Consider the following 56,637-nt stretch of genomic DNA (forward strand, 5'->3'; position numbering starts at 1 on the left):
GAACGATCAGCTCGTGTGCGAGCACCTGTTCCTCCAGCTCCGCGCCGCTTGCGGTACGCCGCGCACGGATGCGGGCGAGGAGCAGGGTCAGCGCGGTCTCGGCCATCGTCGCGATCGGCTGGCGCACCGTGGTCAGTTCGGGCCAGATCGTCGTGGCGAGCGAGGTATCGTCGAACCCGACGATGCTCACATCCTGCGGCACGTGGAGCCCGCGGCGATGCGCGACGCCCACTGCCGCCGCGGCCATATCGTCGTTGCTGGCAAAGATCGCCGTCGGCGGATGCGCCGCGTCGAGCAGCCGTTCGGCGGCGACGATCCCCGATCGAAAGGTGAAATAACCCTGCTCCACCGGCATCGCGGCGACATCGATTCCGGCCTGGTCGAGCGCAGCGGCAAAACCGCGAAAGCGTTCGGTGCTCGACGACTGGTTGGGGTTACCGCGGATGAAGCCGATCCGGCGATGCCCCAGGTCGAGCAGGTGCCGGGTCATCGCCCCAGCGGCTTCGAAATCGTCGATCCGCACGTTCAGGCTGCGCTCGGGCGCCAACCCCATCGCCACCGATACCCAGGGCAGGCCCGCTGCATCCAGCTCGGCGCGCACCGGCGCGACTTCGGAGAGCGGCGGCGGCAGGATCACGCCCTCGACGCTGGTCGATGCAAAGCTGCGCGTCGCCTCGGCCTGTTCCTCGGGCCGGTCGCTCTCACAGGCTTCGAGCACCAGATGGCATCCCGCGCGCCGCGCCGCGGCCAGCGCGCCGATCAGGAATTGCGAGAGATAGGCGGCGGACGGATTGGAGTATAGCAGCCCGATCTGCGTGGCGTCCCCCGCCGCCAGGCTGCGCGCGGCGCTGTTGGGGGAGTAATTGAGCTGGGCGATCGCCTCCAGCACGGCGACGCGAGTCGATTCGCGAACATTCTCGCCGCCATTGACAACGCGCGACACGGTCATCGCAGACACACCCGCGGCGCGGGCGACATCCTGCACGGTGACGGTGCCCCGGCTTCTGCGACTTGGTTTGCTCATCCCACTCCCTGAGGGCGGAGGAATAGGTTTGACCGAGGCAGAATGCAAATCACGTCGGTTGACCCGCGCGAGCCACGGCCTTTATAGATGATAGCGCTACCAAAATTCAGACGGTGCCTGCCACCGCACGCCAAGGAGAGGTTCATGCATTTGTCCGACAATCTTCGGGCCAGCCCCATTCGCCGGCGCCGATTCGCCGCATTGGCTGCGGTCGCCGCGATTGCGCTGGTGCCCAGCCTCGCGCCCGCCGCGCATGCGCAGACCGCCCGCGCGGACAAGCCGCTGTACAAGGACGCAGCGCAGCCGGTCGAAGCGCGCGTCGACGACCTTCTCGCGCGGATGACGCTGGAGGAAAAGGTCTCGCAGCTCGTCGCCTTGTGGCTCAACAAGGGACAGATTCAGACCGAGGCCGGCGAATTCGATCCCACGCGTGCCAGCGCCGCCTTCCCCAACGGACTCGGCATGATCTCGCGCCCGTCGGATCGCAAGGGCGTGAAGGCCGCCGCCGGCACCACCGCGGCGGGCGCCAATGCCGGCGACGTCAACCGCAGCGCGGAGGAGAATGCCCGCTACATCAACGCCGCACAGAAATGGGCAGTCGAGCGCACCCGGCTCGGCATCCCGATGCTGATGCACGAAGAGGCGCTGCACGGGCTGGTCGCCCCCGGCGCGACGAGCTTTCCGCAGTCGATAGGGCTCGCCAGCACCTGGAACCCCGGGCTGATCGAACAGGTCTTCTCGGTCGCGGCGAAGGAAGCGCGCGCGCGCGGCGCCAATCTGGTGCTCGCCCCCGTCGTCGACGTCGCCCGCGATCCGCGCTGGGGCCGGATCGAGGAAACCTATGGCGAGGACCCCTATCTGGTCGGCGAAATGGGCCTGGCTGCGATCCGCGGGTTCCAGGGCACGACGCTCCCGCTCGCGCCCGACAAGGTGTTCGTCACGCTCAAGCACATGACCGGCCATGGCCAGCCCGAGAACGGCACCAATGTCGGCCCGGCCTCGCTGGGCGAGCGCACGCTGCGCGAGGATTTCTTCCCGCCGTTCGAACGCGCGGTGAAGGAATTGCCCGTGCTGTCGGTGATGGCCAGCTATAACGAGATCGACGGAATCCCCAGCCATGCGAACAACTGGCTGCTCAACGACGTTCTGCGCGGCGAATGGGGTTTCCAGGGCGCAGTGGTCAGCGATTATTTCGCCGTCCGCGAACTCGTGACGCGCCACCACATGTTCAAGGATATCAAGGGCGCCGCCGAGCGCGCGATCGATTCGGGCGTCGATGTCGAGACCCCCGATGGCGAGGGTTTCAACCACCTCATCGCGCTCGTGAAGGAAGGCAAGGTCAGCCAGGGCCAGATCGACAACGCCGTGCGCCGCGTGCTGCGCATGAAGTTCGCCGGCGGGTTGTTCGAAAACCCCTATGCCGACGTCAAGACCGCGGCGAAGAAGACCAACACCCCCGAGGCGATCGCGCTGGCGCGTCAGGCCGCACGCGAATCGATCGTGCTGCTCAAGAACGCCGAGGGCCTGCTCCCGCTCGACGCCAGCGGAATCAAGCGGATGGCAGTGATCGGCACCCACGCCAAGGACACGCCGATCGGCGGCTATTCGGACCTCCCTAACCATGTCGTCAGCGTGCTCGAAGGCATGCAGACCGAGGGCAAGGGCAAGTTCGCGGTCGATTTCGCCGAGGGCGTGCGGATCACCAATCACCGCACCTGGTCGCGCGACGATGTCAGCATGGTGCCGGACTCGGTCAACGATCCGCTCCGCGCCGAGGCGATCGAGACCGCGAAAAAGGCCGATGTCGTCGTGCTCGTGCTGGGCGGCAACGAAGCCGTGAGCCGCGAGGCATGGGCCGACGAGCATCTGGGCGATAGCGAGACGCTGGACCTGCCCGGGCCGCAGGACAAGCTCGCGAAGGAACTCATCGCGCTGGGCAAGCCGGTGGTGGTGATCCTGCTCAACGGGCGACCCTATGCCGTCAACTATCTCGCCGAAAAGGCACCGGCGCTGATCGAGGGCTGGTATCTCGGCGAGCAGACCGGCAACGCGCTCGCCGATGTGGTGTTCGGGCGCTATAATCCGGGCGGGAAGCTGCCCGTGTCGGTGGCGCGCAACGTCGGGCAATTGCCGATCTATTACAACAAGAAGCCGAGCGCACGGCGCGGCTATCTGTTCGGCGACACCACTCCGCTCTACCCGTTCGGCTATGGGCTCAGCTATACCAGCTTCGACGTGTCGGCGCCGGTGCTCGCCACCCCGACGGTCGGCGTTGCGGACAGCGTGACGGTGCGCGTCGACGTCGCCAATACCGGCAAGCGCGCGGGCGACGAAGTCGTCCAGCTCTATGTCCGCGACGACGAAGCCAGCGTGACGCGCCCGGTGATCGAGCTGAAGCGCTTCCAGCGCGTGACGCTCCAGCCGGGCGAGAAGCGTACCGTGTCGTTCGAGCTGAAGCCCGCCGACCTGTCGCTCTACAATGTCGACATGAAGCGCGTGGTGGAGCCCGGCACCTTCACGATCTCGGCTGGGCCGAACTCGGCGACGCTCAAGAGCACGACGCTCACCGTCCGGTGACATGCGCCAGGGGATGCGCCGACCGGCGCATCCCCCCGGACCGTCAGTCGCGACCCGCGAACACCCCGAACACCGATCCGACGAACCCGCCCGCGGTGCGCGTCGTCAGCGTGTCGGTCTGGACACTCCCCAGCGGCTGCCAGCGCGGGGTCCCCGCCTTGGCCTCGGCATAGGCGAAGCTGTAGCGATTATCCTGCACCGTGATCCGCAGCCGCAGCGGCACCCCCGCCGCCACCGGCGCGGTGCCCAGCGTCTTTCCGGCGGCGGGCGCCTTTGGCCCCTCGCGCTGGTCGAGCGTCACCAGCGCCTTGCCGCCGACCTGCTTGATCCCGACGAAGAACCAGTAATCGTCGTTCTGGAACACCGACAGCCCGGCGCGGTCGCCATCCTTTTCGGGCGTGAACCGCACCAGCGTCTCCGCCGTCGCGCTGCGATGCTGCTGGCGCCGCGCGAGGAAGGAGGGGTTGGCATTGTCGCCCAGCCCCTCGGCGCGCGCCGTCAGCCGCAGCGCGCCGCCCTGTAGCGCATACCAGTTGCTGCGCGGGTTGCGTGCCATCATCCAATAGGGCGGCAGCGTGGCGCCGGCGAACTCGTCGCGCACCGTGAAGGCGCCGTTGGTCGGCACCGCCGGCTTGGCCCCCTTGGGCAGCGCCGGGCGGGCGTGGAGATAGGGGATGGTCTGCCCCGGCGCCGTGATCTGCGGCCAGCCGTCCTTCCACGTCACCGGCAGCAGGAACGTCTCGCGCCCGATCGTGTAGAAATCCCCCGCATAGGGCCGCACCGCAAGGAAGGTCGCCCACCAGTCGCCCTTCTGCGTCTCGACGAGCTGCGCGTGCCCCGCCGAGGTGATCGGGTCGGCCCGATCGGCGGGCAGGCCGCGCTGGGTGAGAACGGGGTTCGCCGGATTGGGCACGAACGGCCCGGTGACGCTGCGCGAGCGCAGGAGGACCTGGCTATGCCCCTCGGCAGTGCCGCCCTCGGCGCAGCTCAGATAATACCAGCCGTCCTTCTTGAAGATATGCGGCCCTTCGATCCACACCGGCTTCTTGGAGATATCCACGCCGCCGTTGACGAGCAGCGTGCGCGGCCCGAAGCTTTTCAGCGTCTTCAGGTCGAATTCCTGGATCCAGATCGCGCGGTGGCCCTGATATTGCGGCGTGCCCTCGGGCGGGCCGTTGTTGAGGATCCAGATCCGCCCGTCCTCGTCGAAGAACAGCGACGGATCGATCCCGCCGTCCAGATCGGGCAGCCAGGTCGGATCGGACCACGGCCCCGCGGGGTTTTTCGCGGTGATCGTGAAATTGCCCCCGCAATCGACGCAGGTATTGAGGATATAGAACAGCCCGTCCTTTGCCTGGATCGTTGGCGCGAACACCCCGCGCGACAGGCCCAGCTTCTTGAAATCGAGCTGGTCGGGGCGGTCGATCGCATTGCCGATCTGGGTCCAGTTGACCAGGTCGCGGCTGTGGAACACCGGGATGCCGGGGAAATAGCTGAAGGTCGACGTGACGAGGTAATAATCCTCGCCCACCCGCGTGACGCTGGGATCGGGGAAGAAGCCCTGGAGGATCGGGTTGCGATACTCGCCCGGCTTTGGCCGCAGCGTCGCGTCGATCGGGTCCGATCCGCGATAGTCGAACCAGTCGAAACTGGCGACCGGCTGCGCCTGGGCGGCAAGCGGCGCAGCGAGCAGCGCGAGTGTGGCGAGTGCGGCGGGACGCATCCTGTTCTCCTTGGTGGACATGGTTATTCGGCCTGGCCGGGGGCGTGCGGATTCTTGATCGCCTTGTACCAGTCGAGGTCGTGCGGGGGCGGCGCGTGGCCCGCGGGGAGCGGGCGCTTCGCGATCGACTGGAAATAGGCAACCGACGCATCGCGCCACCATTGCGCCTCGTCGTGCTGGATCGAAAGGAAGTCGCGAACCTCGGCCCAGCGCACCGGATCGACCTTGCCCTGCAGGCCCTGCCACTGCCCCTGCATCGCCGTGACCGCGCCGACGCCCGTGTCATAGCGGGTGACCAGCTCGTCCCACAGGCTGCGACCCGACGCCATCCGATGGTCCCAGGGCACATGATGGAACCACAGCAACAGGCTATCGGGCACCGTCTTGAGGTTGCCCCAGCGCGCGACAAGCTGCGGCGCATATTGGCCGAGCGCGTCGCTGCCGGTCCTGGTGCGGTCGAAGCCGATCCCGGCGGCGTCGGCCTTGTGATAATAGACCGGGTTCCATTCGGGCCGCGCGAGATCGGACACCCAGGGCCCCGGCCCATAATGATGCCCGGTCGCCATCAGGTGCCCCAGCCCCAGCGGGGTCATATAGTCGACCACCGCCTCGCGCGACGCCATCATCATGTCCACGATCGGCGCGGCGGCCCCCGGCCCCCAGGTCATCGCCGCCCAGTCCTGCGCAATGTCCTTCGCCCGCGCCTGCGGGTCCCAGGCGAAGCGCCCGAAGGCGTACCAATTGGCCTGGTCGAACTGCGACCCCGACCAGTTGCGGTCGTTGCCGATATTGGCGACCCCCGCCATGCCGGTGGCGGCACCCGCATCGACCGGCGTCTCGATCACCTTGGCGACCGTGTTGCCCCTGGCCGGGCGGAAGGTGTCGGCCTGGAGCACCTCCTCCCACATCGTGCCGAGATAGGCGAGGTGCGTCGCGAAACCGAGATACTCCTTGGTGATCTGGAACTCCATCATCAGCGGCGTGCGCGGCATCGCCCCGAACAGCGGATGGAACGGCTCGCGCGGCTGGAAATCGATCGCGCCGTTCTTGACCTGGACCAGCACATTGTCGCGGAACTTGCCGTCGAGCGGCTTGAATTCGGTATAGGCCTGTTTGTGCCGGTCCTCGGCATTCTCCGCCGCATAGACAAAGGCGCGCCACATCATCACGCCGCCATGCGGGGCCAGCGCGTCCGCCATCATGTTGGCGCCCTCGGCATGGCTGCGGTTATAGTCGTTCGGCCCCGGCTGCCCCTCCGAATTGGCCTTGACCACGAAGCCGCCGAAATCGGGGATGATGCCGTAAATCTCGTCGACCTTGGCCTTCCACCATGCCGCCACCGCCGGATCGAGCGGATCGGCGGTCTTGAGCCCCCCGATCTCGATCGGCGCCGAAAAGCGCGCCGTTAGATAAACGCGGATGCCCCAGGGGCGGAACACCTCGGCCAGTGCCGCGACCTTGTGGAGATATTCCGGCGTCAGGATGTCGGCATTGGCGTTGACGTTGTTCAGCACCGTCGCGTTGATCCCGATCGATGCGTTGGCACGCGCATAATCGGTGTAGCGGGGGTCCTTATAGTGCGGCAGCTTCTGCCAGTCCCACAGTGACAGCCCCGCATAGCCGCGTTCGATACTGCGGCTGAGATTGTCCCAATGGTTGAGGACGCGGACCTGGAGCTTCGGCGCATCGACGATGTCGAGCGCGGCGATCGGCTGGCGCGTCTGGATCAGCTTGAGCAGCCGGAACGCGCCGTACAGCACCCCCTGCCCGCTATTGCCCGCAACGATCGTGACGCGCTTGCCCGCGATCGTCGCGCTGCGCACCACATAGCCCTCTTTGCCCAGCCGCTCGAACGGCAGCGCCACCCCGGCGAGCAGCGGCGAACCCGCGGTCGCGAGCAGCACGGCGCCCTCCACAGGAGCTGTCGTCGCTCGCGCCGGCGCGCGCCCGACCATGCCAGTCAGCCCGCGCGCAAGCTCGTCCGCAGCGGCATCGACCTGCGGATTGCCCGTCGCCGCGACGATCTGGGCAACATGCGGCGCGACGGTCGCGCGATAGCCCGAATCGAGCGGCGCATAGCGTAGCCAGAGGTCATAGCCGTCCTCGGCATATGCTTGATTCGGCGCGCCAAAACACAGAAATGCAGACAAAATCGCCAGTAAAGTCCGCCACATCTGCATCCGCTCCCGCACGCGGTCCAAGCCGCCGTTGACAAGCTTGTAACAGCTTGACCATGGTAGCGCTACCACGTGGCGTTACAAAACGTCGCTGCGTCATGCACTTGCAAGGTGCAGGCGATTTCAGGAGCGAGAGGATGTCGACGATGCACGATTTCACACGGCGCCAGATGCTGGCGGCAGGCGCGGCCGGCGCTGCGCTGACGCTCGGAGGCGGCGGCAGCCTCGCCGCCCCTGCCCCCTCGCTCGACGCGCTCGCCAGGGCAAAGGGGATGCGCTTCGGCTCCTGCACGGCCTGGGCTCCGCCGGGGGCCGACCGCGGCTCGTTCGCCAACCCGGACTATGCCGCGCTGCTCGAGGCCGATTGCGGCATCCTCGTCCCCGAGAACGAATTCAAATGGCAGGCACTGCGCCCCGATGCCGAGCATTTCGACACCAGCCGCTTCGACGCGATGCTGGCCTATGCCAAGGCCAAGGGCATGGCGATGCGCGGCCACACGCTGCTGTGGCAGAAGCCCCAATATTATCCCAAATGGCTCAACGACTATGATTTCGGCGCCCAGCCCAGGGCGCGGGCCGAGGCGGTGCTGACCGGCCATATCGAGACGCTGTGCCGGCGTTTCGGAGACAGCATCGTCAGTTTCGACGTGGTCAACGAGGCGGTCGACGAAAAGACCGGCGCGCTGCGCGACTCCTCGCTGTCGCGCGCGATCGGCGGCACGGCGCCGCTGATCGACCTGGCGTTCCACACCGCCCGCGCCGCCGCGCCGCGCGCGCAGCTCGTCTATAACGACTATATGAGCTGGGAGCCCGAGAATGAAGCGCATCGCGCGGGCGTGCTCCGGCTGCTCGAAGGGCTGCGCAAACGCGGCGTGCCCGTCGACGCGCTCGGGGTCCAGTCGCATATCGGCATCAAGAACGAAGGCACGGTCGCGCAGGTCGTCGCGCAGCAGACCGGCCCGTGGCGCGAATTTCTCGATGCTGTCACGGCGATGGGCTATGCGCTCGTCATCACCGAGATGGACGTCAACGACCAGGCGCTGCCGACCGACACCGCGATCCGCGACGCGCGGGTGGCCGACTATGCCCGTGCCTATCTGGAGCTGATGTTCGGCTATCCGAAGCTGCGTGACGTGCTGGTATGGGGAATGTGCGACAAATATAGCTGGCTGAACGGTTTCACCCCGCGCGCCGACGGCACGCACCAGCGGTGCGCGCCCTATGACGCACAGTTCCGCGCCAAGCCGCTCCACGCGGCGATTGCGGCGTGCTTCCGGGGCGCGGATCGGCGAACCGTGTGAAAAATGCCACGCCTGCGAAACGGTTGAAGGGCTGCGTTCAGAAAAGCGGTGCTAGCGCCGGAAAGCACGACTAAGCGCAACCCGAAAGGAGCTGGCGATGGCGGCGGATGCCGCGACAGGGATCGAACCGATGCAGCCATTGCTGGCGCAGGGCGGGCTCGACACGTCCGCGCTGCACGGTGCGGCCGAGCGCATCGCCGCGCGCCACGCCGCGGCGCCTCCGGGCGATTTCGCCGCCTTCCGCATGCGGATCGAGGCACTCGCGACCAACGCCGCGCTACAGGCCGAGCTTGCCCGCCAGATGCCGCATATGATCCGCCGCGCCGCCAATCGCCGCGTCCGCGACCTGCCCGGCATGGGCAGCCAGGACGTGCTGTTCGACCTTGCCGGCACGGTTGCCGCGCTGCTGGGCGCGGGCCATGCCGCCGACGCCAACAGCCTCGCCAACCGCTATCTCGACGCGCGCCCACAGGGGGCGACCGGATGGGCGCTGCTGCCGCTGTTCGTCGCGCTGCGCCTGCGCGAGCAGGACGCCCAGGATCCCGCCGCCCCGCGCCTCGACACGCTGCTCGCCGCCGCATCGCCGCGGCTGGTGGCGATCGGCGGGCTTTCCGGCACGGGCAAGTCGACGCTGGCGCGGCTGCTCGGGTGCCGGCTGGGGCGGATGCCGGGCGCGCGGGTGCTGCGATCCGACGTGTTCCGCAAGCGGCTGGCGGGGCTCCCCCCCGAAACCCGCCTTCCCCCGCGCCACTATACGCGGCGGAGCGACCAGGAGACGTTCGAGGCGATGTTCGAATCCGCCGACGATCATCTCGCCTGCGGGAGCAGCGTGATCCTCGACGCCGTGTTCATGAACCGCAGCGAGCGCGATGTTGCGGAGGCGCTGGCGGAACGCGCACGGGTGCCGTTCAGCGGCTTCTGGCTCGAGGCGCCCGAGCGGGATCGCCTGGCCCGCGTCGTCGCGCGCACCGGCGACGCCTCCGACGCGACCGAAGAGGTGGTGCGCGAGCAATCGCGGCGCAGCGTCGGCGAAGTCCATTGGCACCGGATGCGCGTCAACCGCCCGCTCGACACGATCGTGGTCGCGGCGCGCGGCGTGCTCGAGCGGGCGCGCTGATCCGGTGAACGCGATCGCGACGCTCACGCTCAACCCTGCGCTCGACATCAGCACCGGCACCGATCACGTCCGCCCGACGCACAAGCTGCGCTGCGCCGCGCCGCGGATGGAGCCCGGCGGCGGCGGGATCAACGTCGCGCGGGTGCTCCACGCCCTCGGCGCCGACGCGACGGCGGTGTTTCCGTCGGGTGGCCCGGCAGGCGCGACGCTGGAGGCGCTGTTGCGCGATGCCGGCGTGCCGATTGCCCCCGTCCCCATCGCCGGCGCGACGCGGGAGAGCTTCACCGTCGACGAAGCGGCGACCGGGCAGCAATATCGCTTCGTGCTTCCCGGGCCCCCGCTCGACCCCACCGAGCGCGCGGCGGTGCTTGCCGCGCTCCGCACCCTGCCCGCACCCCCGGCCTATCTGGTCGCCAGCGGCAGCCTGCCGCCCGGCGTCGACGGCGCGGTGTTCCACGAACTCGCCGCGCTGGGTCGCGAGACGGGTGCGCGGCTGGTGATCGACACCTCGGGAGCGGCGCTGGCGGCGTGCGAGGGCGCGCACGCCTATCTCATCAAGCCCAGCCTGCGCGAACTGGAGGACCTCGCCGGGCGCACGCTGGCGACCGAGTCCGAGGAGGAGGCCGCCGCGCGCGACCTGCTGGCGCGCGGCTTTGCGGAGATCGTGGTGGTCTCGCTGGCCGAACGCGGCGCGGTGCTGGTCTCCGCCGACCGCGTGCTGCGCCTCGCCGCGATCGAGGTTCCGGTCGGCAGCGCGGTGGGCGCCGGCGATTCGATGACCGCGGCGCTGGTGCTGGCGCTGGCTCGGGGGAAGTGCCTGGACGAGGCATTGCTCTTCGGAGTCGCGGCAGGGGCTGCTGCGTTGCTCACGCCGGGGACCGAACTCGTCCGGCGCGACGATGTCGAGCGGCTCTACGCCGCCGCGTCGGGCGTCGCGTCGGCGCCGAACAACGCGTGAAGCGCCTCCAGCATATGGCGTGCCTCGGGGCTGGCGAGCGAATAAAAGATCATCTGGCCCGATCGCCGCGCGGTGACCATGTTCTCGCGGCGAAGCAATGCGAGCTGCTGCGAGACCGCCGTATCGCGCGCACCCGCAAGCCGCGCGAGCTCGCCCACGGACTTTTCACCATCCAACAGATGGCACAGCAAAAGTAACCTGCTGCGACCCGATAAAGCTTTCAGGAACAGCGTCGCGCGATCGACGGCGGCAATCATTTCTTCTTTCACGGGGCGCACCGCTATGCGGGGATGGCGCCCGTTGCAACTGCTATCATCCGGAAAATTACCGGAAATTTCGGATTTTATCGCTACGGATATGAAGGTTTCGGCCCGTCCCGCGGCGTGGCACCTCCGGCCCCGCCCTGCGTTGAAGCCGCCAATGAACGCCATCGCCCCCGCTCCTGCCCCACCGGCCCTTGCGTGCGCGCCGAATGGATTCGAGGCGAAATGAACACGGCATCCGCGATCGAATTCCTGAACGGTGGCGGCGAGATGGGGGATCGCATCCGCGCGTTCGATTGGGCCGCACACCCGCTGGGGCAGCCCAAGGACTGGCCGCAGGGCCTGCGGATCGCGCTGCGGATGATTCTCCACGCAGGCCACCCGATGCAGATCTGGTGGGGGCAGCAGCGCTATTGCTTCTACAACGACGCCTGTCGCCCGATATTGGGCAGCGAGCGCCACGCGAATGCGCTGGGCGCGGCGGCGGCGCAGGTCTGGCACGAAATCTGGGACGTGATCGGCACGCATGCCGATCAGGCGATGGCCGGTCAGGGCGCTGCGTGGCACGAAAACCAGCCGCTGATGCTGACTCGCGACGGCCGGCGCGAACGCAGCTATTGGAGCTATTCGTACAGCCTGCTCGACGATCCGGACGCGCCCGGCGGGATCGGCGGGCTGCTGGCGGTGTGCGCGGAGACGACGGCACAAGTGCTCGCCGAGCAACGCCGCAGCGACGAGGCGGAGCGTCAGCGCCGGCTGTTCGAACAGGCGCCGGGCTTCATCATCATCACTCGCGGGCCGGACCATATCGTCGAGTTCGTCAACGATACCCACCGTGCGATGTTCGGCAGCGACGACTGGGTCGGCAAGGCGATTCGCCATGCGGCTGCGGCGGCGACCAGCGACCGCTGGTTCGACCGGCTCGACCAGGTGTACGAGACCGGCACGCCGTTCGAGCACTCGGGACCGCCCTCATATCCGATGCCGGCATCGGGGCCCCCCGACGCCGCCCGCAGCTATACGGTGATGTATGCGCCGCTGCGCGACGACCATGGCCGGGTCACGGGCATATTCTGCGAAGGCTTCGACGTTACCGAGGAGCGCCACGCCGAGACGCGCCATGCCGCGCTCGCCGAACTGGCCGACCGGCTGCGCGAAAGCGAGGACCCCGAGCAGATCGCCTTTGCGGCCGCCGAGACGCTGGGACGCGCGCTGGGCGTCAGCCGCGCCGGCTATGGCACGATCGACACCGCCGCGGAAACGATCACGATCCGCCGCGATTTCAACCAGCCCGGCATCCGCAGCCTGGCGGGGGTGCTCCATTTCCGCGACTATGGCAGCTATATCGACGATCTGAAGGCTGGCCGCACGGTCGTGGTCGAGGATGCCGACCGCGATCCGCGCACCGCAGCGAATGCCGCGAGCCTGAAAGCGATCAGCGCCCACGCCTTCGTCAACATGCCGGTGACCGAACAGGGCGGCTTCGTCGCGCTGCTGTTCCTCAACCATGACCAGCCGCGCTTCTGGAGCGCGCTGGAGCTCGAGCTGATCCGCGATTTCGCGGAGCGGACGCGCGCGGCGGTCGCCCGGCGCCAGGCGGAGGCCGCGCTGCGCGACAATGCGGCGCGGCTGCGCTTCCTCGATGCGCTGGGCACCGCGACCGCCCGCGCGGGCGACGCCGACGCCGTAATGGCGATCACGACGCGGATGCTCGGCGAGCATCTCGGCACCGCCGATTGCGCCTATGCCGATGTCGATCCCGGCGAGGACGTCTTCACGATCCGCGGCGATTGGCATGCCGAGGGGGCGAAAAGCATGGTCGGGCGCTACAGCCTCGCCGAGTTCGGGGCGCACCCTGCCGCAACGCTGCGCGCCGGCACGCCGTTAATCGTCAGTGACACCGCCGCAGACCTTGGCGCGGTGGAGGCGCGACGCTTTCTCGAACTGGGCGTGCGCGCGACGATGTGCATCCCGTATCTGAAGGAAGGGCGGCTCACCGCACTGATGTCGGTCACCGACGTGCGTCCGCGCGTCTGGACCGAGGAGGAACTGGGGATGCTGCGCGACGCGACCGAGCGCAGCTGGGCGCATATCGAGCGCGTCCGGGCGGAGGCCGCACTGCGCGAGAGCGAGCAACGCTTGCGGATCGCGATCGACGGCGCGCGGATGGGGACCTGGGACTGGGACCTGAAGACCCTGCAGGGCAGCTGGTCGCGCCGCACCGCCGAGATAATGGGCGTGGCGCATGTCGATACCCTCACGTCCGAGGACGGCTCCCGCCTGGTACACCCCGACGATAGCGGCTGGCTGAGCGAGGCCTTGGCCCATTCGATCGCGACGCGCGAGGCGTTCTCGGCCGAATATCGCATCCTCCGCCCGGACGGAGCGATCCGCTGGATTTCGTCGCGCGGCGTGGTCCGGTGCGACGATAGCGGCGAGCCCGCCCGCATCACGGGGACCGTCCGCGACGTGACCGACCGGCGGGAGGCGCAGGAAGCGCTGAACGCCCTCAACGAGACGCTGGAGCAACAGGTCGCGGCACGCACCGCCGAGCGCGACCGGATGTGGCGGCTGAGCGGCGACCTTTTCCTGGTCGTCGGAAAGCGGCTCGACATCCGCGCGGTCAATCCCGCCGCGTTCGGGCTGCTCGGCTATCCGCCCGACGAGGTGCTCGGGCGCCGGTTCGATCGTTTCCTCCACCCCGACGACCGCCCGAAGCTCGCCGGCGCGGTCCGATCGGCGGCGAGCGGGCCGGTGCGCGATCTCGCGGCGCGGGTGCGCGCGCGCGACGGCGGCTGGCGCCATTTCGCGTGGAGCGCCGCGCCGGGTGCGGGCGAGGCCTATGTCATCGGGCGCGATGTGAGCGACGAGGTCGCCCGCCGCGAGCAGCTCGAACAGGCGCAGGAGGCGCTGCGCCAGGCGCAGAAGATGGAATCGCTGGGCCAGCTTACGGGCGGCGTCGCGCATGATTTCAACAACCTGCTGACTCCGATCCTCGGCGGGCTCGACCTGTTGCAACGCAGCGCCACCGCGGAGCGCGAGCTGCGGCTGATCGGCGCGGCGCTCGAATCGGCCGAACGCGCGCGGGTGCTGGTCCAGCGGCTGCTCGCCTTTGCGCGGCGCCAGCCGCTCCAGCTGCGGTCGGTGGACCTGAGGGCGCTGATCGACAGCATGACGGGGCTGATCGCCAGCACGTCGGGACCGCGCATCCGGCTCGTCACCGACATCGCACCCGATCTCCCGCCGGCACTGGGCGATTCCAACCAGCTCGAAATGGCGATCCTGAACCTCAGCGTGAACGCGCGCGACGCGATGCCCGAAGGCGGACAACTGACGCTGTCGGCAGCGCGCGTCGCGATCCCCGCGGGGCACCGCAGCGGGCTGGCGTCCGGCGACTATATCCGGCTCAGCGTCGCCGATACCGGGCACGGCATGGACGAAGCGACGCTGGCGCGGGCCGTCGAGCCGTTCTTCTCGACCAAGGGGGTCGGCAAGGGCACCGGGCTGGGGCTGTCGATGGTGCATGGGCTGGCATCGCAACTGGGCGGCGCGATGCTGTTGTCGAGCAAGGTCGGGCGCGGGACCGCGGTCAAGCTGGTCCTCCCCATCGCGCAATCGGACCCCGCGCCACAGCGGCGGGTCCGGGTGGAAGCCGCCCGCACCGCGCGCGGCACCGTGCTGCTGGTCGATGACGAGGACCGCGTCCGCGCCGCGACGCGCGAGATGCTGGCCGATCTGGGGTATCGCGTCGTCGAGGCGCATGGCGCGGAGGAGGCGTTGGCCTATCTCGCACAGGCGCCCGCCGATTTCCTTGTCACCGATCATCTGATGCCCGGCATGAACGGCACCGACCTTGCGCGCCGCGCCCGCGAATACCAGCCTGGGATCAACATCTTGATCGTGTCGGGCTATGCCGAGCTCGACGCGGTATCGCCCGACCTGCCCCGCCTCGCCAAACCGTTCCGCCAGGACGAACTGGCCGCCACCCTCGCACGCCTGGCCTGAGCAAAGGGGCTAGATCGCGGCGTCGATCGGATGCAGCGCCTGCGCCGGTTCCCCCATCACGGCGGTCCGTGCGCGCAGGATCTGGCGCAGATAGGGCGTCTGCTGCGCCATGAAGCGCCGCGGCGTGGTGCCCAGAAACTCCTCCGAATCGCGCAGGAAGTGCGACACGTCGAAATAGCCGCGCGAGATCAGGCTATAGTCCGCCGCGTCGCCCGCCGCGTACATGCGCAGCAGCGAGCGCAGGAAGCGCGCACGACGCATCAGCCGCTTCGGCGGGAACCCGAAATAGCGCAACGACAGCTGCCGCAGCCGCGGCACGCTCATCCCGACGCGGTCGGCGATGATCGCGATGTCCTCGACCGTTTCGTCGACGATCAGCGCCGACATGATGCGGATCGCGGGTTCGTCCGGATGCGGCTCGCCCAGCGTATCGACGAAGAATGCGTCGAGGATTCCCTTGACCTCGAGCGCCATGTCGGACGCGCCGAGACGCTTGTGCAAAGCCGATGCAAGCTGCGCCGGCACCGCATCCGCCAGCGGCACGATCCGGTCGCGAAACCGGTTCGCCGGCTGGTCGATCAGCTGCGCCCACCCCAGCGCACTGACGGCCATGCCGATCGTCACGCCGCCAAAGGCTTCGACCCGGAGCGCACGGCTCGTCGGGCCGTACAGCGCGACATGCGGAGTCGGTGCGTAAATGCGGTTGCCAATGGTCACGTTGACCGGGCGTTCGTCCATGAACAGACGGATGTTGGCAGAGCCGGGCATGATCCACTCGATCGCCCCCATCACTTCGGGCCCGGCCGAATCAAGGACGTAATATTCAGTGATATAGTCCCCGACCCGCGGATCGGGCCGCTCGTAGCGCAGTGCCGTATTGAGGTCCGTCTCGAACACCGCCGGATCGACGCCGGGCATATGGGTACCGCTGGCGATCATGCGGCGCGGCGGATGATCGGGAGGAAAGCGGCGACCATCACGGTCGCCCATGCCATGGTCGGGAATGGCGGCACCTGGCGTCGGCGGGGAGGAAAATACATGGTCCGGCAGAATCTGCGCTCTTGTGAAGATGCCATAGGATATCGGCCTGTTACCGACCATTGCTGTGCAACTCCAGCAATAGATTGTCGGCAATATGGTTCCGTCTGAAACAGAGCTTTCATACAATCGCTTACCCTTGCGCCTTGCCGCGGACGCGCGATCGCATCCCGTCCTATTCTAGAGTGGTTTTGCGGCAACGCGCGGTCACCGATGTGCTTTCGCCGCCCCCCGGGCCCAGACTGTGCGCCGTGCGATGCCCGCCTTCGACATCTGCGAAGCGCCGGAAAGCACGCGATGCCCCGCAATATTGCGTCCGTAACGCCCGGTTCACGCCACCGTCATGCGCGCGCTCCACTATAAATACAGCAAACGCACTCGCGGATCGGGCGAAGGCTGTTCATCGCAAACCCCTCGGCCAAGGTCCGTCATGCTCGTCTTTCTCGATTTCGAAGCCTCATCGCTGTCGCCGAACAGCTATCCCATCGAAGTGGGCTGGGTGTTCGAGGACGGGCGCCGCGAATCCCACCTCATCTGCCCTGCGCTCGGCTGGCACGACTGGGATGCCGCAGCCGAGGCCGTCCACCATATCCCGCGCGCCACGCTGCTGCGCGACGGCACCCCGCATGACTGGGTCGCCCGGCGGATGGTGGAGGTGCTCGCCGGGCATGACCTGCGCGCGAGCGCCCCGTCCTGGGACGGCAAGTGGCTGGGCGTGCTGCTGCATGCCGCGGGGCTGCCGCGCCACGCCTTGCGGCTGCGGGGCAGCGACGATGCCTGTGTCGAGGCGGCGGCGGCGGTGCTGTCGCACATGATCTCGCCCGAGGATCTGGGCGCGGCGGCGGGCGATTGCGTCACCTTGTTCGAACTGCGCGAGCGGCGCGGCGCCCCCGCGCACCGCGCGCTCCCCGATGCCGAGGCCGATCTGCGGCGCTGGCAGGACGTCCGTGCCGCCGCGATCGAAATGGCCGGGCGCCTGCGCGCCTGCTGATCCGCACGCGACGATTGCAAAGCTTGGTATTGGGTTCGCGCCGCCGCTCTGTTAGGCGCGCGCCATGCTCAACCTCAATGGCATCACGGTGCGCCTCGGCGGGCGCACGATCATCGACGATGCGACCGCCAAGCTGCCGCCCCGTGGACGCATCGGCCTGATCGGTCGCAATGGCGCGGGCAAGACGACGCTGGTGAAGGTCATCGCCTCGCAGCTCGATCCCGATGGCGGCAGCGTCGACATGCCGCGCGGCGCCCGGCTCGGCTATATCGCGCAGGAAGCGCCGCACGGCGAGGCGACGCCATTCCAGACGGTGCTCGACGCAGACCTGGAGCGCGCGGCCTTGCTGGCGGAGAGCGAGACCAGCCACGACCCCGATCGGCTGGGCGAAGTCTATGAGCGGCTGATGGCGATCGACGCCTATACCGCGCCCAGCCGCGCGGCGCAGATCCTGGTCGGTCTCGGCTTTGACGAGACGATGCAGCATTCGCCGCTCGACAGCTTTTCGGGCGGGTGGAAGATGCGCGTCGCGCTGGCGTCGCTGCTCTTCTCGCAGCCCGACGTGCTGCTGCTCGACGAACCGTCGAACCATCTCGATCTCGAAGCCGTGCTGTGGCTGGAGGATTTCCTGAAATCCTATCCGGCGACGATCCTGCTCGTCAGCCACGAACGCGATTTCCTCAACAACGTCGTCGATCACATCCTCCACCTCGAACGCGGCAAGCTGACGCTCTATCCCGGCGGCTATGACGCCTTCGAACGCCAGCGCGCCGAGCGCCAGGCGCAGATCGCATCGGCCCGCGCCAAGCAGCAGGCGCAGCGCGAGCATCTCCAGGAATATATCGCCAAGAATTCCGCCCGCGCCTCCACCGCCAAGCAGGCGCAGAGCCGGCAAAAGGCGCTGGCCAAGATGCAGCCGATCGCCGAACTGCTCGACGATCCGACGCTGACCTTCGACTTCCCGAATCCCGACGAACTGCGCCCGCCGCTGATCACGCTCGACCTCGCGACCGTCGGCTATGGCGAAAAGCCGATCCTCAAGCGGCTCAACCTGCGCATCGACCCCGACGACCGGATCGCGCTGCTCGGGCGCAACGGCAACGGCAAGACCACGCTGGCGCGGCTGCTCGCGGCGCAGCTGACCCCGATGGAAGGCACGATGAATGCATCGGGCAAGATGCGCATCGGCTATTTCACCCAGTATCAGGTCGAGGAGCTCGAGCGCGACGAGACACCGCTCCAGCACATGACGTCGCTGATGAAGGGCGCGAGCCAGGGCGCCGTGCGCGGCCAGCTCGGGCGGTTCGGCTTTTCGGGGCAGAAGGCGACGACCGAAGTCGGCAAGCTGTCGGGCGGCGAGCGCGCGCGGCTCGCGCTAGCGCTGATCACGCGCGATGCGCCGCACATGCTGATCCTCGACGAGCCCACCAACCATCTGGACGTCGACGCGCGCGAGGCGCTGATCCAGGCGCTCAACGAATATACCGGTACCGTGATCCTGGTCAGCCACGATCGCCACATGCTGGAAATGACCGCCGACCGGCTGGTGCTGGTCGACAACGGCACCGCGAGCGAGTTCGACGGCAGCCTCGACGATTACATCGCCTTCGTCCTGTCAAAGGATTCGAGCGCCGGCGGCAAGGGCGAGTCCAAGGCCGCCCGCAAGGAAGCCCGCCGCGCCGCCGCCGAAGCCCGCGACAAGAGCCAGGCACTGGGCAAGCGGGTCAAGGAACTGGAGGCGAAGCTGGCCAAGCTGACCGCGCAGCGGACTGCGGTGGATGCGGCAATGTTCGATTCCGCCACCGCCGAGGCTTCGCTCGCGAAGCTGAGCATGACCGACCTGATGAAACGCCGCGCCGAACTGACCACGCAGATCGATGCGACCGAGGCGGAATGGCTGGAGGCAAATGGCGAGCTGGAGGGGATCGCGGCGTAGGGGGGGATGCCGCAATTCTTCAATCCTCCCCCGGAGGGCAGGGCTATCGCATATGGATGCGTATGCTCCCCTATTACCGCCGTCATGCTTGTAACTTGCCAACTGCAGCATTGCATGAAGAATGCGGTGCGGCTTCGGCGGGAAGTTCGAATCATGCAAGGGTTGCAGAGCCCGTAGTTCAGCGTGAACAGCCCGCTGTAAGGTCATTGAACCCGAACAGTCGCTTGGGCCTCTGCAAGGCAAGCCCGATTGCGCAAGCCCGGGAGACGATGACCATGACGTATGTGGGTATCGATGTTTCGAAGGATCGCCTGGACGTCCATGTCTCGCCCGCGGGCGAGGCCTGGACGGTCGGGCGCGATGCCGAGGGTCTGGAGGCGCTGGTCGCGCGACTGGGCGTATCGGCCCCGTTGTGCATCGGGCTGGAGGCGACCGGGGGCTATGAGACGGTGGTGGCTGCCGCGCTGGGGGCAGCAGGCTTGCCGGTGGCGGTGATCAATCCCGCGCAGATCCGCCATTTTGCGCGCGCATTGGGCAAGCGCGCCAAGACCGACCCGATCGATGCCGCGGTGATTGCGCGCTTTGTCGAGGCAACGCGCCCGCCGCCGCGCGCACTGGCGGATACCGAGACGCGCGCGCTGGCCGACCTGGTGGCGCGGCGCCGGCAGATCATCGCGATGATGGTGAGCGAGCGCCAGCGGCTGCGGCGCGCAACGCTTCTGCCGCTGCGCAAAAGCATCGAGCGCCTGCTGGCTGCGCTGCAAAAGGAACTGTCCGACCTTGAACGGACGATCGACGAGGCCGTGCGGGGCTCGCCCTTGTGGCGCGATCAGGAGGCGCTGCTGACCTCGATCCCAGGCGTCGGCCCGACCACCGCCCGCACGCTGCTTGCCGAACTGCCCGAACTCGGCCAGCTCGGACGCCGCCAGATCAGCGCGCTCGCCGGCGTCGCGCCCTGGACCCGCCAGTCCGGCCAATGGCGCGGAAAGGCCATGATCGGCGGAGGACGCCCCACCGTCCGCTCGGCCCTCTTCATGGCCGCACTCGTCGCCAGTCGCTACAATCCCGTGCTCCAGGCGCTCTATCAGCGCCTCATCGCCAGCGGAAAACCCAAAAAGGTCGCCCTGATCGCCCTCGCCCGCCGCCTGCTCACCTTCGCAAACGCCATCCTGAGGAGCAAATCCCCATGGCTCGCCGCTTGACGCCAAAGACAGTCGCTGAACTTGTTTCAGCATCCAAGGCGCAACAAGCGACGGAAATGCGCGCTGGGGGTTGGATGCTGAAACAAGTTCAGCACGACGGGAAGTGGGAAAAGCTCCCCCCGCTCCATATGCGATTGCCCTGCCCGGAGGGGGAGGGGAATCGCATATGGTGTTGGGCAAGCATAAATGCCGTCATCCCAGCGAAGGCTGGGATGTGGACTCACGGTTGAAGTGCACCGGTTGAGATTTTGGAGAATGCCTCGGCGGGTGTGAGGAAGCCAAGGCATTTTCTGGGGATGTTGTTGAGCCGGTCGGCACAGGCACGGAGTTGTCTGTGGCTGACGGTGTCGAGGTCGGTTTTGCGAGGCAGGCTTCGGCGCAGTCGGCCGATGGTGTTTTCGACACCGCCCTTTTGCCATGGGGCTCGGACATCGCAGAAGAAGGTCTGGATGTCGAGGCTGTCGTGAAGGCGGTGATGTTCGGCGAACTCGGTGCCGTTGTCGAAGCTGATGGTCCTGCGCAGATCCTGGGGGATATGGCGCAGTCTGCGGGTGATCCGGCGTGCGGTCAGCTCGGCTCTGCGGTGGGGTGGCTTGTCGAGGATGGTGTAGCGTGTGTGGCGCTCGTGCAGGACGAGGACATTGTGCCCATATCGGGCGAACAGCATATAGTCGGCTTCCCAATGGCCCGGCTGTGCGCGATCCCGGGCTTCGAGGGGGCGTTCGCCGATCGGCCTGCGCTGTTTGATGAAGCTGGCCGGGCTTCCGCCCTGGCGGCCATAGCGGCCGCGCCTTGCCTTGCAGCGGGGCAGAAGGCGGTGCCAGTAGTCCTTCTGGGCCGAGCGATGATAGACGTATCGATAGATTGACTCGTGGCTGACCATGGTGCGACCGTGCTCAAGCGCCAGTCGGCCGGCGATCTGTTCGGGAGAGCATCCCATCGCAAGGCCGTTCTTCACGATATCTCGCAGGTCCGGCTGGCGCGCCAGCTTGAAACGGCAGTCCCATCGTCGTCGTCTGATCGCGAGCCTATGGGCACGCCCGGGCGCATAGCCGCCGGGCCAGACCTTGGTCGGCTTGCTATTGCGCCTGAGTTCCCGACCGACCGTCGTGTGATCACGCCCGATCGCGGTGGCAATCTGTCGGCAAGATATACCGCCTTCATGAAGGCGGCATATCTCGATCCGCTCGTCGAGGCTGAGCTGCCTGTAATGTCGTCCCATCGCGCAATCACCTTAGCAGGTGGTGCACTTGTTCCGTGAGTCCGGGGGATCCATTCAGCCGCTCCGCTCGCCTCAAAAGCCCACACCGAGCACCGAATGGATCCTAACTTTCGTCAGGATGACCAGGTTTTTGCCAAATGCGATTGCCCTGCCCTCCGGGGGAGGATGCCAGACGGCCCGGCCGCTGCGCAACGGCAAGGTTCCGTCGACCAGCCCCCCTAAACCGTAACCCCCTGCTTCCACAGCGCAATCTCGCGCTCGCCGTTCCGCTCCGACCGCGTCTCCGCACCCGATGCCACCGCCACCACCAGATCGAGCAGCCGCTCGGTCGCATCCTCCGCGCTTTCGCCCGCCAGCATCGGCCCCGCGTCGAAATCGATCCAGTTCGGCTTGCGCTCGGCCAGCCCCGTGTTCGACGCGATCTTCACCGTCGGCGCGGGGAAGCCCATCGGGGTGCCGCGGCCGGTGGTGAACAGGATCATCGTCGCCCCCGCCGCCGTCAGCGCCGTGGACGACACCGCATCATTGCCCGGCGCCTCCAGCAGCGTCAGCCCATGTTCGCGCACCCGCTCGCCATAGCGCAGCACGTCGACCACCGTCGAACGCCCCGCCTTTTGCACCGCGCCCAGCGATTTCTCGTCCAGCGTGGTGATCCCGCCCGCCTTGTTGCCTGGCGACGGGTTGTCGTAGATTGGCTGGTCGTGCGCGATGAAATAGCGTTTGAAGTCGTCGACCACGTCGCGGATCTTGTCGAACACGGCCTCGTCGCGGGCGCGCGCCATCAATATGCGTTCGGCGCCGAAAATCTCGGGGATTTCGGTGAGCACCGGCGTCCCCCCCGCCGCCGCGACGGCATCGGCGACTCGCCCCACCAGCGGATTGGCGGTCACCCCCGAAAACCCGTCCGACCCGCCGCATTTGAGGCCGATCACCAGTTCGGACAGCGGCACGGCCTCGCGCCGGTCCTGCTCGGCGCGCGCGACCAGTTCCTCGATCATCGCCAGCCCGGTCTCATATTCGTCCGACACCATCTGCGTCGTGAACGACCGCAGCCGATCCGGCGCGATGTCGGGCGCGGCCTCCAACAGCGCCTTCAACTGGTTGTTCTCGCACCCCAGCCCGACGACCAGCACGCCGCCGGCATTCGGGTGCTGGACCAAAGCGGCCAGCAATTCGCGGGTATGGTCCAGATCGTCGCCAAGCTGCGAGCAGCCGAACGGATGCGGAAAGGCATGGATGCCGTCCACCCGCCCCGCAAAGCGCGCATTCGCCAGCTCCGCCAGCCGCCGCGACGTGGCGCCGACGCAGCCGACGGTGCAGAGGATCCAGATCTCGTTGCGCGTGCCGACGCGGCCATTGGCCCGGCGATAGCCCTGGAAGCTGCGCGTACCCGCGGCGGGAAGCGGATCGCCGGGCAGCGGGCGGTAGACATAGTCCTCCACCCCCTCCAGCAGCGTCGCGACATTGTGGACATGGACATGCTGCCCCGGCGCGATCGCGGACAATGCCTTGCCGATCGGCCAGCCGAACTTGATCACCTCCGCGCCCGCCGCGATGTCGCGGATCGCGACCTTATGCCCCTTGGGCACGGCGTCGCGCAGCGTCAGCGGCCCGAACGGCCCCGCCACGGTCTCGCCCGCGTTCAGGTCGCGCAGCGCCGTCGCGACGCCGTCCTTGGCGTCGACGCGGTGGATCGCAGGGGCAGTGTCTTCGAGCATCGTCGCCATCGCTTTGGGAAATCCTGTCGCTTATATGGGAAGCACTACCAGTTTGTGCATCGCCCTTAACCTATAAGACAGGTTTTGGGGGTCGTCCACGAAACCCGCCCGCGTTGACGCGCGCCGCGAACCGTGCGATTTAGTATCCATTGATACTAATCAGGTGATATCCACATGGCTGCCGACCCGACCAATCCGCTGGGCCTCAACGGCTTCGAGTTCGTCGAATTCACCTCGCCCGATCCGGAGGCGATGGCGCGGCAGTTCGAGCAGCTCGGCTTCGTGCCGACGCACCGCCACCCGTCGAAGAACGTCACCCGCTTCAAGCAGGGCCGCATCAACCTGATGCTCAATCGCGACGCCGATGGCCGCGTCGCGCAATTCCGCGGCGACCATGGCGCCTCGGCCAGCGCAATGGCGTTCCGCGTCACCGATCCGGCGGCGGCGATGGCCTGGGCGCTGGCAAACGGCGCGAAGCCGACGATCGAGGACGATACCGTGATCGAGGGGATTGGCGGCTCCTATCTCTATTTCATCCAGGACGGCACCGATCCCTATGCCGGCTGGGCCGAATTCCCCGGCTGGCGCGAGGCGGAGGCGGCGAACACTGTCGGGCTCGACCTGCTCGACCACCTCACCCACAATGTCCGCCGCGGCCAGATGCGGGTGTGGTCCGACTTCTACAAGACGCTCTTCAATTTCGAGGAGCAGAAGTATTTCGACATCAAGGGCCAGGCGACCGGGCTGTTCAGCCAGGCGATGATCGCCCCCGATCGCGCGATCCGCATCCCGCTGAACGAAAGCCAGGACGACAAGAGCCAGATCGAGGAATTCCTCCGCGAATATCAGGGCGAGGGCATCCAGCACCTCGCGCTCACGACCGCCGACATCTTCGACACGGTCGAGCGCCTCCGCGCCCGCGGCGTACGGCTTCAGGACACGATCGAAACCTATTATGAGCTGGTCGACACGCGCGTTCCCGGGCACGGCGAGGACCTGGAACGGCTGCGCCGCAACCGCATCCTGATCGACGGGTCGGTCGAGAGCGGCGAGGGCATCCTCCTCCAGATCTTCACCGAGAACATGTTCGGCCCGATCTTCTTCGAGATCATCCAGCGCAAGGGCAATGAAGGCTTTGGCAACGGCAATTTCCAGGCGCTGTTCGAAAGCATCGAACTCGACCAGATCCGCCGCGGCGTGATCAAGGTCGACGCCTAGCCTCTACGCTTTGGAGGGGAGAGCCGGGATCAACCCGGCCCCAGGACCTTCCTCCCGCGCGCAAAGCACAGGAGGAAGCCGCAGGGGGATGAGGGGATGCCGGTGTGCCTCCCCTCATCCGACCGCGCCGGACGGTTGGTGCGATCAAGCGCGGGGTCCCGCAATGTGGGATGTAGAACCCTAAACTTCCTAAACTTAGCCCAGCACCTTCGGCGCTATTCCGCCGCCTGCGCCACCGTCTCGAAATCGGCTTCGGCCAGGAATCGCTCGGCGTCGAGCGCGGCCATGCAGCCGGTGCCGGCGGCGGTGATCGCCTGGCGGTAATGCTTGTCCATCACGTCGCCGCACGCGAACACGCCGGGCACGCTGGTCCGCGTCGTACCCTTCTCGACCGCGATATAGCCGTCCTCGTCCAGGTCGATATGCCCGCGGAACAGTTCGGTCGCCGGATGGTGCCCGATCGCGACGAAGCCGCCATCGACCTCCAGCGTCGACAGCTCGCCCGTCACCGTGTCCTTCAACTCGATGCCCACCAGCCCGGCCATCCCGCCGCCGTCGATGAAGCGCTCGACGGCCTTGTTCCACAACACATTGATGCGCGGATTGGCATGGAGCCGCTCCTGCAGAATCTTCTCGGCGCGCAGTGTGTCGCGGCGGTGGATCAGCGTGACTTCATGGCTGTGGTTGGTGAGGTACAGCGCTTCCTCGACGGCGGTGTTGCCCCCGCCGATCACCGCGACCTTCTTGCCGCGGAAGAAGAACCCGTCGCAGGTGGCGCAGGCGCTGACGCCCTTGCCCTTCAGCAGTTCCTCCGATTCGAGCCCCAGCCAGCGCGCCTGCGCGCCCGTCGCGATCACCAGCACGTCGCCCGAATAGACGGTGCCGCTGTCGCCCACCATGCGGAAGGGGCGGCGCGACACATCGACCTCGACGATCGAATCCCACATCATCTGCGCGCCGACATGCTCGGCCTGGGCCTGCATCTCCTGCATCAGCCACGGCCCCTGGATGACTTCGCGGAAGCCGGGGTAATTCTCGACGTCGGTCGTGGTTGTCAGCTGGCCGCCGGGCTGGATGCCCTGGACGACGATCGGCGCCATCCCGGCCCGCGCCCCGTAAATGGCGGCGGACAGCCCGGCGGGGCCGGAGCCGAGGATCAACATGCGCGTCGAATGGGTGGCGGTCATGGCAGCTTTCCGATGGTTCTGATCCCTGCCTCTAGGGGCAGGCGCGTTGCCCATGCAACATGGGCATCGCTGCCCGGGGCACAATATCGAGGGTCAACAGCTTTGCTGTGCCCCACAATAGCTGCGCTCAATGCCCGGTGAACACCGGCGCGCGCTTCTGGAGGAACGCGGCCACGCCTTCGCGGAAATCCTGCGTCGATGCAGCCAGCGCCTGATGGTCCGCCTCGACCTCGAGCAGTTCGTCGAGCGACCCCGTCAGCGCAACCGCCACCTGCTTGCGGATCAGCCCCATCGCGACCGTCGGCATCGCCGCCAGCTTGCGCGCCAGCCCCAGCGCGGTGTCGAACAGCGCGGCATCGTCCACCACCCGCGTCACCAGCCCCGCCGCCAGCGCGTCCTCGGCGGACAGCCGCTCGCCCAGCAGCGCCATCTCCAGCAGCTTCGCCCGCCCCGCCGCCTTGCCGATCAGCCAGGTCGCGCCGGCATCGGGGACCAGCCCGATATTGGCGAAGGCAAGCAACAGGTACGACGATCGCGCCGCGACGACGATGTCCCCCGCCAGCGCAAACGCCGCCCCCGCCCCCGCCGCCGCGCCGTTGATCGCCGTCACGACGGGCACAGGCAGTTCGGCATAGGCGCGGGTCAGCGGGTTGTAATGATCGCGCAGCGAATCGCTCAGGTCACGCTGCGCCATTGCTGCTGCGGTGGCGGCAAGATCGGCTCCGGCGCAGAAGGCCCGCCCCTCGCCGGTGACGAGCACGGCACGCGCCCCCGCCGCCACGGCCTCGCCCAGCGTAGCGCGCCACAGGTCGAGCATTTCGGCGGTCAGCGCGTTGAGCCGGTCGGGCCGGTTCAGCCGCACCACCGCGACGGTGCCGTCCAGCGCCCACACTATCGACGGTGCTTCCATGATCCTCTCCTGCATGCTCTGGCTGTCCCTTACGTCAACGGCAACCGCTGCGCCAGCGGGCGAGCAGCGCGGCGCCGTCGCTGTCCCCCGTCCCGATCCGCGCCGGGGTCCGCGACAGCCGCGGCGCAGGCGCAGGCTGGCGGCGGCCCTGATGCTCGACGAACAGGTCGCGGGCGACGGCGTGCGGATGCTCCGCCGCCTCGGCGAAGGAGAGGATGGGCGCCACACAGGCGTCCAGCGGCTCCAGCAGCGCCGCCCAATCGTCCCGACTGCGAGTAGCGAACCGCTCCGCCAGCGCAGCACGAAGCTCGGCGGGCAGCACTGCGCCGCGATTGCGGAAGCCTTCGGGCAGGTCCAGCGCAGCGACCAGCGCCTCCCAAAAGGGCTGTTCCAGCGCCCCCACCGCGACATGCCGCCCATCGGCACAGGCATAGCTGTCGTAAAAGGGCTGGGCGCCGCCCAACAGGCTGTCGTTCCGCCCGGCGGGCAGGCGCATCCCGTGGAACATCGCAGTCAGCGCGACAGTGCCGTCCAGGATCGCGGCGTCGATCACCTGCCCTTTGCCCGACCGGCTACGCTCGACCAGCGCCGCGCAGACCCCGAACGCCGCCATCGCCGCGCCGCCGCCCATGTCGCCGATCAGGTTGAGCGGCGGCGTCGGCGCCTCGCCGGGCCGCCCGATCCCCTCCAGCGCGCCGCTGAGCGCGATATAGGTGATGTCATGCCCCGCCCGCTGCGCCAGCGGCCCGTCCTGCCCCCATCCGGTGAGCCGGACATAGACCAGCCTCGGATGGGCGGCGAGCATCGCCTCCGGCCCCAGCCCCAGCCGCTCCAGCACGCCGGGCCGAAACGGGTCGATCAGCACATCGGCGGCATGGATGGCCTCGCGGACCGCGGCGGCGCCCTCGGGGGTCTTGAGATCGGCGGCAAGGGTCGCCTTGCCCCGCCCCGTCACCGGATCGGCATAAACCTCATACCCCGGCCGCGCGACCCGCAGCACCTCCGCCCCGAAATCGGCGAGCAGCATCCCCAACGTGGGGCCGGGGCCGATCCCCTCCAGCTCGACGACGCGGATGCCGTCGAGCGGGCGTGCCGATTCGGGTTGTTCCTGTGGATGCATCAGCCCTCTCCGCCGCGCGTTTGCCGCGCCTGGAGACAAAGTGCGCACGGCCATCGCGGCGGCGCAAGATCGGACTTGTGCATGGTAGCGGAGGCCCGCTGCACGCAATCCCCCAGATGGCGGCTAAGGATCAGCGCCTAACGCACCCCCTGCCCCACCGCCGCCCACCATGCCTGCCACCCCCGCGCGATCACGGTATTGCGGGTGCAGGTGTCGAGGTCGGATCGAGGAACGATGGCAAACCCACCGCCTGCAGCAGGATCGCCGGCGGGATCGGCAGCGGCGGGCACTCCCGCGTGTCCGCCACCACCTTGACCGTCTCCGGGCGCCCCCCGCCGCATCCGCTCAGCATAGCGAGCGGCAAGAGCCAGATTGTCGGCAAGCTGCGTCTGGATATCATGCTGGGTTTCCTTTGCGATTGCGTCGTCCCGCGCGCGCACCGCGGCGACATGCTCCAGGTCGGCGACCTTAGCCTCCGCAGTTCCACGCTTGAATTCGGCAATGGTCAGCCGGTGGCGGTCCTGCTCGCCCGTGAACTGGCTATGCCAATGCTGCGCGTCCGCCTTGGCGATCAGCAGCGCGATCGTCAGGGCAAGCACCGCCGCCCCCAGCATGCCGGCCATGATCTGCATCGCCTTGCCGCGTGCCATGTCGATGACCCCGCCCATCATTCCTCTTCCGGATCGGGCCACTCTACCCCGAGTTGCAAGGTGGCGCCCGCTCGCAACGCCGGGCCGTCCTCGGGCTCGACATAGTACCCGACATTACCACCCGGCCCGAGAAAGGCGCATACGCGCTTCCCGTAGCGATCATATCGGTCGCGCGGATAAAAGGTCCCACCGGGACCCAGCGGGGGTTCGAAAATGCTTTCCGCCCACGCGATATAAGCGTCACAGGCGAGCGGATCGTCCCAGGTCAACATCATGCTAGGCATCGAATTTCCTTTCAACGTAGCAGGCGAGTTAGTTGCACGGCTTGGTTGGCGGTTAGAGGCTGCATCACCAGAACGTCCGCAATCACGCCTGGCCAGAAAGCACCGGCTATTGAGGTCGAAGAGGCCCCAAACCTTAGGCGGACATTCCCCGTTCCAGCCAACCTACCGGTTCCGGTTACCAGCGGACCACCGTTGACCTGCACGGCATTAGCGCCATCTGCAAATACGCTGCGGATAACGAAAGGCCCGCCGCTGAAGTCCGTTCCATCATCACGAACCGTCGTGTTCGTGGTGCCATCGGGGACATTGATCCCCGCGCGATTCACGCCAGCGGGCACACTTTTCTGCACCCGCCGTGAATTTGACGCCGAGGTCCCACCCGAACTGAATACCACAAGCGTTCCGGTGTCCGCGAGTGAGGGCTGCATGACGCGAGTCCACACCTCATATGGCGCAGAACCAGAGAACAGCGGCGACGGCGTCAGCTCCACATAGTCGTCAGTCCCATCAAAGCCGGCGCCGGGAAAACCAGCATAGCTGTTTGGCGACCAGATTGGTTTGAAGCCTGCGGTAGTCTGAGTCACCTTGTAGCCGGCGATCATATCGGTCCATGACCGTATCGCCGCGCCGTCCAGCTCCATAAGGTCCGGGCGAGTCGCAGACCAATGCGCGATCAGCGACGCACCAAGCAGACGGCGCGGCGTCATCCTATCCAGCACCAGCTGGCGGACAGCGGGATGCATTACAGCACGATCCCGTACAACAGCACCTGGCGCGCGACAGCGGTCGGCGTGAAGCCCGCGACGGTCTGCAACCCGCAATAGATGCTGGAGGTCACCAGCTTGATATCGATGTCGACATTCGGCGTCTTCACGTACAGCGCCGCGCCGAGGTCGACAGGCGTCCCGAGCGAGATCGATCCGCGATAGGGGGTCAGGTCGGCACTGGAGAGCGCCCATGTATCGTTGTCGACCCACGCCGTTGGCGCCGCGCCATAGCATTGCAGCGTATAGCCGCCCTCGCTCGCCTGGAGCGCAGTGGCATCGATCTTGACGATTGCAGTCAGGATGCGGATCAACGCCCCCGCCGGCACCGCGCCGCCATCGGCATAGGTGAAGGCGAACTCCTTCGCGACGTCGATCAGGTCCCCCGCCAAATAGGCCGCAGCCGCCGGGGTGAAGCTAGCCGAGGCAGTGATGCCCGTCGGGGCCATGGGAATGCCGGTCTCCCGAGAGCCCTCAACCCATGGCTGCCCGATCCCGCCAGTGCCCAACGACACCGGCACGGCCCCACTATAGATATGCGGTCCAACTCTGGTCTCGCTCACTTGCCGTCTCCCTTGGAAGAATTGATGCCCTGCAGGCATTCCGCCCGCTCGCGCTCGCGCCGCAGCCGCAGCCCGCGCACCTCGCGACCCCCGGCCTTGGTCCACATCAGGAAAGCGTCGCACCCGCCGCGCCAGTCGCCGGCGCTGAACCGCCGCGCCGCGGTCGACCGGCAAAAGCCGTGCACACCGATGTTGTAGGCAAGCGACACAGCCGCCACGCGCGGCCCCTCCCTGCCCTCGCCGCGCAGCCACGGCGTACAGGCCAGCACCGGCTCGGCATGCGCGACCAGCTCGCGCTCCAGCAGCGCCGCGCACTGCGCCTCGGTATAGGTCTGCCCGATCCGCACGCCGCGCGTGATGCCGTCGCACGCCGTCGCCACCCCGACGATGTCGAGATAGGCTTTCAGGTGCTGCGGCCCGGATACATGGCGCACCGTCACGGTCGACGTGACGGGGTCGGCCTGCGCCTTCACCATGCGGCCGCTTTCCTCGCGCGGCACCAGCACCAGCAACGCCATCGCCGCGCCGACGCCAACGACCTCGGCCAGCGTCCGCCGCGGCGTCGACTTGGCCGTCGCTGCCGCTGCGGCTATGCGCCCCCGCGGCTCAGTCATGACGCTCGCCCTGCTTCCACAGCCGCACGAGCACGATCGCCACTGTGAGCGCCGGCCCCAGCAACGGCGGCACCCATCCGCGCAACTCGGGCGGCAGCGCGGCGATCACCTGCACCAGCGTATCCGGCGCCGCGAGCAGATAGGTTGCGACCACACCCAGCAGCGCGGCAATCCGCACTGACCAGAACTTCCACGCCAGGCGCCAGTTATCGACCAGTCGCGCCGTCAGGCGCTCCAGCAAAGCACGCATCCTTGATCCTTTCAGAAGGTCCCGGTCAGGCCCCGGGTTTGCGAAGCCAGCTCGTAAGCCAGGCCGTCAGGTCCATCTTGTCCGCCGCGCGCAACAGCCCCTCCGCGAAGGAAAGGCCAACGAACCCCAGCAGCGCGCCGATCGCCCCCGCGCTGTCCTGCGGCAGCGCCCACCACGCCAACAGCGGCGGCGTGCCGTAAAAGCCACAGGTGACGCATCCGAACAGCAGCCACGCCGATTTGCGCAGCGATTCCGCCGGGCGGAACAACAGCCGCGTGATGCCACCGCACAGCGCCGCCAGCGCTATCCGCGCCTGCGCCACCATCGCCGGATCGAATGCCCCCGGCTCCATCTAACGCCCCCGATCACGGTGGAGCCCAGCGCCAGACCGATCGCGGAAGCCAGCAATGCGAATGACCAGCCCATCGATCCAGCCCCCCGCCACTGCGCATTGCACCACGAACCCCGCGTTGAGGATCAGCGCATAGGCCGTCCAGTCGAAGCCCCCCTGCGTCATCGACATCACGAAATGCGCCGGCATCAATGCCATGGACACGATCCCCACGAGCTGCGCCCGCCAGCTCGCCTCACGCTGCAGCAACACCATGCAGGTGACGGCAATCGCAAGATCGGTTGTCGTCATCACCGCTACCAGCCAACTTTTGGCCAGCACGCACCATGCCATCGATACCACCGCCCAACAGAGCAGCAGCAGCGCGCCCAGGCGCCCGCGCGAGTCATGGCACAACAGCCACCGCCGCTGCGCCGCCAGCGCAGCAAGGAAGGTCACGAGAAGCCCGATGTCCATGGGGACTTACTCGCCGTCGGGTTTAGGGGGCGTCTTCGGCGCAGCCAGCGCCAGCGTTTCGTCATCCAGCCCCATGTCGGGGCCATGCATCTCCAGTGCGGAGGCCAGCGTCCGGTGCAGCACGGCAACCGCCGCCTCGACACGGTGAAGGTCCGCCTTGATCCGGCGGACCGTTGCAGCTTTCGGCATCGGTATTCTCCTCTGGTTGAATTATTCCGCCTGTGCGCGCCAGGCGGCCCATTCGTCGCGCGGCACGGTGACGACGCCGCCTTCAAGCCGGATGAACTGCACCATGGGCTCGGTCACCGGATTGCCATCGGCATCCAGCGCCTGCTCCCCGGTCTCCGGCTCGAGCACGGGGCGATCGAACATGCCGATGCGCGTCCGCCAATCGCCGTCGTCGCCGATGTAGGAACGTCGGTCGCTGCCCTCGCACCACGCCGAAAAGGCTTCGCGGCCAATGGTTTTTTGTTCCAGCGTAATGGGATGTTCCAGCGTCACCGTCTCGGCATCGAATCCCGCGATCTTGCGCCGCACATTGCCCGGCCCGTACGCCGATTTTCCTATTACAGGTTCCATGGTGTCCCCTTCACGGCAGCATGTGCTGCGCGGTTTTCATGTTGGTGATCAGGGAGGCGATGGCAGCGCGCGCCTCGGTATCGACGGTGCTGCCACCGGTCGGAGCCGTCACCGCCGCCGCGCGGACCATGCCGATCACGCCGTTGGGCTGAAACGCCCCGCCCGCGACGATCCATCCGGCGGGATCGCCAACACCGCCGTCGATATGCGTGATCAGCGATCCATTGGCATAGCCGGTGGCGCTTCCGGGCGCTGCCGACAGAAAGACCATGCGCGACCAGCCATGATAGCCCCCGCCATAGGTGGCCTCGCGCTGGAATTTCAGTTCCTGAAATGCCTGCGAAGTATCGAAGTCCAGGCGCCCGTTGGGCTGGCCCGCGTGCGGATAGGCGCCGCCGCCCGGATCATAGCCGTCATATTTGATCAGCCAGTTCGACGAGGGATAGATCATGCAGTTGCGGATTCGCGATCCGGTGTTCGCCGATCGCGCGCCACTGACGATGTACAGCCCCTCGCCCGAGGTATAGGGGTCGCCATCCTCCTGCCCCAGCTCGTCGTAGAAGCTGAAATCCTCGATATTGGTCGCCGCATTGTCGAGCAGCACCACAAAATCGCGGTTGGGCACCGTCGTCGTTCCCATGCGCAACGTCCAGTTGCAGCGCCGGCCATGCGCCTTGCGCAGGTTGGCCTTGGTTCGGGAGAGCCTGAAGTCGCACCGCTCCAGCCAGACGCCGGCGCCCGCGCCATCGATATCGATGCACAGCCCCGTTGCAGGCAGCGGCGCACCGCGCTTCGGTCTGTCCGTTATGCGTACGCCGATCATCTGCACCGCGGTGCGCGGATCGCCGCCATACAGCGCCGCGAAATGCCCGTTGAGCTCGCCTCCCAGCACCTGGATGTTGGGCTTGTTCAGCCAGTATGCGCCATCGCCCGTGCACGCATCGATGATCACGCCCGACGTGGTGCCGCTGTCCGCGACGATCGCCGTGGCACCGCGCGACCCCTGCTCATAGACGCTGTCGCGCAGGCGCGTCGCGTCGATCTCGGTTCCGCTGCCCTCCGCCTCGATATCGCACGCGGCCTTGGGCGCCGAGCTGATATAGCCGCCCGCCACGCCGCTATTGGGGGCGTTGCCCGGTTCGGTGAACTTGCAGTTCAGGTGCCGCATCATATTCCCGCCCACCTGCGAGAATCCGTTGCGGCCGCAATTCGTCGCGCCACAGTTGATGAACAGGGCGGGCTTCCGATCGCTGGCGCCGGTCAGGCCCTCATATTTGTAGATGAAGCCGTCGAGCCCGACATTCTTCACCCAGACATTCTCGAACAGCACCTGGTCGCACTCATTGATCCGCACGCCGTCATGCCGGCATTGCCGCCCCGTATCGCCATAGGGACCGCCGGGAATCTGGTTGGCGATATTGCCGTCCAGCAACAGGTTGGAGACAGAAACCGATGCAATTTCGGTCAGGTTGATATGCGTCCCGATATCGGCGCGCTGCGCGGCGTTGTAGTTCGGCAGGGCCGTCGTCGGCGTGCCGCTCGCAAAGCCGCCGAAATACTGCCCGGGGGCCGAGCGTATCGTTGCGAAATTCCCTTCGACGATCAGCCATTCCAGCCCGGTGCCATTGAGGAAGTCTGCCCCCTGGAACGCCTGCCCGCCGCCGCCGGCGATCTGGGCACCGAACGAATAGACGGCGCCCGGCCGCAACCGGACATAGCCCCATCCCTGCTCCAGCATCGCGGCATACATTTCCGCGGAAGCCGCGCTGTCCGCCGCGGCGCCCGCATCGCCGATACCGAGCGCCCCGAAATCCTCCGGTGCCATCGGCGTGGCATTGCCCTTCAGCGCGTTCAGCCATGCGCGGAGCGCAGGCATATTCACATCCTGACCATCGGTCAGGATTTGATTGAGGGTCGTCACGATGATTCCCTTTCATGTGTCCGGTTACGCGCGCCCGATCAGGGCTCTAGGATCTTGATGTTGTGCGAAAGCACGTCGTTCGAGACATAGGTGTGGGCGCCGGTGACCGTCATCTTGACGACGTCGCCGCTGCCGTCCGCCGATCCGATATCGCGCATCCGCCGCCACAGCCCGGTGAAGACCAGGTGATCGCCCGTCGCCCGCAACACCTTGCCGCCGATCGTGGCAATCCAGACATCGTCGCTCGCCACGATCTCGACGGCCTCGACTGGGTATGCGCCCCACCCCCCGGCAATGCCGCTCAGCCGCTCTTCGTGCCGCGTCATCACCATGTCGCCCGGCACGATCTCGCCCGCGGGCTTGGTCGTTCCGTCCGCCATCAGGATCGGCGTATCGACGGTGACGCATGCGCCGCCCGGCGGCGTCGCGCCGCCGCCCTCCGCCGGCGGGCTGCCCGCCGTGGGGATGACCGCATAGCCCACATAATGCCGCCCCGGATGCGCCGACGATGTTCGCGCATCCAGGTCGTCGGCGTACAGCGCATAGGTCACGGCGCCACCCGAACGATCGTCGTCGTCATAGGCGATGGCGCGGAACGTCCCCGCCGCAAGTCCGCTCGCGATCGTCGCCCCGGTGACGGCCACGTCCGCGAAGCCGTCGGTATAGCGGCGGGTGTGATTGCTGATCGTGATCGCGCCGCCGTCCGCCGCGGTGATCGTCAACCCGACCGGATAGCTGTTGGCGATGGCGGTCTGCACCGTTCCCGCCGCCGGGATCGGCTCTGCGACTTCCGGCGTCGCCGTCCCCGATTTCGGCAGCTCCATGGCCGTCGTCCAGCTATAGACGTCCTCGTTTTCCTCGCGCAGCTCGAGGCCGATCCCGAAATCCTGCGCCAGCTTCCAATCGTCGACGACGAACGCATAGTTGCTCAGCGAATAACGCTGGGTATCGCACTGCACGACCTGCATGGGCGTGATCGCCATGCCCTGGATGTTCATCGGCCAGCTGAGCCTGCGCTCGCACAGCGCCCGGCGCAGCATGATCTCCAGGATGCGCTGCCCCCGCGTGTGGCTGCTGATATGCGCCAGGTCATAGTTGAGTTGCCGGATCGAATCGCTTTCCACGCTCCGCGTCGGCACCGGTTGCGACTGATAATTGCTGGCCGGGTCGATATAGGTCCCCGTCACCTCGGTCGCATATTGCTGCGGATCGCCCAGCAACGGCAATTTGAATCCCGCGGTCAGGTCGCGCTCCAGCAAGGTCGCGCTGGGCCCGACCCAATAACCCGGGCGCATGTGATACACGCCCCCGATATCGGCAGCCGTGGCGGCACAGCATAGTTCGAACGTCTGCCGGACCTTGCTCGGCTCGCTTCCCGTTTCGATCAGCGCGTCGAACGTATAGCGCTTCTCGGTCCCGCCTTCGGCCAGCGGCACGTCTTCGTCGCAAATATTGGTCCATGCGGCCAACAGGTCATCGTCGGGAATTTCATCGTCCGTCGCACCGAACCCGCCTTCCTCGCGCGGCAACTGCATCCACCAGTAGAAGGCGGGCACGGCCAGGTCGGTCCAACCCGTGTCGCCCGTGCGCGGATCGCGAATTTCATCCGTGCCCTGCACGATCGCGCTGATCGTCGGCAACCCCGCCTCGACCACCGCATCGGTCATCTTGAACTTGGCGTAGATTTTGCCGATGCCATAGCCGACATGATCGACGGGCCATTTGCCGCCCGTCTCCGCCCGCCATCCCGAGGGCGTCTCGTCGACATCATATTGCCCCCGCCCGAACCACAGCCAGGCTGCGTTGGCATAGGGTCCGCTGGTCACCATCCCGCTGCCGTCGACCGTCACCTGCTCGTCGTTCAGATACCATCCGGTATGCCCTGCGCAGCGATGCCCGGCAGCGGCGAAGATGAAATAGCGGTAATGATCCTTCCCCGATTTTCGCGGGTGGAAGAAGATCAGCTGCCCGCCCACCCTGCGCAGCCCGATCACGATCCAGCTATTGCCGACAGCCTGCCGAAAATTGATCGGCGATGGCTTCGCGGCGCTCGGCGTCCCCGCCAGCGCCTGCATCGCCAGACCGATCACCGTGGCGACCACCACGCTGGCGATGGCGGTGGCGACCGCCGTCGATATGCCTATGCCGATCGACGCGCCAAGCTTGACCAGTGCGGCACCCAGCGCGGGTGAAAGCAACGTCGCGCCCACCGCCAGCCCGATCAGCGCAACGACCTTGACGACCTTACCCATGATCGCCGCCCCACCCTTCGACCCGCCACGCCTCGTCGGCATCCCGCGTCGGGATCATCACGCCGCCGTGAAACGCGCTCAGTTCGCCCCGGCACACCCCCAGCGCCCATCCCCGGCGCACCACGTCGCCACGCCGCGCCTGCCGCAAGGGGATCGATGCGCCATGCACCGCGCTCACCACGCCGCCCAGGCCGCGAACCCCCAGCCTGCGCATCGTCGCCGCCCATTGCCGCGGGCTGCGCGGGCTCGGGCCCACGATCGCGCACACATCGCGCCCGGTCGCCGCCAGCACATGCGCGCGCCATCCATCGCCGCAATGGTCATCCCATCCCGGCGTCTGCCCCGTCGCTGTCCCCGGCATCAGCTTTGCGCCGCCTTCGCCCACAGCACGGATACCTCGGTCATCGCCGCGGCATATTCGAAGAACCGGTCGCCGGGGTGCTTGCGCTGCTGATATTCGTCGGTGAACCGCTTCACCGCCACGCGACGCTGGTCGATCATGCGGCTTTCGCCCGTCGCGGTGACGCTCAGCTCGGTCCCGTCGTCGATGATGTCATAACCCTGCAGCGTACCTTTCCAGATCCGCTTCGTGCCGATCACGCTGCGATGCGTCTCATCGAGCGCGCCGAAATGCAGCTCATAGGCGCAACCCCGCACCGCCTGGTCGGCCAGGTCCTCGCGAAACTCTGCGGGCACGCGCAACAGCGTGCATTTCAGGCCCGATGCGCTGCCGCTGGTGCTCTCCCCGCCCGGTTCGATCGACGCAACGCCCTCGATCCCCGTCCAGTCATGCCCGTCGAACGTCAACGTCCCCTTGCCGGTAAAAGCCCGCACCGGATCGGGCGTATCGATAAAAGGCGCCAGGAACGGACGCAGCACCGGCGCCGCGATCTCGGTCTCCAGCTCGGCGGGAAGCCCACGTCCGTCGGTCACGGCAACCACTCCACGAACTGAAACGAATATCCCGCCTGCGATTGCGACCGCGACGAATCCCCGGCGCCGGCATCGGTGTTGCTGAGCTGGAACACCCCCGGTGCCCGCTCGATCACCGCCGCGCCCGCCGATACGGCGGACTCCAGCGGCGGCTTGAACTGCGCCACTGCGCGACCATCCGCGCCTGCTATGGCGGCGCGCAGGATGATGCGCGGGCGTCCCAACAGCCCGATGTAATCGCCGATGTCAAACGCCACCGCCCCCGGCACGAACCCGCCGAACGCGATCGTCGTCGCGCCCTGTGCCGCCGCCTCGCTGGTCGGCACCGGGAACACCGGCCCCAGCGTGAACATCTCCCCGCCGGTGAAAATCTCGCCGCCGCTGAAGCCCCAGCGCTGCCGCTGGAGCCCGGAATAATAGCGCGCCAGCCCGACCGGATAGGGGCGGTGGAAATCCCACAGCCGCACCAGCACCTGGCCGCCGTCCAGTTCGGCCAGCATCGCATCCAGGCGTGGCCCGCGCGCCGAAACCCCCTCGCCGCCGAACCGCGATGCCGAAAAGCCCAGGTTCATCGTCCAGCGCGGCGCCGACAGGCCATAGGTCTTTCGCGTCCGCGTCAGCGGGCTTTCGCTCCCGCCGACATGCGGCTGCCAGCGCAGCCCGGTGCTGTTCGTCGGCAACAGGTCGGTCGGCCAGTCGATCACCGGCATATCGATCGTCGGCATCTATGGCGCCCGCCGCTGCCGCTCGTCGATCGCCTGGATCGCGCCGTTCTTCGCGGCCTGCGCCAGCAACAAGGCATCCTCCATCGTCACGGCGTTTCCTGCGAAGCTGTTTTCGAACTTCTGGTGGATATGCGTATCCCCGCCCCGGGCCGGGGCCTGCAGCATCCGCCGCGTCTCCGCCGCGGGATAGACGCGGCTGCCCGCCGGCGCGTCGATCAGCTCGGCGCCGTTCTCGCCCGCGATCATCATGCCGCCCTTCCAGTTGAGCGTGCCGGTGGCATTGCCGGGCGTCGGGAATTCCCCGGTAATAATGGGACCCGTGCCGGGCAGGCCACCGGAGCTACCGGAGCCGCTGGAACCGCCCGGAAGCTTCAGGATAGACCCCAAAATCCCGCCCATCGTCGTCTCGTTGGTGCCGAGCAGGGCATTCTTCAGCGGATTGACCGCCGCCAGCACAAGCATGTCCTTCAACAGGTCCTGCAGGACCCGCTTGCCCAGGTCGCCCCAGTTCTTCCAGTTATCGGGGTCGAAAATCGTATCGATCACGTCGCCGCCGATCGACCGCAGTTCTTCCATCGCCGCCTTCTGGCGGTTCAACTCGACCAGCACGTCTTCCAGCGCCTCCGCACGCGCCATCGTCGCCTGATACGCCGCATCGTCTTCGGTCAGGCCGTCGCGCTTCATCTGCCGCGACAGCTCCAGCAACTTCAGTTCACGTTCGCGGACGACCTCGCTCTTGCCCAACAGCCCCAGCTCGGCCTGAGCGAGCGCCAGCCTGTCTTCCTGGTCCTGCCGCGTGCGAACATAGCTTTCCGCGATCCGCTGGTTATATTCGACGCGCGCCTGCAGCACGCGCGCCTCGATGAAGTCGGCGCGATCCTGACCCGAATAGCCGCCCTTGTCGGCCTCGCGCTCCGCCGCACGACGCGCGGCATTGGTGGCCTGGACGATCGGGTTCTGGTTCAGATCCGCAACCGATGCCCGGATTTCGGCAATCCGCTCGCGCGCATCCGCGATGCCTGCCTGTGCCGCGCTCCGGGCTTCCTCGGCATGGGCTTCCTTCAACGCCGCCCGATATGCCGTGACCGCCTGCGTCAGCAGCGCCAGGGCCTCGCCCTGCGCCGTCGTCTGCAGCTTGAGCAAGGGACGCAGCGCCGCTTCGTCCGCCATCGCGCGGTTCATCTGCGCATAGGCGATCCGCCCGGCCACGACATTGTCGTTCGCCGCCTTGCGCCCGGCGGTCTCGTCGCGAAGCTGCGCAACGGCCTTGGCGCCGGTCACAAGCTGCTCTCCGACCATGATGTCCAGCTGCCGACGAACCTGCGCTTCACCATCGATCCCCTTGCGGGTCGCGTCGGTCAGCCCCTTGCGCGCTGCTTCCGCCTTCAACGCGGCATCGCTGTTCGTCAGATAGGCACGCGCCAGATCGAGCGAGGCATCGGCATTGACGACCATCGCCGCGCTCTGCCGAGCGATCGACTGACCATGCCGATCGCTATGCTTCCGGTTGGCATCCTGAGCCTCGTTGAGCGCGCGCTCCGCGGCTGTGCGGGACGCCAGGAGCTTCGCCTGATCTGCCTGAGTCTTCTTGCTGCGCTCATAGGCTTGATCGGCCTCGGTCGTGCTGATCGCATATTGCGCCTGCGCGCGATCCAGAGCCGATGTCGCGCCGGCAAGCTTCGCCCTCGACTCGATCAGCTTGGTATTCCCCGTCACCAATGCGCCGGTGTCACCGTTCAGCGCGCGAAGCTCCTTGCTGAGCTTTTCATTCTCGCGCGTCGCAATGATCGCCGCGCCCGCCTGTGTACTGATCTGCAAGGCCAGCGGCTTCAGATCGGGGCGCGACGTCCGTGCAAGGTTGGCAAGGCTGATCGACAACTTGTCGACGTCTCCCGCGGCGGCAGCGATGGCGCGGCTCACATCGGGGTCGGTCTGCCTCACCGCGATCGGAATGCCAACGCTGCTAGTAACCGTGGAAGGATTGCGAATCTGCTGATTGCCCGCGACCCGGAATGCCGAGTTGCGCTGTTCGGCAATGGCCTTGTTATTGTCCGCGATCTGAGCCTGCCGGGTAAGAATCGCGTTCAACACCAGCGCGCGATTTTGCTCGGTAAGACGCCCCGTGGTCGCGTCGATGAAATTTCCAATATCGCTTTGCCGCTGCTGGAATTTCTGCATTCCCTCAGCGGCTCTCTTCGCCGCTTCCTCATTCTCGAACAGCCCTTTGGTAAGGTATCCGAGCACGAGCAGACCGCCGGTAAGCGCAAGCCCCCACCCGGAGGTGATGAAACGCGCCACCTTGCCCAGCGTGCCTTCCAGATAAATCATCTGTCCGGCCAGCTGCCCACCTTGGACAGCGAGCACCGAAAAAATGTTGGCGCCCATGGAAATCTGCGTGAAGGAATCCTGCACCTGCTGGCTGACGCCGACCATCGCACTTCCGGACGACTTCAGCGCCGAGCTGTTGCGGGTGTGCGCCGTCGTCGCCGACTGCACCGCCGCCACTTCGCGCCGCTTGGCCGTCTCATATGCAGCCACATTCCCCGTCACCAGCGCCAGCGCGCGCTGGTCCGCCTCGACCGACTGTTGCTTGACCGCCTGCAACTGGCGCTCGACTGCCGCGACGCGCTCCGCCTTGCGATCGGCGGCCGCGATGGCGCGGGCCGCCGTCTTCTCTTCCTCGGTCCCGACCGAAGACACCTCGGCACGCACGGCTGCCCCGCCCTCGATACCCATGCGGTACATCAGGCTGGCAGTGGCGACCATGCGACGTCCCTTTCCTTATGCGTTGCCCGGCGGCGGGGACTATTCCCCGTCACCTTCCCCTTCACCCGCCAAATTCGCGATAACCGCCCGCTCGACGATCGGCAGCACGTCGGCGATCAGCGCCTTGTCCGCGCCCCGCGCCTCCGCCACCGCCAGCACCGCTCCGTAATCCAGCGCGAACGGGCGACCCATGCCGCCCGCGCGAAGCTGCCACCCGCAATCCGCAATCACTTCCCATGCGTCGCCGCCTTCGTCGGTGCGCGGCGCGCTTTTGCGGTACGGGCAGTCTTCGCACCACGCTTTGCCTTCGGCCTTGCAGCTGAGCCGGCAATAGCGGCTCCCGGCGTCGCCCCCGCTCCAGTGCCATTCGGCGAGGGCGCCAATCCGTTTTTTTCCGCGTCCCGCAGGATCACCGGCATGACGAGCGCGGCATAGGCGGCCTCGTACAGCGCCTCGTCGTCGAGAAACGCCTCCAGCGCCTCGGGCGAGAACGGCACCGCCACCTTGCCCTCCCGGTCCGCGATCCCGTCCCATCCCACGATCCGCGCGCGGAGCAATGCCGTGCCGAACGCCTCCCCGGCCTCGCCCGCCTTTTCCGGGCTGGCCAGCATAGCCGCTTCGTCCATCCCGGCCAGCACCGCGCTGGACGCGGCATAGGCGGCGCGCTTCATGGCGCGCGACACCGGAAGCGCCTGAACCCCCACCGCCGGGCGCGCGCCCTGCGCGGGGATCAGCTCGACGCGCGCGACGCCGACCTGCAGCGCATAGCCGTCCGCCATCAGTAGCTCGCCACGTCGTTGATCAGCGTCGCCGTCACCATCGCGGCGCCGCTCGGCTTCGATGCCTGGACGTTCGGCGACACCTGGATGCCGCGCGGCCCCTGAATCTGGCGCTTGAACTTGGGCAGGAACAGCCGTGGGGTCACGATCGACAGCGAATGCTGGTCGCGCGCCCAGCTCCGCGTCACGCTCACCGGCGTTCCCGCAGTGGCGGCATCCAGCAGCGTCTGGTCCTGGAACAGCATCGTCATGCTGCCCCCCGCCGACGCCGTTCCCGGATCCACGCCCGCGATCCGGCGATCGGAACGGATGACTTCGACGGCGTTCAGGTTGTTGGAGAAGCTGAACTCGGCGGACACGACATTGCCCAGCACGCTGCCGTCCAGGCTAATCTCGCCCACCGCCTGTGCAAAGCGGTCGGTCGCCAGAACCGATGGCGTGCCGGCGACCGAGGCCGCGGCGCCATCGGCCTCGCCCTGCGCGATCAGCCCCAGCGTCATGTTGAGCAATCCGGTGCGGCTCTGCGCGATCCGCAGCGTATTCCCGGCGATGCCGTAATGCACGAAATAGGGGTTGGCCAGCTCCGGATGCACAACCTCGGCGGACATCGACGGAAGCGACGCCGCGCCGCTGGCGAACACATGCCGCACCGTCCCGCGCGTCAGCGTCGCCGCCGATACCGTGCCGTTGCTCCCCGCCGACGCGGCCAGCGTGAAGGCATTCCCGGCCAGCCCCAGCGTGTCATAGACCACGTTCAGCTTCGACGTGTTCGTGCCGTCCGCGGCATAGGTCGCGGTCGCCACCCCGCTGACGACACTGGCGTTGAGCGCCGTGGCCGTCGCGGTCACCGTCGCCGCGACATTGGCGCCGATATTGATCTGGTTGCCGGTAGCGCCGCTGGCCTTGTACGTGAAGGCCGTGCCGTTGATCGTGATCGTCGAATCCACCGCGGGCTGCGCGGAAAAGGTGATCGATCCCGTCGCGGCAGCATAATTGCTCGTCGTCGGCGCCCCGAACAACAGCTTCAGCCAATAGCCGGTGTTGCGCACATCGGCGGGCACCACCACGTCGCCGGTATTGTTCAGCGCGCCCGCGGTCGGGTCGAACGGATCGCGCCCCTGCCCCACCAGGTTGCTTTCGATCAGCTCGCCTTCCTCGCCGATCGTGCCCGACACGAACGGCAATTGCGCCCAGTTGCTGCCGGGCGGCGTGCCATAGGTGCTTTCGAACTTTGCCCGCAGCAGCGCATTCGCGCCCAATGCACGTCCCATCGTTCAGTCTCCTGTGTCGAATTGCTCAGTTGAGCGGATCGGTAGTCGAATATTGGCCGGTGATCGGCACGATCATGTAATGCCGCGCCTCGCCGCCCTCGGGCGTGAAGTCGCCTTCCTCTGGCGCCCCGGCCTCGACGAAGTCGACCAGCCCGCCCAGCGTCCGGCCCGCCGAAACCCCCGCACCGATCGCACTCGCCATCTCGTCGAGCGCCAGCGCCGCCGCCGTCGATCCTTCGGGTGCCATCAATTGCACCTCGACCGTGTGGGTCAGGTGCCAGGTGCAGGGGCTCAGCGTCTGCGCGGTCACTTCCGGCGTTCCCGGAAACCCCACTGCCGCCCCCCCGGCACCAATGCGGAAATCGGTCGAGGTGTCGCCGTCGAACCCGCGGATATCGGCGCCGGGCAACGCAGCCGCGACCAGCGCCTTCACGCCCAGAATATAGTCCCGCCGCTTGGACATCGCCTATCCCCGATACTCGAAATGCGCCGCGACCCGCTCGCCCAGGCGAGCGCCCTGCCGGCGGAATATGCCGCCGAAATCGAGCGCCTTTCGCCCGGGTACGTTCTTGACCAGCACGAACATCAGCACCGACACGGTGCCCTTGCCTTTGCGCATCCGCATGAACAGCCCGATATTGCCGGTCTTCAGCCGCGCGCGTTGCAGCTTCCGCCCGAAACGCGCCTCGACTTCCGCCGGCGTCAGCGGACGGCGACCGAACCGGCTTTCGAGCGGAACCTTGTCGGTGGGCACCGCCAACGCACCGCCCAGCGGCGTGATGGGGTTTCCCCGTTCGTAATGCCCCAATATCGCCGCGGCGCTTCGCGATCCCGGCTTGCCACCTTCGGCGAAAACCATGCCTGCGGGGTCGAGGCTCAGCGTGCCGTTGTTCGGGTACACTTCCTTGCGGACAGCGCCGGCCAGCTTATAGCCCAGCCCCGCCGCCTCCACGTCATCGCGCATTTCCTGCTGCGCGGCGGCGATCGTCTCGCGCATGCCCAGCGTATGCGCCTTCTCCATCGCCGCGATCAGCGCCTTCTCATGCGCACGCGGCTTCGATGCGGTCAGGCTGGTCCGCAGCGCCATCAGCCCGCCACCACCGAAAAGGGCATTTCCCATACCAGATTGCGCAGGATGCGCGGCTCGCCCGATACCCGCAGCTGCTCGCCCGTCTCGACGCCCGCATCGTCGAGCATGTCGACAAGGTCGCCCTTCGCGGGCGCCGCCACGTCCGACTTGCGCACCCGCAACACTTCGCTTGTCGCGATGATGCCAAGCCGCCCGATCGTCTCGTCTTCGTCGGCGGACTTGCGCCGCACCCGCACCGGATCGGCCACCCCGCTCCAGCGCGCATCTTCCCCGAGCTCCGCAAACACGCTGTCGACCAGCGCCGCTCGAAGCTCGGGGAAAGACATGGCTGCGTCAGAGGGTCAAGACGAGCTTGACGCGACCGACGGCCGCCGCGCTGGCCTTCGCCGCTGCCGCGATTCCCGCCTTGGTATTGCCGGATGCGGTGGTCGTGAACTTCTTGTTGGTGTCGTCCCAGTACAGAACGGCGCCTTCGGTCCACGCCTGGCTGGTCGCCGCGGCAGCATCCTCATAGACGCCCTCGACATAGCCCGCGAACAGCGCGCCCGCCGCCGCCGAAACCGATGCGAATACCAGCGTGACGCCAATCTTGTAGAAAAGGCCCGCGACCACGCCGCCGCTCGGCGCCGTGAAGTCGAGGGCGTCACCGTCCTGAAAAAAGGTTGCCATCGTTCATCTCCGTTTTTGCCGCGAACCCCGCCGCAGCCGATTTTAGTGAAGCGGAGCGGCGACCAGCGCCGCCGTCGCAGTTACGCGCCCCCGTTGGTCTGCCCGGCCCGATAGTTGACGCCGCCGACACCGTAATCGAACAGCACCCGCCACTCGACGCCGCTGACGCGCCAGCCATCCTTCTGTTCGATGCGCGGTTCCTGCTCGCCGTTCAGGAAGACGACTTCGATTGCCGGGTTCACTGCCGGGTCGGCGAAGCCATACCAGCGCGTCCCGCTCAGGCGCGGCGTGCCGGTGATCGTATTGAACAGCCCCCGAACCTTGTTCGGCTTCTGGAATTTGCCGGCGGTGTCGGTGTCGTACTGCGAATCGTTGATCACCAGCGCGTCGCCGCGCATCGCGCGCGGGCCGACCCAGGCGTACAGCGGCAGGTCGATGAAGTCGTTGCCGCTCAGATCCTTCTGCGCCGCCATCGCCACGTCCATCGCATCGAACGACGCGATCGAAGGTGCGGCGGCGGTGGTGGCGATGTTGCCATGGTCGGCGTGGAACAGCGTCTTTCCGTCGTTCATCACCGGCCCGAGCCCGCTGTTGGACGTCAGGAGTGCATAGGCGTCGATTTCCACCGACATCTTGGCCGCACGCCCCAGGTCCTGCGCGACCTGGTTGAACACGCCCAGATCGTCATTGACGATCGCTTCGCGGGTCAGGCCGACAATGCCGCCCATCGGGACGGCGCTGATGACTTCCTTCGCGCCATCCGGAATGTTGAGGTTCTTGACCTCGCCATTCTCGCCGACGCGCTGGAGCCGCCCGAACGTGCCGCGCAGATAGCGCGGGGTAGCGCGGAAATCGTTGACCGATCCGACACCGGCCCACATCCGCCACGTGTCGGGCTGGATTGCATAGGCCGCCTGGAGCGACTTGTTCATGACGTTTTCCAGCAGCACGCTGAACATGCTGGTCGACTGGTACGGCCCGTCCATGCGCAGCATGATGGCCTGCTCGACCACCTGCTTGCGGTCGTAGCTGTCGACCCGGCGCCCGCTGCGCTCGATCGCCATGCGCGCGATGTCGGCGTTCGCGACACCCCGGAACTCACCGGGGCTCAGGTCGATCGTCTCGCCCCGTTCCTTCGCGGCACGCCGCACGATCTCGGCCAGCCCCGCGCGCTGCAGGATCGCGTTCGTCGCGCCTGCGATGAACTTCTCATGTTCGTCCTGGCCCATCTGGATCGAACGCCCCCCGGTCGAAATTCCACCGGTCGCCGCCTGATTGGCCTCGCCCGCCGCCGAAAACAGCGCCGCGCGCACCGCATCCGGGCTGATTTCGTCGCGTTCGTTCTTCTCGATCAGCTCCTTCGCCCGCGTCTCCACGGTCTCGCCGAACGCGCGCGCCTGCGCGCACAGCGCAATTCCAGCGCTGGCGGAAAGCATTGCGAAGCGGCGCTTCGCCGGAGCGGACGCCGGCTCGGTGGCCGCGCGCGTGCCTTCGACGACGATTTCGGTCTGGGTATTCTCCGGCGCAGCTACGCCGGTCGCATCAAGCGCCTGAGTGTCCATGGTCTTCTCCGTGATGGTGCAGGGGGCGATGGTGCGTTCCGCCGAACGCGCCCCTGCGTTCAGATCGGCGGCAATCGAGACGAGCGAGACTTCGGCAAAGGCCCATCGCGTGACGCGATACACCGGCACTTCGCCTTCCATCCGTTCGAAGATCATCTGCTGGCGCTGGTATCCCACGCTCGCTTTGGGCGGGGTGCCGGCGGCGAATTCCGCTTCCTGGCTCTTCGCCTCTTCGGATTGACCGAATGCGCACAGCGACAACACCTTGCCGCCCTCGAACCGCACCGATCGCACCACGCCCAGCCTGCCTTTCAGCGACCAGCGATCATGCGTATCGAGCAGCGGCGCGTTCCCGGCCTGCACCTGCGTCAGGTCGACGGCCTCGGCACGGCAGTCCAGCACTTCCCAATAATATTCGGCGTCGATGCCCAGCATCCAACCCGGCATCCGCACGGGCGTCTCGGTCGCCGCGTCCAGCTCCACTGTTCGCGCAACCGCATCATAGCTGCTCGACGCGGCGAATCGCTCTCCCAGCGGCATGTTCGACCGGCGCACGCCATCGCCCCCCGCCGTGGCGAGGTTGTCGGTATAGGGTGGCATCGTCAGTTCCCCTGGTTGGGCGCGCCGCCGTACAGATACGGCGCAGCCGCCTGCAGCACGCCGCTGTCGGTCAGCTTGCGCGGATCGCTGTCCAGCGCGAGTTTGAGTTCATCCAGCATCGCATTGATCCGGGCGATTTCGCGGATATGCGCTTCCCCGTTCAGCCCGCGCTCTGCCATCGCCTTCGTCGTCAGTTTCCAGCCCGCGCGAACTTCCATCAGCTCGCCCAGCAGGTCCTTCACCGGATCGACCAGGCGCCGCACCGGCAAGGCGAACGTCATTCCCACGTCAAGAAAGCGGGCATCGCCCGTCTGCCATGCCAGTCGCTGCATCCGCCGCATGACGGCAGGCTTGCACTTCAGCGGGATGACCACATTCTGCTGCCAGTCATCGAGCAGGCCATAACTGCCGTTCATCGCCGCCCGCAGCCCCGAATAATTGGCCTGGCTCACATCGCCGGTCATCAGGTGATACGGCACCATGTTGGCCGATACCCCCGCCAACTGCTGCTGCAGGAACTGGACGGTAGCATTCGACGGCTGCGGGTTCACCACCTGTACCTGCTCGCCCGGCAGCGTGCGCGCGATCATGCCCGGACTGATCGACTCGCCCAACGGTCGGGCACCGTCTGCCGGCCCGCTTCCCGGCGCCACGCCCTGCACCCCCAGCGGAGATGTCCCCTGCCCTTCGGCGGGGGTGATGATCAGCGAAAGGCAGTTCTGGATTTTCTCCGACAACCGCCGCGCGTCCTCGATCTCGGCGATATCCTGCAACGTCATCGCCACGGCACCCAGCCACGAAACCCCCCGCGCCTGCCCATGCGACACGCGCTCGAACATGTGATCGACATAGGCTGCGTCGACAAACTGCGAAGGGCGTCCGGTGCCAAGCGGATCGTTCGGGTGCTCGCCGAACAGCCAGTATCCGGTTCGCCGGTTCTGGCTGTTATACTGAACGCCCTGGACGATCTTGCCGCCGTCGGTGAGGCGGAAATTCTTCGACGCATCCAACTCGACGCCCGACTTGCCGACGATGCTGTTGAACGGCCCGTCGTTCCTGTCGCCCTGCCATACCGTCAGGCCCTCGCCGCCAACGATCATCTCGATAATGTCGACCTTGCCGTGACCATACCAGTCACCCAGGTCGTCGACCTTGCTTTCGGCCCAGCGGTCCCAATCCGCCTGCGCCCTTTCGCGAACGCGCTTCACCGGATGCGTGATCTGCACCGCAATGCCGTCGCCCCAGATCGCGGCGACCTGCTGGCGCACCCCGGCAGCAGCATATTTGTTGTTCTGAAACAGGTCCCATCCCGCCGCTGCCAGCGTCTTGCGATAGCGCAGCGTCTCGCCGTTGATCGAATTGGTCTGGCGGTTCCAGTTCGCAGTGCGGCGATTGTAGCTCGCGGCATCATAGGCCCGCACCCCATCGCGCGCGAGCTGGGCGGCGGCGATATGCGTCCGCGCAGCCATGCGCCGCGCCGCCCATGTAGGCGCGATCGGCGCGATCACGCCGTCAAGGATGTCGCCGAAGCCCATGGCGATCAGCGCGGATCGTACACGGCGAGCGTCGTCGCAGGCCGCACGCCCAGCGGCGCCGCTTCCGCAGCCGCCTGCCGCTTGAAATAATCGATCGCGCCCAAGAGGTCCGCGCGCGAGCGATACGTCTTGCGATCTCCCTCCGATTCGATCGTCAGCACGCCGCTGGCCAGCGCGGCCTCCAGCTTCACGATGTTTTCGGCGGTGGTCGTCATGACAGATAATCGTCCCTTACATCGTCGAGGTAGCGCCCGGGCGCGGGCGGCGGTGTCTTTGCGGGCGCGGGTCGCGCGGCCAGCAGCGGCAGCGCCAGCAGATCGGGCTGGCGTTCGTCCTTCGGTGCGTAGCGTTCGGCCATCAGCGCCGCCCAGTCGGCCTCGCTCAGCGTGTCGAGCATCAGCTTGTGCGCGGCGGCGATGTTATAGACCCGGCAGTCGAGATAATGGTTCTGACGCCCCGGCATCGGCACCCATCGCCGGTCCGGCACCTTGTTGACCATCTTGATGATGATGGTCTCGGCGGTGGCCTGTTCGTACCAGTCCTCGGGCACGTCGCGCCCCAGATGGACGTAGCCCACCGGGCGCACCACGTCGCCGCCCTGCTCGACTGCCGCCTGCACCGCCTTCACCGATGCCCGCAGAAAGCCGTACCAGGACGCCTTCACCCCGTTGACGCCCACGATATGCGCCTTGTCGTCGCTATTCTTCGACGCGGCGCCGGTGCGCTTGCCCTGCATTTCGTAGCGCAGCGCGACGCCGCGGCCCAGCACGGGCAATCCCCACCCCGCGCGCCCAAAGGTCGCGAGACGGTTGGGTCGCTTCGCACAATAGGCCTCGGCGGCTGCCGTGTGGTAGCCCGCGTCGACACATTCCTGGTCGATCGGGAACGTCCGCCCGCCGGGGAACGTCACGCCCCGTTTCGAATAGGCGTCCAGGTCCTTCCACGCGCCCTCGCCCGCCACATCGGTCGCGCCGGGCAGGAAGCGCGCGTCGAGCTGCCAGCTTTCCTGCCGCGGCGCATGCCCGACCAGCTCCAGATAGAGCCCGTCGCCCTGCACATCGACGCCCAGCGTCGTCGCGATCGGCCCGGCGGGCATCTGCCCCACCCCCCAATCCTGTTCGCGCAGCGCCTTCAGCGCCTCGTAATCGGGCGTGTCGCCCTTCAACTCGAACTCTTCGCCCTTGACCAGGTTGGTCCAGGTCTTGAGCTTGTTGATATCCCCCTGCGCCGCGACGAAGCCGATCGCCATCTCCGCCCAGCTCAGGAACGACGAGATGATGCCGGGCAGGTGCCAACCCCGCTTGATGCTCTGCGGCATCCGCTGGCGCCATGCCTGGAACGTCGCTTCGTCCAGCACCCGCGCCGGCGCCTCGCCATCGATCGTCAGCGATAGCCAGCCATCGCTCAGCTTCATCCCCGGCTTGCGCCAATGCTCGATCGGCACGCCGCAGCACGGCGCGATCAGATGCGCCCGCTCGGGCTGGCCGTCCGGCCACTGAATGTCGCCCCACTCGGGAACGAACCGCGAATCGCACTCCGGGCACTTGAAGTAGTACCGCCGCGGATCGCCCGCCCGATATGCCGAGCCGATCTGGCTCGACCCCTTGATGCGCGGCGTCGAAATCTTCAGCCGCTTGGACAATCCCCGCGACTTCCACACCCGCAACCGGGCATCGACCATGCCTTCCGGCGAACCCTGCCCCTCCAGGTCCAGCGGCCATTCGTCGAGGTCATCCTCGATCGCATAGCGCACCGTGCGCTGCCGCAGCCCCGCCGAGGAATTGGCCCCCGCCAGCAGGATGTAGCCGCCCGAACGGTTGAACAGGATCTTCTTCGTCGTCGATCCGTCGCCATTGGCCAGCCCCTGCGCGCGGATCGTGCCCCCGCGCTCGGGGCTCAATCGCGGCGTGGCCTCCACCATCGGCCAGAACTTTTCCGCTGCCCAGTCGAGCGCGGCCTGAAACGTCGCCTGCACGAACAGCACCGGGCCGGGGTGCAGGTCGCTGATATAGCCCAGCATGTTTTCCGCCGATGCCGACCCGCCCGACTGGGCGCACTTCATCAGCGCGCCTTCCTCGCACGGATCATGCGCCGACATGGCGTCCATGATCTCCACCAGCTCCGGAGCGGTCTCGTTGCTCCATTGCCCCGGTATCGGCGCGTCATCGGGGAAATGCCGAAACCGCGCCCATTCCGAAACCTTCAGCCGCGGCGGCGGCTTCAACCCCTTCGCCATCGCGCGGTTGAGCCGCTTGGCGTTCCGCCGCAGCGTCTCCGCCGCCGCCGGGCCGAACCGCGAATAGGCGAAGCCCATCAGGCCGCCAGCGCGGCGACCGCTTCGTCGCTATCGTCCTCGCTCTCTTCCTCGTCGTCGGCGTCCATCACGCCGCTGGCGACCGACGCCGCCAGCGCGGCAAACGCCTTGCCGGTGGCCTCGTCGAGGATCGCCATCACGGCGCGGACATCGCCCGTGGCGGACAACCGCTCGGCGACGCCGCGCAGTTCCGCCGCAACCCGCTCCCGCGCCAGTCGCCCCAGCTCCGAAGCGCGCCGCTCCATCTCGACCAGCGCGACCAGCTCGCCCGCCGTCTGGGCGTTCTTCATCCGCCGCCCGTACAGATCCTCGTCGACCAGCTCGGCCCGCGCCTGCGCCAGGTTGCGCGACGCGGCGATCGGCAGTGCCGGTTCCTCGACGGGCTCCAGCTCCAGCTCTGTCGCGCTGGCAACGCCACTGGTCGGGCGCCCCCGCATCGGATCGAGCCGCGCGTTCAACCGCGCCTCGCTCCGCTCCACATGCACCTTGGCCCGCCCGTCCGCATCCTCCGCGAAGACCAGCAGCCCGGCATTCTTCCAGTTCGTGACAGCCGACTTCCCCACGCCCCGCCGCTTCGCGAACTGGGTCTGGGTTTCGAGCGTCATCACTCCCTCTCGTTCAATGCCGTGAACGGTTCAGTTCACAAGGTTCAAAATCCAAAACAGCCCCTGAACACCAAACCCCTGCGCTCTGCCCCACCGCATTACCCGACACCCCCCAGAAAGGACCCGCCGTTGTCCCAACATGTGAAACAGCACCACGCCCCGCCCGACTGGTGTCTGGCGGGGCGCGGCGAGGACAGGGGAGGGATGCGTGCCGGTTGCACAAGGCTGGCCGAGCATGACGGGAAATACGCGATAAATGCCCGCCAAACGAAGGGGAGAAATCTTCACGCACGAAGATTATTCGCTTGACCGCGCAAAGCCCTACTAAATGCTGGCGTTTGCGCGGCGGCAGGCCGCACCGATCGCACGATCGAAGCGACCACGCAGGGCATCCGGCGTCGATCCGTCCCCCAATGCCGCAGCGACGCGCTTCCAGCTTGGCCTATCCTCGTGCTGAAGCTGAGCGAGCACCAGGCCAACCGCCTTGCGATCCCGCTGCGCTATGGCGTCCATCCATCCAAACGCTTCGTCCATCCGTGCCACCTCGGCAGTGGTGAGGCCGGGCAGCTTTGGCAGCGCATCGCGATGATAGTCGTCGCTGTCGATCTGATACAGGCGCCGCGCTTCCGCCTCGCTCAGCTGGTAGCCCTTGTAGATCGACGACACCCCACGGCTGCCAAGGAAGCTGCGCTCTCGATCGGGCAACCGCATCAGGAAGCCATAGGCCTCGACCAAGCGCGCCTGGACATCATCGAACGACAACAATTTTCCAAGCTCAGAACCCATTCTACCAACTCCGGACAGTTGTTCTCACTATGATTATCTACGTGTGCGCACACATGTAGATGTCTAATTCCTGACGACACTGTGCGTACTGTGTTAAGCGCCTGACTTCACACGCTTTCGAACTGTCCGTAGTACCGTCAGGCAACTGTTCGGCTAACCGTCCGGAACGCTCCGTTCGCGCTCTATGGCCGCCCCGATCCCTGGCCCCGCCGTCGCGCTGGACACTGCACCGGACACCCTGCCGGACAGTCCACCGGACAGTTGTTTGATCATGGCACAATCCAATCCGTGCCGCCGAGCGCGCCCGATCTCTCAACGCCGCAAAGGCGTATCCCGCGCCGCACCTTGCGCCCCGCCGAGTCCTTGTCGGCATAGACTTGCAACTCGTTGAGCAGCGTCCCGAACCGAGTCTGCGAGAGAATTGCTTCATCCTTGTCGCCCCGCACGTCCCGACAGAACTCCTTGAAATCCTGATACAAGTCAGTCGCACCACTGGATGCTTCGGGATCGGTGAGCGTACAGCGCGCCTCGATCCACTCGCTCATCGCACTGCCGGTCGCCCAGAAACTCGACATGGCCCGGCGCGACATCTCCGGCTCGGGTATCTCACGGCACTCCAGCCACTCGCACGCGCCCTCGATCATCCAGTTGAGTATGCCGCTGGCCTCGGCGCGCAGCTCCGCCGCTACCTCATCCTCGGGCCGATCCTCCACGCCCGGTGTCACGCCAAACTGGACGGTCCACGGATAGAGCTTCAACCTGCGCCGAAAGCCGCGATCGTCGCTGGGCGCGCGGGGCATATTGTTGCACTCGGCGATCAGCTTGAAATGGGGGCGGAAGGTGATTTCCTCCACGGCATGGGCGCCACGCGCGGTGACGTTGCTGCCGGTCACCTGCTTGATACGCTGACTTGACCAGGTGCTGCCCTTGCGCGGTTCGTCGATCACTACCAGACGCACGTCGCCGCGAAGACGGACAATGTCGCTCTGATGCGATGCCGAATTCTGTTCCTTGCTTTCGAGGAACGTCTGCGGGCTCGCCGACAGGAAATAGTCTCCCATCAGCTCGCCGACGACCTTGTTGGTCAGCGATTTGCCGTCGCCGCCCTTACCCTGATAAACGTAAAAGGCCTGGTCGCTGATCAGCGCCGTCGTACACATGCCATAGATGCGCTTGAACGCGGTCCGCGCCACCGGATCCGTGTGCAGCAGCACAAGGCGCTCGGTCCACTTCGGCGCCTGCGCACCGTCGACGAAATCCACCTCCGCCATCCGCATGAACATGTCACCCGGTCTATGGCCTTGATCGAACCGAGGAACCCATTTCCCCGTCATCAGGTCGCGCTTGAAACGCACCGTGCCGTTGCGACAATGGAACGCCAGGGGATCGCAGTCGAAATCCTCCAGCGCCGCACGCATCAGAAAGCGATCCTGATCGTCGACGATGCCCTGCGCCTGCTTCAGCATGCCGCCGCACCGTTCGCTGTTGCCGGATTTCATCGCCCAGGCGAACAGTTGCACCGCGCGCTCATCGGCCATTTCAGCGGTAAACTTCGGGCCATAGACAGCCCGCAATTCATCCGGCGACGCCATGCGCACCGCCCGCGCTTCATCCATGATCGCGTCGCACACCGCCATTGCCAGCGACAGCGCCCTTGCCTTGCCGTCGCGCAGGCTCCAACGCTGGCTATTGAAATGAACCCATTCGCCGGCACGTCCCAGCTCGCCGACGAATAAGAGCTTACCCGCAGCTACATCGGCGAGACGATAGGCATTGCCGCGATCGTTCAACTCTCGCCGCGACCGCCGAAGCGCCGCCCCGGACTCAGGCCCGCCATCGGGCACCAGCGGGCCGGAATCGCGATCAGCCATTGCCCACCTCCCGCGCGTCGATCAACGCCATGGTGCGCGACAGGCGGCGCTGCATCGCCGTAACTACCTTGGGGGCGCGAGCATCCGCCGGACTCGGCAATATCGCGGTTTCAATCGGTCCACGCACCCCCATCACCCGACGGTACAAGGCCCAGACGGCCTCCTTTTCCTCTCGGATAGACGGATCAGCCTCCAGGTCGCGCAACACCGCATTGATCTGGCCGGGCGCGAAACCTGCCGCCTTGGACACAGCCATAATATCCCGGATCGATTGGTTGATCTCGGCACGTTCCGCCCGCAACTCCAGCAACCGCCGCACGATCGCGATCAGGTTACGCTCGCTTGCCTCTTGCGTTTCGGGCCACGCATAGCCGCCGCCCTCCGCCTCTATTTGGCTATGCAATGCAGGCACCGACGGTCCGGACGGTCCGGATAGGCTCACCTCGCGCTCATACCGCGCCCGCCACGCCGCAAGATATTGCGCCCGCGTCTCTTCGTCGCGGATCGTGCGGGCGAGCGTGTCGAGCTGCTGCCACACGCCCGCCACCGCCTCCGGATCATCGCCAGCGGCCCCCGCTGCCACCGCATCGAAAAGCAGCGCCGCGATCGGCACCGCCTCGGTCAACACGGCCTCCACCGCGCGACGGCCCTGTTCCTCGCGCCCGCCCGGAATGGCGGGATCGAAACTGCGGGCTACATCGTCGGGATCCTGCCCCTGGGGGAACAGCGCCACCGCCAGCGATCGGCCCGGGGCGATATGGGGCAACGCGGCGGTACAGGCGCGGATGGCGGCCGCTCGCCCTGGCACGTCGCCGTCAAAGGCCAGTATAGGGCGATCCACCACCCGCCACAGCCGCTCCAACTGCCCGCCCAGCGCCTCGGGCCCGCCACAGGTCAGCGCGGTGCCCATCGGCGCCACCACTTCGGCGATGCCCACGCTGTCCAGCGCGATGACGTCCATATAGCCTTCGACGACGATAATCCGCTTTGCCGTCCGCGCCGCGGGCGCTGCGACGTGTAGGTTGAACAGCGTCGCGCCCTTGTCGAATATCTCGCTATCCGGACTGTTTTTGTACTTCGGTCCGTCACCGGTCAGCAATCGGCCGCCAAAGCCGATCAGGCGACCGCGCGCGTCATGTACCGGAACCGTGATGCGCGCCCGGAATGTCTCGCCCCACTTCCCATCGGCCTGCCAGATCAGGCCACTGGCGACGGCTGCCTCGAAGGACACGCCCAATCCCCGAACATAGCCCGATCGCGCCGGCGCCCAGCCCATGCCGAAACGCGCTATTGCCGCCGCATCGATGCCCCGCGCGGCGAGATACTCGCGGGCCACCCCAGTCGCCTCCAGCTCGCGAGCAAACAGCGCCTGCGCCGCCTCCAACGCGGGGCGAATGCCATCGATCCGGGCCGCCCGATCCTGCGCGGCCTGCGACGGCGCGGGCACGTCCATCCCCGCCGCATCCGCCAGCGTCTTGACCGCTTCGATGAAATCCAGCCCCTCATGCTCGGTCAGCCACCGGATGGCATCGCCATGTGCCCCGCAGCCAAAGCAGTGATAAAATCCCTTGTCGTCGTTGACATAGAAGCTGGCCGTTTTCTCGTTGTGGAAAGGGCAGCAGGCGCGATACTCGCGCCCGGCCTTTGTCAGCTTAAGTGCGCGACCGACCATCGCCGAAAGCGGACTCCGCGCGCGCAGCTCGTCAAGGAATTGCTGAGAAAGCGCCATGGTTTACGAGCGCTGCAACGGGGTGCCGAGGCACAGGACATTGGAAACTGGCGACACGAAACCCCTCCCGGAAACACGGGCAAATACGAACTAGGTGACGGGATGCTCGGCACCCGTCCCGCCGGCGGGCAAGGCGCGGCGGCATGGGCAACTCCCTACCCATGCCGCCGATGCCGAAACTCAGGGCGATGCGCCGCCATCGTCGAGCACCGCATCGACGATCCCGTCTTCGACCACCGCCTCCACGATCCGCGCCGCCAGCACGCCCACCGTCACCCCGCGATCGGCGGCATGGGGCAGCAACCGCGCGACGATCTCGCGCGACAGCGGCAGCATCTGTGTGTGGGGGACGGGGGAGGCCCTCATGCCACCGCCCCGAACATCCCGCCCGGAGCGAGGACGGCAGTCGGATAGACGGGATAATCGCCGGGCCGCTCCAGCCGACGACGGCAAGGCGCGATCCAGCGCGCGCGGGTATCCCCGGCGCCGCCGATCATCCACACCAGCCAGCTATAGCTGGTCGCAGTGGATGCTTTTGTCCCCGGCTTGTCGGCAAAGGGATCGAGTTTGCCCGCCTGCACCAGGCGCCCGCGCAGGATCACCACGCGCTCCGCAAAGTGCAGCTCGAAATCGGGCGGACGCTTCGAATACAGCCGCTCATACCGATTCTCGCCCTCGACGAACGCGCTTCGAACGAACATCGCCACGGCCACCCGCGCCCGCCCCAGCGCCACGTGAATGAACGCCTCGCCTAGATTGAACGGCGGGTTGGCGACGATCACGTCCACCATCGGCTCGGTATGCCCCGTGGTCGCGAAGTCGATCAGCTCGGGCTCATCACCCAGCACCCAATCGGGATAGCGCACGACGTCGCTGGCACGCACGAACGCGAGATATTCGCGCATCGGGAGCACCATATAGCCCCGGTTACAGCACGGCTCCCACCCGGTGAGCTTACCCAGCGGCAGGCCCTGTGAGGCCAGAAACTCGCACAGCGCCCGCGTCGCCCAGGGCGGCGTCGGAAAATCGT

The 56,637-nt window shown here is 67.0% G+C and carries 52 protein-coding genes (2 of these 52 cut by a window edge); 9 read left to right on the forward strand and 43 right to left on the reverse strand.

The window, feature by feature from the left end; genetic code table 11:
* Positions 1 to 1,024, reverse strand: the 5' portion of a protein-coding gene (locus TS85_RS11255) for a LacI family DNA-binding transcriptional regulator (RefSeq protein WP_077228566.1). It extends 47 nt beyond the left edge of the window; the window shows 1,024 of its 1,071 coding nt (coding positions 1-1,024); its start codon is at positions 1,022 to 1,024; its stop codon lies beyond the left edge, outside the window.
* 144 nt (positions 1,025 to 1,168) lie between these two features.
* Between TS85_RS11255 and TS85_RS11260 the strand changes: the two genes are divergently transcribed.
* On the forward strand, positions 1,169 to 3,601 hold the full coding sequence (locus tag TS85_RS11260; RefSeq protein WP_044332229.1) for a glycoside hydrolase family 3 N-terminal domain-containing protein: 2,433 nt from the start codon (positions 1,169 to 1,171) through the stop codon (positions 3,599 to 3,601).
* Between the two features lie 43 nt (positions 3,602 to 3,644).
* Here the strand turns inward: TS85_RS11260 and TS85_RS11265 are convergent, their stop codons facing one another.
* Both TS85_RS11265 and TS85_RS11270 read right to left on the reverse strand, forming a co-directional pair.
* Positions 3,645 to 5,216, reverse strand: coding sequence for a glycoside hydrolase family 43 protein (locus tag TS85_RS11265; protein ID WP_407082124.1), 1,572 nt, complete (start codon positions 5,214 to 5,216; stop codon positions 3,645 to 3,647).
* A gap of 131 nt (positions 5,217 to 5,347) precedes the next feature.
* A complete protein-coding gene (locus TS85_RS11270; protein WP_155006378.1) occupies positions 5,348 to 7,498 on the reverse strand; it encodes an alpha-glucuronidase family glycosyl hydrolase in 2,151 nt (716 codons plus the stop codon).
* Between the two features lie 140 nt (positions 7,499 to 7,638).
* On the opposite strand from TS85_RS11270, the gene TS85_RS11275 reads away from it, so the two are divergent.
* The 3 genes from TS85_RS11275 to TS85_RS11285 all read left to right on the forward strand — a co-directional run bounded on the left by TS85_RS11275 (position 7,639) and on the right by TS85_RS11285 (position 10,877).
* Positions 7,639 to 8,802 (forward strand): endo-1,4-beta-xylanase, encoded by a 1,164-nt coding sequence (locus tag TS85_RS11275; RefSeq protein ID WP_320407156.1) that lies wholly within the window; start codon positions 7,639 to 7,641, stop codon positions 8,800 to 8,802.
* A gap of 97 nt (positions 8,803 to 8,899) precedes the next feature.
* Positions 8,900 to 9,919 (forward strand): AAA family ATPase, encoded by a 1,020-nt coding sequence (locus tag TS85_RS11280; RefSeq protein WP_044332233.1) that lies wholly within the window; start codon positions 8,900 to 8,902, stop codon positions 9,917 to 9,919.
* Between the two features lie 4 nt (positions 9,920 to 9,923).
* Positions 9,924 to 10,877 carry a 1-phosphofructokinase family hexose kinase gene (locus TS85_RS11285; RefSeq protein WP_044332235.1) on the forward strand — a complete coding sequence of 318 codons (954 nt, stop codon included), beginning with the start codon at positions 9,924 to 9,926 and terminating at the stop codon, positions 10,875 to 10,877.
* On the opposite strand, the gene TS85_RS26105 is transcribed toward TS85_RS11285, so the two are convergent.
* The gene (locus TS85_RS26105; RefSeq protein ID WP_227698764.1) at positions 10,832 to 11,308 is read right to left on the reverse strand and encodes an ArsR/SmtB family transcription factor; all 477 of its coding nucleotides are present in this window, start codon (positions 11,306 to 11,308) and stop codon (positions 10,832 to 10,834) included. The genes TS85_RS11285 and TS85_RS26105 overlap by 46 nt on opposite strands.
* Before the next feature lie 57 nt (positions 11,309 to 11,365).
* Here TS85_RS26105 and TS85_RS11295 point away from each other — a divergent pair, with 57 nt between their 5' ends.
* Positions 11,366 to 15,145 carry a PAS domain-containing protein gene (locus TS85_RS11295; RefSeq protein ID WP_052507859.1) on the forward strand — a complete coding sequence of 1,260 codons (3,780 nt, stop codon included), beginning with the start codon at positions 11,366 to 11,368 and terminating at the stop codon, positions 15,143 to 15,145.
* A gap of 9 nt (positions 15,146 to 15,154) precedes the next feature.
* Here the strand turns inward: TS85_RS11295 and TS85_RS11300 are convergent, their stop codons facing one another.
* Entirely contained in the window at positions 15,155 to 16,135 is a 981-nt protein-coding gene (locus tag TS85_RS11300) for an AraC family transcriptional regulator (RefSeq protein WP_044332237.1), read from the reverse strand.
* Between the two features lie 478 nt (positions 16,136 to 16,613).
* Between TS85_RS11300 and TS85_RS11305 the strand changes: the two genes are divergently transcribed.
* From TS85_RS11305 to TS85_RS11315, 3 genes are all read left to right on the forward strand, one after another.
* On the forward strand, positions 16,614 to 17,174 hold the full coding sequence (locus TS85_RS11305) for a 3'-5' exonuclease family protein (RefSeq protein ID WP_044332238.1): 561 nt from the start codon (positions 16,614 to 16,616) through the stop codon (positions 17,172 to 17,174).
* A gap of 64 nt (positions 17,175 to 17,238) precedes the next feature.
* Positions 17,239 to 19,110, forward strand: coding sequence for an ABC-F family ATP-binding cassette domain-containing protein (locus tag TS85_RS11310; protein ID WP_044332239.1), 1,872 nt, complete (start codon positions 17,239 to 17,241; stop codon positions 19,108 to 19,110).
* 269 nt (positions 19,111 to 19,379) lie between these two features.
* The gene (locus TS85_RS11315) at positions 19,380 to 20,312 is read left to right on the forward strand and encodes an IS110 family RNA-guided transposase (protein ID WP_044329758.1); all 933 of its coding nucleotides are present in this window, start codon (positions 19,380 to 19,382) and stop codon (positions 20,310 to 20,312) included.
* A gap of 220 nt (positions 20,313 to 20,532) precedes the next feature.
* On the opposite strand, the gene TS85_RS24650 is transcribed toward TS85_RS11315, so the two are convergent.
* Positions 20,533 to 21,534 carry an IS30 family transposase gene (locus TS85_RS24650; RefSeq protein ID WP_077228570.1) on the reverse strand — a complete coding sequence of 334 codons (1,002 nt, stop codon included), beginning with the start codon at positions 21,532 to 21,534 and terminating at the stop codon, positions 20,533 to 20,535.
* 218 nt (positions 21,535 to 21,752) lie between these two features.
* A complete protein-coding gene (locus TS85_RS11325) occupies positions 21,753 to 23,261 on the reverse strand; it encodes a UxaA family hydrolase (protein WP_320407157.1) in 1,509 nt (502 codons plus the stop codon).
* A 165-nt stretch (positions 23,262 to 23,426) separates the two neighbouring features.
* On the opposite strand from TS85_RS11325, the gene hppD reads away from it, so the two are divergent.
* A complete protein-coding gene (gene hppD, locus TS85_RS11330) occupies positions 23,427 to 24,470 on the forward strand; it encodes a 4-hydroxyphenylpyruvate dioxygenase (RefSeq protein WP_044332242.1) in 1,044 nt (347 codons plus the stop codon).
* 215 nt (positions 24,471 to 24,685) lie between these two features.
* Here the strand turns inward: hppD and trxB are convergent, their stop codons facing one another.
* From trxB to TS85_RS11495, 36 genes are all read right to left on the reverse strand, one after another.
* Positions 24,686 to 25,657 (reverse strand): thioredoxin-disulfide reductase, encoded by a 972-nt coding sequence (gene trxB, locus TS85_RS11335; protein ID WP_044332243.1) that lies wholly within the window; start codon positions 25,655 to 25,657, stop codon positions 24,686 to 24,688.
* A gap of 127 nt (positions 25,658 to 25,784) precedes the next feature.
* Entirely contained in the window at positions 25,785 to 26,567 is a 783-nt protein-coding gene (locus TS85_RS11340; protein ID WP_044336180.1) for an enoyl-CoA hydratase-related protein, read from the reverse strand.
* Between the two features lie 34 nt (positions 26,568 to 26,601).
* Complete coding sequence (locus tag TS85_RS11345) at positions 26,602 to 27,687, reverse strand: CaiB/BaiF CoA transferase family protein (protein ID WP_044332244.1); 1,086 nt, start codon at positions 27,685 to 27,687, stop codon at positions 26,602 to 26,604.
* 137 nt (positions 27,688 to 27,824) lie between these two features.
* On the reverse strand, positions 27,825 to 28,358 hold the full coding sequence (locus TS85_RS11350; protein ID WP_044332245.1) for a hypothetical protein: 534 nt from the start codon (positions 28,356 to 28,358) through the stop codon (positions 27,825 to 27,827).
* A complete protein-coding gene (locus TS85_RS11355) occupies positions 28,355 to 28,621 on the reverse strand; it encodes a hypothetical protein (RefSeq protein WP_044332246.1) in 267 nt (88 codons plus the stop codon). The genes TS85_RS11350 and TS85_RS11355 overlap by 4 nt, the downstream gene beginning before the upstream one ends.
* A gap of 11 nt (positions 28,622 to 28,632) precedes the next feature.
* On the reverse strand, positions 28,633 to 29,364 hold the full coding sequence (locus TS85_RS25390) for a LamG domain-containing protein (RefSeq protein WP_155006379.1): 732 nt from the start codon (positions 29,362 to 29,364) through the stop codon (positions 28,633 to 28,635).
* Positions 29,364 to 29,834 (reverse strand): hypothetical protein, encoded by a 471-nt coding sequence (locus TS85_RS11360; RefSeq protein WP_044332247.1) that lies wholly within the window; start codon positions 29,832 to 29,834, stop codon positions 29,364 to 29,366. Before TS85_RS11360 ends, TS85_RS25390 begins: the two co-directional genes overlap by 1 nt.
* Before the next feature lie 110 nt (positions 29,835 to 29,944).
* Entirely contained in the window at positions 29,945 to 30,562 is a 618-nt protein-coding gene (locus TS85_RS11365; protein ID WP_044332248.1) for a lysozyme, read from the reverse strand.
* Entirely contained in the window at positions 30,555 to 30,812 is a 258-nt protein-coding gene (locus TS85_RS11370) for a DUF7940 domain-containing protein (protein WP_044332249.1), read from the reverse strand. Before TS85_RS11370 ends, TS85_RS11365 begins: the two co-directional genes overlap by 8 nt.
* A 25-nt stretch (positions 30,813 to 30,837) precedes the next feature.
* On the reverse strand, positions 30,838 to 31,164 hold the full coding sequence (locus tag TS85_RS11375) for a hypothetical protein (RefSeq protein WP_044332250.1): 327 nt from the start codon (positions 31,162 to 31,164) through the stop codon (positions 30,838 to 30,840).
* Positions 31,165 to 31,620, reverse strand: a complete 456-nt coding sequence (locus tag TS85_RS11380) for a hypothetical protein (RefSeq protein ID WP_044332252.1) — start codon at positions 31,618 to 31,620, stop codon at positions 31,165 to 31,167.
* A gap of 6 nt (positions 31,621 to 31,626) precedes the next feature.
* Positions 31,627 to 31,809, reverse strand: coding sequence for a hypothetical protein (locus TS85_RS11385; RefSeq protein WP_044332254.1), 183 nt, complete (start codon positions 31,807 to 31,809; stop codon positions 31,627 to 31,629).
* A gap of 21 nt (positions 31,810 to 31,830) precedes the next feature.
* Positions 31,831 to 32,199, reverse strand: a complete 369-nt coding sequence (locus TS85_RS11390) for a hypothetical protein (RefSeq protein ID WP_155006380.1) — start codon at positions 32,197 to 32,199, stop codon at positions 31,831 to 31,833.
* 10 nt (positions 32,200 to 32,209) lie between these two features.
* Positions 32,210 to 34,120, reverse strand: coding sequence for a hypothetical protein (locus TS85_RS11395; RefSeq protein WP_044332256.1), 1,911 nt, complete (start codon positions 34,118 to 34,120; stop codon positions 32,210 to 32,212).
* A 38-nt stretch (positions 34,121 to 34,158) separates the two neighbouring features.
* Positions 34,159 to 36,372 (reverse strand): phage tail protein, encoded by a 2,214-nt coding sequence (locus TS85_RS11400; RefSeq protein WP_044332257.1) that lies wholly within the window; start codon positions 36,370 to 36,372, stop codon positions 34,159 to 34,161.
* Positions 36,365 to 36,733, reverse strand: coding sequence for a DUF6950 family protein (locus TS85_RS11405; RefSeq protein WP_044336181.1), 369 nt, complete (start codon positions 36,731 to 36,733; stop codon positions 36,365 to 36,367). The genes TS85_RS11400 and TS85_RS11405 overlap by 8 nt, the downstream gene beginning before the upstream one ends.
* On the reverse strand, positions 36,733 to 37,305 hold the full coding sequence (locus tag TS85_RS11410; protein ID WP_044336182.1) for a hypothetical protein: 573 nt from the start codon (positions 37,303 to 37,305) through the stop codon (positions 36,733 to 36,735). Before TS85_RS11410 ends, TS85_RS11405 begins: the two co-directional genes overlap by 1 nt.
* Positions 37,302 to 38,030 (reverse strand): hypothetical protein, encoded by a 729-nt coding sequence (locus TS85_RS11415; protein ID WP_044332258.1) that lies wholly within the window; start codon positions 38,028 to 38,030, stop codon positions 37,302 to 37,304. The genes TS85_RS11410 and TS85_RS11415 overlap by 4 nt, the downstream gene beginning before the upstream one ends.
* On the reverse strand, positions 38,031 to 40,796 hold the full coding sequence (locus tag TS85_RS11420; RefSeq protein WP_044332259.1) for a coiled-coil domain-containing protein: 2,766 nt from the start codon (positions 40,794 to 40,796) through the stop codon (positions 38,031 to 38,033).
* Between the two features lie 39 nt (positions 40,797 to 40,835).
* A complete protein-coding gene (locus TS85_RS25850) occupies positions 40,836 to 40,988 on the reverse strand; it encodes a DUF7697 family protein (protein ID WP_173426225.1) in 153 nt (50 codons plus the stop codon).
* A 35-nt stretch (positions 40,989 to 41,023) separates the two neighbouring features.
* Complete coding sequence (locus TS85_RS24095) at positions 41,024 to 41,575, reverse strand: hypothetical protein (protein WP_052507860.1); 552 nt, start codon at positions 41,573 to 41,575, stop codon at positions 41,024 to 41,026.
* Entirely contained in the window at positions 41,575 to 42,846 is a 1,272-nt protein-coding gene (locus TS85_RS11430) for a phage tail tube protein (protein ID WP_044332260.1), read from the reverse strand. The genes TS85_RS24095 and TS85_RS11430 overlap by 1 nt, the downstream gene beginning before the upstream one ends.
* Positions 42,847 to 42,871: 25 nt before the next feature.
* Positions 42,872 to 43,309 (reverse strand): hypothetical protein, encoded by a 438-nt coding sequence (locus TS85_RS11435; RefSeq protein WP_052507862.1) that lies wholly within the window; start codon positions 43,307 to 43,309, stop codon positions 42,872 to 42,874.
* Positions 43,310 to 43,312: 3 nt separating this feature from the next.
* Positions 43,313 to 43,966, reverse strand: coding sequence for a DUF6441 family protein (locus TS85_RS24100; RefSeq protein WP_155006381.1), 654 nt, complete (start codon positions 43,964 to 43,966; stop codon positions 43,313 to 43,315).
* On the reverse strand, positions 43,933 to 44,262 hold the full coding sequence (locus TS85_RS11445; RefSeq protein WP_044332261.1) for a head-tail joining protein: 330 nt from the start codon (positions 44,260 to 44,262) through the stop codon (positions 43,933 to 43,935). The genes TS85_RS24100 and TS85_RS11445 overlap by 34 nt, the downstream gene beginning before the upstream one ends.
* Positions 44,263 to 44,269: 7 nt before the next feature.
* Positions 44,270 to 44,605 (reverse strand): DUF2190 family protein, encoded by a 336-nt coding sequence (locus TS85_RS11450; protein WP_044332262.1) that lies wholly within the window; start codon positions 44,603 to 44,605, stop codon positions 44,270 to 44,272.
* An 80-nt stretch (positions 44,606 to 44,685) separates the two neighbouring features.
* Positions 44,686 to 46,767, reverse strand: a complete 2,082-nt coding sequence (locus TS85_RS24105; RefSeq protein WP_052507864.1) for a prohead protease/major capsid protein fusion protein — start codon at positions 46,765 to 46,767, stop codon at positions 44,686 to 44,688.
* A gap of 2 nt (positions 46,768 to 46,769) precedes the next feature.
* Positions 46,770 to 48,302 carry a phage portal protein gene (locus TS85_RS11460; RefSeq protein WP_044332263.1) on the reverse strand — a complete coding sequence of 511 codons (1,533 nt, stop codon included), beginning with the start codon at positions 48,300 to 48,302 and terminating at the stop codon, positions 46,770 to 46,772.
* 5 nt (positions 48,303 to 48,307) lie between these two features.
* Positions 48,308 to 48,517, reverse strand: coding sequence for a phage head-tail joining protein (locus tag TS85_RS11465; protein WP_044332264.1), 210 nt, complete (start codon positions 48,515 to 48,517; stop codon positions 48,308 to 48,310).
* Positions 48,514 to 50,616: a terminase gpA endonuclease subunit gene (locus tag TS85_RS11470; protein WP_044332265.1), complete on the reverse strand. Its 2,103-nt coding sequence runs from the start codon at positions 50,614 to 50,616 to the stop codon at positions 48,514 to 48,516. Before TS85_RS11470 ends, TS85_RS11465 begins: the two co-directional genes overlap by 4 nt.
* Positions 50,616 to 51,221: a hypothetical protein gene (locus tag TS85_RS11475; protein ID WP_044332266.1), complete on the reverse strand. Its 606-nt coding sequence runs from the start codon at positions 51,219 to 51,221 to the stop codon at positions 50,616 to 50,618. Before TS85_RS11475 ends, TS85_RS11470 begins: the two co-directional genes overlap by 1 nt.
* 324 nt (positions 51,222 to 51,545) lie before the next feature.
* Positions 51,546 to 52,007, reverse strand: coding sequence for a hypothetical protein (locus TS85_RS24110; protein ID WP_155006382.1), 462 nt, complete (start codon positions 52,005 to 52,007; stop codon positions 51,546 to 51,548).
* Positions 52,008 to 52,276: 269 nt separating this feature from the next.
* A complete protein-coding gene (locus TS85_RS11485) occupies positions 52,277 to 53,878 on the reverse strand; it encodes a DNA primase family protein (RefSeq protein ID WP_052507866.1) in 1,602 nt (533 codons plus the stop codon).
* Positions 53,871 to 55,607 (reverse strand): DNA primase, encoded by a 1,737-nt coding sequence (gene dnaG, locus TS85_RS11490; RefSeq protein WP_052507867.1) that lies wholly within the window; start codon positions 55,605 to 55,607, stop codon positions 53,871 to 53,873. The genes TS85_RS11485 and dnaG overlap by 8 nt, the downstream gene beginning before the upstream one ends.
* Before the next feature lie 180 nt (positions 55,608 to 55,787).
* Entirely contained in the window at positions 55,788 to 55,973 is a 186-nt protein-coding gene (locus tag TS85_RS25395; RefSeq protein WP_155006383.1) for a hypothetical protein, read from the reverse strand.
* Positions 55,970 to 56,637 carry the 3' portion of a hypothetical protein gene (locus tag TS85_RS11495; protein WP_227698457.1) on the reverse strand. Its footprint extends 37 nt past the window's final position, so the window shows 668 of its 705 coding nt (coding positions 38-705); the start codon falls outside the window, past its right edge — the gene reads right to left on this strand; the stop codon is at positions 55,970 to 55,972. Before TS85_RS11495 ends, TS85_RS25395 begins: the two co-directional genes overlap by 4 nt.

This window comes from Sphingomonas hengshuiensis (assembly GCF_000935025.1).
GTDB classification, from domain to species: domain Bacteria; phylum Pseudomonadota; class Alphaproteobacteria; order Sphingomonadales; family Sphingomonadaceae; genus Sphingomonas; species Sphingomonas hengshuiensis.

Excerpts from the sequence above, each read along its gene's own strand:
- TS85_RS11260 (WP_044332229.1), top strand. The coding sequence starts at position 1,169 with ATGCATTTGTCCGACAATCTTCGGGCCAGCCCCATTCGCCGGCGCCGA.
- TS85_RS11270 (WP_155006378.1), bottom strand. The coding sequence starts at position 7,498 with ATGTGGCGGACTTTACTGGCGATTTTGTCTGCATTTCTGTGTTTTGGC.
- TS85_RS11275 (WP_320407156.1), top strand. The coding sequence starts at position 7,639 with ATGTCGACGATGCACGATTTCACACGGCGCCAGATGCTGGCGGCAGGC.
- TS85_RS11280 (WP_044332233.1), top strand. The coding sequence starts at position 8,900 with ATGGCGGCGGATGCCGCGACAGGGATCGAACCGATGCAGCCATTGCTG.
- TS85_RS26105 (WP_227698764.1), bottom strand. The coding sequence starts at position 11,308 with ATGGCGTTCATTGGCGGCTTCAACGCAGGGCGGGGCCGGAGGTGCCAC.
- TS85_RS11295 (WP_052507859.1), top strand. The coding sequence starts at position 11,366 with ATGAACACGGCATCCGCGATCGAATTCCTGAACGGTGGCGGCGAGATG.
- TS85_RS11300 (WP_044332237.1), bottom strand. The coding sequence starts at position 16,135 with ATGGGCGACCGTGATGGTCGCCGCTTTCCTCCCGATCATCCGCCGCGC.
- TS85_RS11305 (WP_044332238.1), top strand. The coding sequence starts at position 16,614 with ATGCTCGTCTTTCTCGATTTCGAAGCCTCATCGCTGTCGCCGAACAGC.
- TS85_RS11310 (WP_044332239.1), top strand. The coding sequence starts at position 17,239 with ATGCTCAACCTCAATGGCATCACGGTGCGCCTCGGCGGGCGCACGATC.
- TS85_RS11315 (WP_044329758.1), top strand. The coding sequence starts at position 19,380 with ATGACCATGACGTATGTGGGTATCGATGTTTCGAAGGATCGCCTGGAC.
- TS85_RS24650 (WP_077228570.1), bottom strand. The coding sequence starts at position 21,534 with ATGGGACGACATTACAGGCAGCTCAGCCTCGACGAGCGGATCGAGATA.
- TS85_RS11325 (WP_320407157.1), bottom strand. The coding sequence starts at position 23,261 with ATGGCGACGATGCTCGAAGACACTGCCCCTGCGATCCACCGCGTCGAC.
- hppD (WP_044332242.1), top strand. The coding sequence starts at position 23,427 with ATGGCTGCCGACCCGACCAATCCGCTGGGCCTCAACGGCTTCGAGTTC.
- trxB (WP_044332243.1), bottom strand. The coding sequence starts at position 25,657 with ATGACCGCCACCCATTCGACGCGCATGTTGATCCTCGGCTCCGGCCCC.
- TS85_RS11340 (WP_044336180.1), bottom strand. The coding sequence starts at position 26,567 with ATGGAAGCACCGTCGATAGTGTGGGCGCTGGACGGCACCGTCGCGGTG.
- TS85_RS11345 (WP_044332244.1), bottom strand. The coding sequence starts at position 27,687 with ATGCATCCACAGGAACAACCCGAATCGGCACGCCCGCTCGACGGCATC.
- TS85_RS11350 (WP_044332245.1), bottom strand. The coding sequence starts at position 28,358 with ATGATGGGCGGGGTCATCGACATGGCACGCGGCAAGGCGATGCAGATC.
- TS85_RS11355 (WP_044332246.1), bottom strand. The coding sequence starts at position 28,621 with ATGCCTAGCATGATGTTGACCTGGGACGATCCGCTCGCCTGTGACGCT.
- TS85_RS25390 (WP_155006379.1), bottom strand. The coding sequence starts at position 29,364 with ATGCATCCCGCTGTCCGCCAGCTGGTGCTGGATAGGATGACGCCGCGC.
- TS85_RS11360 (WP_044332247.1), bottom strand. The coding sequence starts at position 29,834 with ATGGCCCCGACGGGCATCACTGCCTCGGCTAGCTTCACCCCGGCGGCT.
- TS85_RS11365 (WP_044332248.1), bottom strand. The coding sequence starts at position 30,562 with ATGACTGAGCCGCGGGGGCGCATAGCCGCAGCGGCAGCGACGGCCAAG.
- TS85_RS11370 (WP_044332249.1), bottom strand. The coding sequence starts at position 30,812 with ATGCGTGCTTTGCTGGAGCGCCTGACGGCGCGACTGGTCGATAACTGG.
- TS85_RS11375 (WP_044332250.1), bottom strand. The coding sequence starts at position 31,164 with ATGGAGCCGGGGGCATTCGATCCGGCGATGGTGGCGCAGGCGCGGATA.
- TS85_RS11380 (WP_044332252.1), bottom strand. The coding sequence starts at position 31,620 with ATGGACATCGGGCTTCTCGTGACCTTCCTTGCTGCGCTGGCGGCGCAG.
- TS85_RS11385 (WP_044332254.1), bottom strand. The coding sequence starts at position 31,809 with ATGCCGAAAGCTGCAACGGTCCGCCGGATCAAGGCGGACCTTCACCGT.
- TS85_RS11390 (WP_155006380.1), bottom strand. The coding sequence starts at position 32,199 with ATGGAACCTGTAATAGGAAAATCGGCGTACGGGCCGGGCAATGTGCGG.
- TS85_RS11400 (WP_044332257.1), bottom strand. The coding sequence starts at position 36,372 with ATGGGTAAGGTCGTCAAGGTCGTTGCGCTGATCGGGCTGGCGGTGGGC.
- TS85_RS11405 (WP_044336181.1), bottom strand. The coding sequence starts at position 36,733 with ATGCCGGGGACAGCGACGGGGCAGACGCCGGGATGGGATGACCATTGC.
- TS85_RS11415 (WP_044332258.1), bottom strand. The coding sequence starts at position 38,030 with ATGCCGACGATCGATATGCCGGTGATCGACTGGCCGACCGACCTGTTG.
- TS85_RS11420 (WP_044332259.1), bottom strand. The coding sequence starts at position 40,796 with ATGGTCGCCACTGCCAGCCTGATGTACCGCATGGGTATCGAGGGCGGG.
- TS85_RS25850 (WP_173426225.1), bottom strand. The coding sequence starts at position 40,988 with ATGGGTCGCCCGTTCGCGCTGGATTACGGAGCGGTGCTGGCGGTGGCG.
- TS85_RS24095 (WP_052507860.1), bottom strand. The coding sequence starts at position 41,575 with ATGGCGGACGGCTATGCGCTGCAGGTCGGCGTCGCGCGCGTCGAGCTG.
- TS85_RS11430 (WP_044332260.1), bottom strand. The coding sequence starts at position 42,846 with ATGGGACGTGCATTGGGCGCGAATGCGCTGCTGCGGGCAAAGTTCGAA.
- TS85_RS11435 (WP_052507862.1), bottom strand. The coding sequence starts at position 43,309 with ATGTCCAAGCGGCGGGACTATATTCTGGGCGTGAAGGCGCTGGTCGCG.
- TS85_RS24100 (WP_155006381.1), bottom strand. The coding sequence starts at position 43,966 with ATGGGAAATGCCCTTTTCGGTGGTGGCGGGCTGATGGCGCTGCGGACC.
- TS85_RS11445 (WP_044332261.1), bottom strand. The coding sequence starts at position 44,262 with ATGTCTTTCCCCGAGCTTCGAGCGGCGCTGGTCGACAGCGTGTTTGCG.
- TS85_RS11450 (WP_044332262.1), bottom strand. The coding sequence starts at position 44,605 with ATGGCAACCTTTTTTCAGGACGGTGACGCCCTCGACTTCACGGCGCCG.
- TS85_RS24105 (WP_052507864.1), bottom strand. The coding sequence starts at position 46,767 with ATGCCACCCTATACCGACAACCTCGCCACGGCGGGGGGCGATGGCGTG.
- TS85_RS11460 (WP_044332263.1), bottom strand. The coding sequence starts at position 48,302 with ATGGGCTTCGGCGACATCCTTGACGGCGTGATCGCGCCGATCGCGCCT.
- TS85_RS11465 (WP_044332264.1), bottom strand. The coding sequence starts at position 48,517 with ATGACGACCACCGCCGAAAACATCGTGAAGCTGGAGGCCGCGCTGGCC.
- TS85_RS11470 (WP_044332265.1), bottom strand. The coding sequence starts at position 50,616 with ATGGGCTTCGCCTATTCGCGGTTCGGCCCGGCGGCGGCGGAGACGCTG.
- TS85_RS11475 (WP_044332266.1), bottom strand. The coding sequence starts at position 51,221 with ATGACGCTCGAAACCCAGACCCAGTTCGCGAAGCGGCGGGGCGTGGGG.
- TS85_RS24110 (WP_155006382.1), bottom strand. The coding sequence starts at position 52,007 with ATGGGTTCTGAGCTTGGAAAATTGTTGTCGTTCGATGATGTCCAGGCG.
- TS85_RS11485 (WP_052507866.1), bottom strand. The coding sequence starts at position 53,878 with ATGGCTGATCGCGATTCCGGCCCGCTGGTGCCCGATGGCGGGCCTGAG.
- dnaG (WP_052507867.1), bottom strand. The coding sequence starts at position 55,607 with ATGGCGCTTTCTCAGCAATTCCTTGACGAGCTGCGCGCGCGGAGTCCG.
- TS85_RS25395 (WP_155006383.1), bottom strand. The coding sequence starts at position 55,973 with ATGAGGGCCTCCCCCGTCCCCCACACACAGATGCTGCCGCTGTCGCGC.